At 59.7% G+C, this 57476-nt stretch carries 54 protein-coding genes and 2 pseudogenes (1 of these 56 running past the window's edge); 37 read left to right on the top strand and 19 right to left on the bottom strand.

Going from position 1 to position 57476, the window contains the following annotated elements:
• From ACWRN3_RS18555 to ACWRN3_RS18545, 3 genes are all read right to left on the bottom strand, one after another.
• Positions 1 to 343 carry the 5' portion of a hypothetical protein gene (locus tag ACWRN3_RS18555; protein WP_476741563.1) on the bottom strand. It extends 263 nt beyond the left edge of the window, so 343 of the gene's 606 nt are visible here — the first part of the coding sequence; it begins with the start codon at positions 341 to 343; its stop codon lies beyond the left edge, outside the window.
• A 20-nt stretch (positions 344 to 363) separates the two neighbouring features.
• Positions 364 to 1128 carry a hypothetical protein gene (locus tag ACWRN3_RS18550; RefSeq protein ID WP_476741562.1) on the bottom strand — a complete coding sequence of 255 codons (765 nt, stop codon included), beginning with the start codon at positions 1126 to 1128 and terminating at the stop codon, positions 364 to 366.
• Positions 1129 to 1437: 309 nt separating this feature from the next.
• A complete protein-coding gene (locus tag ACWRN3_RS18545) occupies positions 1438 to 1572 on the bottom strand; it encodes a hypothetical protein (protein ID WP_476741561.1) in 135 nt (44 codons plus the stop codon).
• A 266-nt stretch (positions 1573 to 1838) separates the two neighbouring features.
• Here ACWRN3_RS18545 and ACWRN3_RS18540 point away from each other — a divergent pair.
• Positions 1839 to 2736 (top strand): IS5 family transposase gene (locus ACWRN3_RS18540; protein ID WP_476741560.1). Its coding sequence is split into 2 segments (ribosomal slippage): positions 1839 to 2189 and positions 2191 to 2736, totalling 897 coding nucleotides; the frame shifts between segments, so codons are not numbered across the junction.
• Positions 2737 to 3322: 586 nt separating this feature from the next.
• On the top strand, positions 3323 to 3664 hold the full coding sequence (locus ACWRN3_RS18535) for a YegP family protein (protein WP_476741559.1): 342 nt from the start codon (positions 3323 to 3325) through the stop codon (positions 3662 to 3664).
• Between the two features lie 150 nt (positions 3665 to 3814).
• On the opposite strand, the gene ACWRN3_RS18530 is transcribed toward ACWRN3_RS18535, so the two are convergent.
• From ACWRN3_RS18530 to ACWRN3_RS18520, 3 genes are all read right to left on the bottom strand, one after another.
• Positions 3815 to 4531, bottom strand: coding sequence for a hypothetical protein (locus ACWRN3_RS18530; protein ID WP_476741558.1), 717 nt, complete (start codon positions 4529 to 4531; stop codon positions 3815 to 3817).
• A 37-nt stretch (positions 4532 to 4568) separates the two neighbouring features.
• Positions 4569 to 5210, bottom strand: a complete 642-nt coding sequence (locus ACWRN3_RS18525) for a plasmid pRiA4b ORF-3 family protein (RefSeq protein WP_476741557.1) — start codon at positions 5208 to 5210, stop codon at positions 4569 to 4571.
• Positions 5211 to 5527: 317 nt separating this feature from the next.
• A complete protein-coding gene (locus ACWRN3_RS18520; protein ID WP_476741556.1) occupies positions 5528 to 6613 on the bottom strand; it encodes an AAA family ATPase in 1086 nt (361 codons plus the stop codon).
• 127 nt (positions 6614 to 6740) lie between these two features.
• Between ACWRN3_RS18520 and ACWRN3_RS18515 the strand changes: the two genes are divergently transcribed.
• Positions 6741 to 7448 (top strand): hypothetical protein, encoded by a 708-nt coding sequence (locus ACWRN3_RS18515; RefSeq protein WP_476741555.1) that lies wholly within the window; start codon positions 6741 to 6743, stop codon positions 7446 to 7448.
• A 616-nt stretch (positions 7449 to 8064) separates the two neighbouring features.
• Here ACWRN3_RS18515 and ACWRN3_RS18510 read toward each other — a convergent pair.
• Together ACWRN3_RS18510 and ACWRN3_RS18505 are read right to left on the bottom strand one after the other, a co-directional pair.
• Positions 8065 to 8814 carry a restriction endonuclease gene (locus tag ACWRN3_RS18510; RefSeq protein WP_476741554.1) on the bottom strand — a complete coding sequence of 250 codons (750 nt, stop codon included), beginning with the start codon at positions 8812 to 8814 and terminating at the stop codon, positions 8065 to 8067.
• A 73-nt stretch (positions 8815 to 8887) separates the two neighbouring features.
• A complete protein-coding gene (locus ACWRN3_RS18505) occupies positions 8888 to 9385 on the bottom strand; it encodes a hypothetical protein (protein WP_476741553.1) in 498 nt (165 codons plus the stop codon).
• Positions 9386 to 9798: 413 nt separating this feature from the next.
• On the opposite strand from ACWRN3_RS18505, the gene ACWRN3_RS18500 reads away from it, so the two are divergent.
• The gene (locus ACWRN3_RS18500; protein WP_476741552.1) at positions 9799 to 12501 is read left to right on the top strand and encodes an ATP-dependent DNA helicase; all 2703 of its coding nucleotides are present in this window, start codon (positions 9799 to 9801) and stop codon (positions 12499 to 12501) included.
• 513 nt (positions 12502 to 13014) lie between these two features.
• Here ACWRN3_RS18500 and ACWRN3_RS18495 read toward each other — a convergent pair.
• Complete coding sequence (locus ACWRN3_RS18495) at positions 13015 to 13668, bottom strand: GntR family transcriptional regulator (RefSeq protein WP_141158696.1); 654 nt, start codon at positions 13666 to 13668, stop codon at positions 13015 to 13017.
• Positions 13669 to 13772: 104 nt separating this feature from the next.
• On the opposite strand from ACWRN3_RS18495, the gene ACWRN3_RS18490 reads away from it, so the two are divergent.
• The 4 genes from ACWRN3_RS18490 to ACWRN3_RS18475 all read left to right on the top strand — a co-directional run bounded on the left by ACWRN3_RS18490 (position 13773) and on the right by ACWRN3_RS18475 (position 17956).
• Positions 13773 to 15215 (top strand): purine-cytosine permease family protein, encoded by a 1443-nt coding sequence (locus ACWRN3_RS18490; protein ID WP_476741551.1) that lies wholly within the window; start codon positions 13773 to 13775, stop codon positions 15213 to 15215.
• Positions 15212 to 15868 (top strand): flavin reductase family protein, encoded by a 657-nt coding sequence (locus ACWRN3_RS18485; protein ID WP_476741550.1) that lies wholly within the window; start codon positions 15212 to 15214, stop codon positions 15866 to 15868. The genes ACWRN3_RS18490 and ACWRN3_RS18485 overlap by 4 nt, the downstream gene beginning before the upstream one ends.
• Positions 15869 to 16847: 979 nt before the next feature.
• On the top strand, positions 16848 to 17285 hold the full coding sequence (locus tag ACWRN3_RS18480) for a hypothetical protein (protein ID WP_476741549.1): 438 nt from the start codon (positions 16848 to 16850) through the stop codon (positions 17283 to 17285).
• Between the two features lie 317 nt (positions 17286 to 17602).
• Positions 17603 to 17956 (top strand): DUF3846 domain-containing protein, encoded by a 354-nt coding sequence (locus tag ACWRN3_RS18475; RefSeq protein WP_476741548.1) that lies wholly within the window; start codon positions 17603 to 17605, stop codon positions 17954 to 17956.
• A 287-nt stretch (positions 17957 to 18243) separates the two neighbouring features.
• Here ACWRN3_RS18475 and ACWRN3_RS18470 read toward each other — a convergent pair whose 3' ends face one another.
• The 8 genes and pseudogenes from ACWRN3_RS18470 to ACWRN3_RS18435 all read right to left on the bottom strand — a co-directional run bounded on the left by ACWRN3_RS18470 (position 18244) and on the right by ACWRN3_RS18435 (position 24610).
• Positions 18244 to 18777 (bottom strand): DUF488 domain-containing protein, encoded by a 534-nt coding sequence (locus ACWRN3_RS18470; RefSeq protein WP_476741547.1) that lies wholly within the window; start codon positions 18775 to 18777, stop codon positions 18244 to 18246.
• Positions 18778 to 19000: 223 nt separating this feature from the next.
• Positions 19001 to 21145 (bottom strand): amylo-alpha-1,6-glucosidase, encoded by a 2145-nt coding sequence (locus ACWRN3_RS18465; protein ID WP_476741546.1) that lies wholly within the window; start codon positions 21143 to 21145, stop codon positions 19001 to 19003.
• 341 nt (positions 21146 to 21486) lie between these two features.
• Positions 21487 to 21981: a hypothetical protein gene (locus tag ACWRN3_RS18460; protein WP_476741545.1), complete on the bottom strand. Its 495-nt coding sequence runs from the start codon at positions 21979 to 21981 to the stop codon at positions 21487 to 21489.
• Positions 21982 to 22226: 245 nt separating this feature from the next.
• Positions 22227 to 22535, bottom strand: a complete 309-nt coding sequence (locus tag ACWRN3_RS18455) for a DUF3040 domain-containing protein (RefSeq protein WP_476741544.1) — start codon at positions 22533 to 22535, stop codon at positions 22227 to 22229.
• A gap of 198 nt (positions 22536 to 22733) precedes the next feature.
• A pseudogene (locus tag ACWRN3_RS18450) lies at positions 22734 to 22922 on the bottom strand (DUF488 family protein, N3 subclade); the annotation flags it as partial.
• 160 nt (positions 22923 to 23082) lie between these two features.
• Positions 23083 to 23313 carry a hypothetical protein gene (locus tag ACWRN3_RS18445; RefSeq protein WP_476741543.1) on the bottom strand — a complete coding sequence of 77 codons (231 nt, stop codon included), beginning with the start codon at positions 23311 to 23313 and terminating at the stop codon, positions 23083 to 23085.
• Between the two features lie 57 nt (positions 23314 to 23370).
• Positions 23371 to 23784, bottom strand: a complete 414-nt coding sequence (locus tag ACWRN3_RS18440; RefSeq protein WP_476741542.1) for a VOC family protein — start codon at positions 23782 to 23784, stop codon at positions 23371 to 23373.
• 160 nt (positions 23785 to 23944) lie between these two features.
• A complete protein-coding gene (locus ACWRN3_RS18435; protein WP_476741541.1) occupies positions 23945 to 24610 on the bottom strand; it encodes a helix-turn-helix transcriptional regulator in 666 nt (221 codons plus the stop codon).
• 28 nt (positions 24611 to 24638) lie between these two features.
• Here ACWRN3_RS18435 and folE point away from each other — a divergent pair, with 28 nt between their 5' ends.
• From folE to ACWRN3_RS18345, 18 genes and pseudogenes are all read left to right on the top strand, one after another.
• Positions 24639 to 25325, top strand: coding sequence for a GTP cyclohydrolase I (gene folE, locus ACWRN3_RS18430; RefSeq protein ID WP_476741540.1), 687 nt, complete (start codon positions 24639 to 24641; stop codon positions 25323 to 25325).
• Positions 25326 to 25370: 45 nt separating this feature from the next.
• Positions 25371 to 26627: an NAD(P)/FAD-dependent oxidoreductase gene (locus ACWRN3_RS18425; RefSeq protein WP_476741539.1), complete on the top strand. Its 1257-nt coding sequence runs from the start codon at positions 25371 to 25373 to the stop codon at positions 26625 to 26627.
• Positions 26624 to 27610 carry a dihydropteroate synthase gene (folP, locus tag ACWRN3_RS18420; protein ID WP_476741538.1) on the top strand — a complete coding sequence of 329 codons (987 nt, stop codon included), beginning with the start codon at positions 26624 to 26626 and terminating at the stop codon, positions 27608 to 27610. The genes ACWRN3_RS18425 and folP overlap by 4 nt, the downstream gene beginning before the upstream one ends.
• Positions 27611 to 27699: 89 nt before the next feature.
• Positions 27700 to 28398: a pyrimidine reductase family protein gene (locus tag ACWRN3_RS18415; protein ID WP_476741537.1), complete on the top strand. Its 699-nt coding sequence runs from the start codon at positions 27700 to 27702 to the stop codon at positions 28396 to 28398.
• Positions 28399 to 28591: 193 nt separating this feature from the next.
• Positions 28592 to 29092, top strand: coding sequence for a hypothetical protein (locus ACWRN3_RS18410; protein WP_476741536.1), 501 nt, complete (start codon positions 28592 to 28594; stop codon positions 29090 to 29092).
• Between the two features lie 41 nt (positions 29093 to 29133).
• A complete protein-coding gene (locus tag ACWRN3_RS18405; protein ID WP_476741535.1) occupies positions 29134 to 31041 on the top strand; it encodes a glycoside hydrolase family 15 protein in 1908 nt (635 codons plus the stop codon).
• Positions 31028 to 31417, top strand: a complete 390-nt coding sequence (locus ACWRN3_RS18400) for a DUF488 domain-containing protein (protein WP_476741534.1) — start codon at positions 31028 to 31030, stop codon at positions 31415 to 31417. The genes ACWRN3_RS18405 and ACWRN3_RS18400 overlap by 14 nt, the downstream gene beginning before the upstream one ends.
• A gap of 144 nt (positions 31418 to 31561) precedes the next feature.
• Complete coding sequence (locus ACWRN3_RS18395; RefSeq protein ID WP_476741533.1) at positions 31562 to 31855, top strand: DUF3040 domain-containing protein; 294 nt, start codon at positions 31562 to 31564, stop codon at positions 31853 to 31855.
• A 45-nt stretch (positions 31856 to 31900) separates the two neighbouring features.
• Positions 31901 to 32401 (top strand): YegP family protein, encoded by a 501-nt coding sequence (locus ACWRN3_RS18390; RefSeq protein ID WP_476741532.1) that lies wholly within the window; start codon positions 31901 to 31903, stop codon positions 32399 to 32401.
• 455 nt (positions 32402 to 32856) lie between these two features.
• Positions 32857 to 33147, top strand: coding sequence for a hypothetical protein (locus ACWRN3_RS18385; protein ID WP_476741531.1), 291 nt, complete (start codon positions 32857 to 32859; stop codon positions 33145 to 33147).
• Positions 33148 to 33702: 555 nt separating this feature from the next.
• Positions 33703 to 34583, top strand: a pseudogene (gene istA / locus ACWRN3_RS18380) (IS21 family transposase); the annotation flags it as partial.
• Between the two features lie 399 nt (positions 34584 to 34982).
• Positions 34983 to 36137, top strand: coding sequence for an ROK family transcriptional regulator (locus ACWRN3_RS18375; RefSeq protein ID WP_476741530.1), 1155 nt, complete (start codon positions 34983 to 34985; stop codon positions 36135 to 36137).
• A gap of 119 nt (positions 36138 to 36256) precedes the next feature.
• Positions 36257 to 37579 carry an ABC transporter substrate-binding protein gene (locus tag ACWRN3_RS18370; RefSeq protein WP_476741529.1) on the top strand — a complete coding sequence of 441 codons (1323 nt, stop codon included), beginning with the start codon at positions 36257 to 36259 and terminating at the stop codon, positions 37577 to 37579.
• Positions 37580 to 37671: 92 nt separating this feature from the next.
• A complete protein-coding gene (locus ACWRN3_RS18365) occupies positions 37672 to 38565 on the top strand; it encodes a carbohydrate ABC transporter permease (protein ID WP_476741528.1) in 894 nt (297 codons plus the stop codon).
• Entirely contained in the window at positions 38566 to 39432 is an 867-nt protein-coding gene (locus tag ACWRN3_RS18360; protein WP_476741527.1) for a carbohydrate ABC transporter permease, read from the top strand. It abuts the gene before it with no gap.
• A 3-nt stretch (positions 39433 to 39435) separates the two neighbouring features.
• Positions 39436 to 40707 (top strand): 6-phospho-beta-glucosidase, encoded by a 1272-nt coding sequence (locus ACWRN3_RS18355; RefSeq protein ID WP_476741526.1) that lies wholly within the window; start codon positions 39436 to 39438, stop codon positions 40705 to 40707.
• Positions 40704 to 41762: an N-acetylglucosamine kinase gene (locus ACWRN3_RS18350; RefSeq protein ID WP_476741525.1), complete on the top strand. Its 1059-nt coding sequence runs from the start codon at positions 40704 to 40706 to the stop codon at positions 41760 to 41762. The genes ACWRN3_RS18355 and ACWRN3_RS18350 overlap by 4 nt, the downstream gene beginning before the upstream one ends.
• A 38-nt stretch (positions 41763 to 41800) precedes the next feature.
• Positions 41801 to 42820, top strand: a complete 1020-nt coding sequence (locus ACWRN3_RS18345; protein WP_476741524.1) for an SIS domain-containing protein — start codon at positions 41801 to 41803, stop codon at positions 42818 to 42820.
• A 994-nt stretch (positions 42821 to 43814) separates the two neighbouring features.
• On the opposite strand, the gene ACWRN3_RS18340 is transcribed toward ACWRN3_RS18345, so the two are convergent.
• Positions 43815 to 44633, bottom strand: a complete 819-nt coding sequence (locus ACWRN3_RS18340; RefSeq protein WP_476741523.1) for an IclR family transcriptional regulator — start codon at positions 44631 to 44633, stop codon at positions 43815 to 43817.
• Between the two features lie 183 nt (positions 44634 to 44816).
• Between ACWRN3_RS18340 and ACWRN3_RS18335 the strand changes: the two genes are divergently transcribed.
• From ACWRN3_RS18335 to ACWRN3_RS18300, 8 genes are read left to right on the top strand one after another with little or no spacing between them, the layout of a single operon-like run.
• Positions 44817 to 45851, top strand: coding sequence for an ABC transporter permease (locus ACWRN3_RS18335; RefSeq protein WP_476741522.1), 1035 nt, complete (start codon positions 44817 to 44819; stop codon positions 45849 to 45851).
• 51 nt (positions 45852 to 45902) lie between these two features.
• Positions 45903 to 46271: a hypothetical protein gene (locus tag ACWRN3_RS18330; protein WP_476741521.1), complete on the top strand. Its 369-nt coding sequence runs from the start codon at positions 45903 to 45905 to the stop codon at positions 46269 to 46271.
• Complete coding sequence (locus tag ACWRN3_RS18325) at positions 46268 to 47818, top strand: sugar ABC transporter ATP-binding protein (protein WP_476741520.1); 1551 nt, start codon at positions 46268 to 46270, stop codon at positions 47816 to 47818. The genes ACWRN3_RS18330 and ACWRN3_RS18325 overlap by 4 nt, the downstream gene beginning before the upstream one ends.
• A 34-nt stretch (positions 47819 to 47852) precedes the next feature.
• Positions 47853 to 48992: a glycoside hydrolase family protein gene (locus ACWRN3_RS18320; RefSeq protein ID WP_476741519.1), complete on the top strand. Its 1140-nt coding sequence runs from the start codon at positions 47853 to 47855 to the stop codon at positions 48990 to 48992.
• An 8-nt stretch (positions 48993 to 49000) separates the two neighbouring features.
• Positions 49001 to 50338, top strand: a complete 1338-nt coding sequence (locus ACWRN3_RS18315; RefSeq protein ID WP_476741518.1) for an MFS transporter — start codon at positions 49001 to 49003, stop codon at positions 50336 to 50338.
• A 27-nt stretch (positions 50339 to 50365) separates the two neighbouring features.
• Positions 50366 to 51244 (top strand): HAD family hydrolase, encoded by an 879-nt coding sequence (locus ACWRN3_RS18310; RefSeq protein WP_476741517.1) that lies wholly within the window; start codon positions 50366 to 50368, stop codon positions 51242 to 51244.
• Positions 51241 to 51906 carry a bifunctional 4-hydroxy-2-oxoglutarate aldolase/2-dehydro-3-deoxy-phosphogluconate aldolase gene (locus ACWRN3_RS18305; protein ID WP_476741516.1) on the top strand — a complete coding sequence of 222 codons (666 nt, stop codon included), beginning with the start codon at positions 51241 to 51243 and terminating at the stop codon, positions 51904 to 51906. The genes ACWRN3_RS18310 and ACWRN3_RS18305 overlap by 4 nt, the downstream gene beginning before the upstream one ends.
• A complete protein-coding gene (locus tag ACWRN3_RS18300) occupies positions 51903 to 52850 on the top strand; it encodes a sugar kinase (RefSeq protein ID WP_476741515.1) in 948 nt (315 codons plus the stop codon). The genes ACWRN3_RS18305 and ACWRN3_RS18300 overlap by 4 nt, the downstream gene beginning before the upstream one ends.
• Here ACWRN3_RS18300 and ACWRN3_RS18295 read toward each other — a convergent pair.
• Positions 52847 to 53668, bottom strand: coding sequence for an IclR family transcriptional regulator (locus ACWRN3_RS18295; protein ID WP_476741514.1), 822 nt, complete (start codon positions 53666 to 53668; stop codon positions 52847 to 52849). The genes ACWRN3_RS18300 and ACWRN3_RS18295 overlap by 4 nt on opposite strands.
• 171 nt (positions 53669 to 53839) lie before the next feature.
• On the opposite strand from ACWRN3_RS18295, the gene ACWRN3_RS18290 reads away from it, so the two are divergent.
• The 3 genes from ACWRN3_RS18290 to ACWRN3_RS18280 are packed head-to-tail and all read left to right on the top strand — an operon-like array spanning position 53840 to position 57348.
• Positions 53840 to 55414, top strand: coding sequence for an acyl CoA:acetate/3-ketoacid CoA transferase (locus ACWRN3_RS18290; RefSeq protein ID WP_476741513.1), 1575 nt, complete (start codon positions 53840 to 53842; stop codon positions 55412 to 55414).
• Positions 55411 to 56190 carry an enoyl-CoA hydratase/isomerase family protein gene (locus ACWRN3_RS18285; protein ID WP_476741512.1) on the top strand — a complete coding sequence of 260 codons (780 nt, stop codon included), beginning with the start codon at positions 55411 to 55413 and terminating at the stop codon, positions 56188 to 56190. The genes ACWRN3_RS18290 and ACWRN3_RS18285 overlap by 4 nt, the downstream gene beginning before the upstream one ends.
• Positions 56191 to 56208: 18 nt before the next feature.
• The gene (locus ACWRN3_RS18280) at positions 56209 to 57348 is read left to right on the top strand and encodes an iron-containing alcohol dehydrogenase (protein WP_476741511.1); all 1140 of its coding nucleotides are present in this window, start codon (positions 56209 to 56211) and stop codon (positions 57346 to 57348) included.
• Positions 57349 to 57476 lie beyond the last annotated feature (128 nt).

Raw genomic sequence — 57476 nt, 5'->3', positions numbered from 1 at the left:
GTGAGACATACAGACAACCTGCAGCAGTCTCAGAAATAAGTTCCTTGAGGTTCAAATTCAAAGCTAACCGCGGCGTTTCGCTAACCTTAATGCGAAGATTAGCTAAGAAAACGAATGCAGTTACCATAGAGCCAACCAAAAGGCCGCTCGCGGCGAGCAGACCCGATAGACCAACGCCGGATACTCGTGCCCCGGTAAGCGGAAACGATAGACCGATCAGAACCGGAGCCCAAACCAGTAGGACCGCAGTGGGCCAGCGAACTTTGGTCCTCCCGTCCTCCCGCAGCCCAGCGCTGTGCTTTTGAATGAGCGGTCGAAGGTCGAACCTCTCGAGATCAGACACTGTTCCTCCAGCGGTTCGTTCTATCGAATTTTCGACGGCCACCAATTGGCCACGGTACTAACTTTGTTTTGCTGGAACACGTCGCTAACAGAACCTATACATGCAGATAGAAACTCCGCGTCAGTCGGTCTATTGGTTTCCGAAATCCTATAAACAAAACGCGGCCACCCCGATGTGATGTCAATGGTTCGATTCTTACCATCCTGAAGAGTGTGGATCTTCTGTTGATCAAAGTGATACTGGGCGTACCCCTTCATTCCGAGAATCTTGGCAAGCGGAACACTCTTCCCCTTCCCAAGAGAACTTTGCAGCTCTTTCAGGATCTTCTTCGATTTCCGTCCGCCAGGTTCAATGGAGACGTCCAGGCCAAACCGCTTTACGCCAACTGAGTCTTTGAAGGCGCGATCGACGCTATGGCCTTTTTGCACCAATTCAACACCACTGATTTCGACATTTTGGTTGGTGAGATACTTAAGCCAAGCGACTTCATCCGCAAGATCGGTATCAACACGGATCGCCCGCCCCGCAGATCGGGCAAATTCATCAATAAGATCAAAAAATGGAGTTTGAAAACTGGAGTTACCCTGAACTTCGTAAACAGCTACTGCAACATCCATTGAGGGCGGAATGAAAAGCAGTATCCTTCCGTCGCGGAGAACAGCTTCAGCCGCAAGAATATCTTTGTTAGGAACAGCTTGGTGGGTGACCGTGTCAACCACGGACGCAGGTTGACCGAAATGCCCGCCCGAACCTACTACTCCAATGCACCAGCCGTCCTGCACCACAGAGTCAATTTTGAAGTAGGTAGAGGTCTTGGTATCAACTCTCCCTAGAGATTTGGCCCCCAAAATGCCCTGGTAGAGCCAAGAGTTAGCGTTTGAACCGGGCATCAAGGGCGAGCTGAAGTCGATAGTAGGTGCCAGTTCACCCTCTTTGGTGATACTAAACTGACTCAATCGGTACCCGTACGCCGTCACGTCGCCCCCCACGTGCTCTGAGCACAGATGAACGCCGTGCCGTAGGAACCATCGTACTCATAGAGATTTGAACATTGTTCCCTTTGCATAACCGAGTGAAGCGCATAAGGACCGCGCTCACGGTGCTTGCGTGAGGGTTGTTGCCGCCGCGGCTGTGTTGACGATTGCTTCGTTCCTTGCGCAGCAGGTGACGATGCCGACGCTCCCGTCGTAGAAGCTGTGGGGCAGGACGTCATCGACAAGAGGACGCACGAGTTCAGTCTTCGGTATATTCCGGCTGGAATTCTCCAGTCTTCAGTTCGATGAGGACATAGCTTCGACATAGCCAGTTGACCGCACTGATTCGGCTTGCCGTGGCGCCCACCCCAGCCTGGATTTCCGAAGTTTCTCTCGACGAATCAGGCCCGGCAACCTCTGTTACGCGATGGGTCGATCTCGAAAGCATTAGAGCCTGTGATGATCGGTCAGCTAGGGCGTGTCTCCTAAACCTTGGTGTCGCCGTCCGGGATGCTGGATAGGTGTCGCGTACTTCTGTTTTGACTGATGGGCAGTGGGCCCGCATCCAGCCACTGCTGCCGTCCTCTAATGGCCGCCGGGGCCGCCCCTTTCGGGACGACCGCCGAGTGGTCGAGGGCATCATTTACCGGTATCGCTGGGGGATCGCGTGGCGGGATGTGCCTTCCGAGTTCGGTCCATGGCAGACCATCTGGAAGCGCCACCGGCGCTACAGCGGAGACGGAACGTGGGACAGCATCTTGGCGGCGCTGCTGACGGTGGCCGATACCCAGGGTGAGGTGGAGTGGTCGGTCTCGGTCGACTCGACGGTCAACCGTGCCCACCATCACAGCACCAACCTTCCCCGCACCACAGGGGGCCAGTTCGAATTACATGAATCTGTTTGCTGAACCGGACGACCATGCAATTGGCCGTTCCCGCGGCGGACTGAGTACCAAGATCCACGCCCTGGTGGACGGCAAAGGCAGGCCCCTGGTCCTGCTGGTTGCACCGGGCCAAGGTGGAGATGCGCCGATGTTCACCCACCTCATGAACCAGTTGAAGATCAACCGTGCCGGCCCGGGCAGGCCACGCACCCGCCCGGACCGTGTCCGCGGTGACAAGGCCTACTCATCTCGGGCCATCCGAACCCACCTCCGCGATCGGGGCATCATCGCTGTCATCCCGCAGCCATCCGACCAGATCGGCCACCGAAAACGACGCGGCTCCTCCGGCGGTCGGCCTCCCGGCTTCGACAAAGAGGACTACAAAGGCCGCAACGTCGTCGAACGCAACTTCAACACCTTCAAACAATGGCGAGCCCTGGCAACCCGCTACGACAAACTCGCCCTCACCTACCGCGGCGGAGCAGTCCTCCGAGCAATCAGCATCTGGCTAACAGCTTTAGGAGACACGCCCTAGGCGCTTGGCTCGTCGCCTTCGATTACTTCGGGGTCCGGTTCGGACCATTCCAGGGGCGGCGAGGTGCCCTTCATTTGGGAGAACCCTCTGTTCGACTGGCGGCAAATTTTCTTAGGAGTAGGCTGCGACGGCCATGTGGGATGTTGAGTGTCCAAGGCTGGGCCGGAAGCTGCGGGCGTTCTTGGTGCCGCAGATGAGGATTCCGATGGGTTAGTTGTGGTGTTCCCGGCGAAGCAAGTTTTTCCAGCCCGTAAAAGAGGGTTTTGGAGGGTGAGCGACGCGGTTATCAAAGGTCACGGAGGCTCCCTATCAAACTGCAGCTTTACATAACGTCGCCTATCGGCCCATGAGGTTTTCGCACCCGCTACCGCCCGTGGGCTGAACTTGAGAGCGGGGGATCACTTCGGTTGGATACCGGGCAAATCCTTGCGCTGGCAGACGTTCCCACGGGAGACTCGAGGAACGCATGCTGAATTGATGAAAATTTGGACGCGGGATCTATCATGCAAAACGGAGGCAACGATGCCTCCTGCCTGTCGGGGCGGCAAATATGCGGCCTCAAGATCCCGCAGACGAAAGGATCGCAATGGCAGGAATGTTCGAACTGTTTATCGACCCGGAATCAGCCTTCAGGTTCCGGCTGACAGCACCAGATGGCACCATCATGGCAGTTTCCAAACCCTTCGAGACCAAGACGGATGCCGTTGCCGGCATCTCCGCCGTGCGGGAGTACGCCGGCATGGGCCTGATCGCCGATCATTGCACAACGACCAGCAATGCCGCACCGCCGGCAGCCTGGAATGATCCTGGTGGCCAGACTGATGATTCCGCGCGAATGCCAAAGATCGACTTCCACGGGCGAGCCAGGGCGGTCCGCCGGGTCGTCACCGGCCCGCGCTGGGCGGGGGCAATCCACAACCTCTCCTGAGCCGCAGGAGAGAAGTTTCTCTGCCCCTCTCAACGGCTGCTGGTGAGCCGGCGTATTCGGAATCGGCGAATACCGCTGCTTCATTGCCGACTTATCCTCCGTAACGTGGATTATCTCGGGGCGGCCGGTGATCTGTCTGGCTGTGAGTGGCTATGCGTGAAGTACCGCACGGGCGAAGGCTTGCCCTGACGCTTTGACGGTGTTTGTTTTGAGCCCGAGGCGGTCGTCGAAGATGCCGAGGTTCAGCAGGACCTCTAGTGCGTCGACGAGCAGTGCTTGGACGGTGTTTGGTTCCAGTTCGGCTCCGGTGCGGTTGCGCCAGCCGAGTGCACCGAGACCGAAGGAGACGGCTTCAAGGTAGTCAGCCCAACTGGTTCGCTTCCCTGCCGCGACTTCAAGCAGGAGTAGAAGTGTTGCGTCACGCTCGGAGTCGTGACGGTGCCGGTGGGCAACGGCGCGGGCAAGGAAAAGCCAAAGGCCTGCCGGATCATCGAGCAGCCGCTTGGCCGCGGATGTCAGGACGAGCCTGCCTTTGATTTTTCGGATCAGACCAAGCCGCTGAGCACTTTCACGCAGCTGAAGGACGGGCAGGGTCTGATCCTCGCGGTTGGCTTTGCCGATCCAGTCCTTGGCCCAGTCGAGCTCGGTCATTGCCTCGCGGATCACGGCCGGGGGCAGCCAGCCGGCAGCGGTCAGTGGCAGACCCTCGGGCCCGATGCGGCGGGTGAGCCAGAGATACGGCGCGGTCATCGCTCCTGCGACGTCTGCTCCGACCGATGCGGGGCCGTCGAGGCCGGCGGCGTGCAGGTATGAACGGAATTCGCGTCGTAGTCCGGGAGGCATCCGGTTGGTGAGTTCCTGGGTCACCGCGTCGCTTCCGGGGCGGTGTTCGGTATCAGTGGGATCAGGGAACAGCAGGGCCAGTTCCTCGTTTACGGCGTTGATATCCAGCTGTTCCGGGTCGAACTCCTGCCATGGGCCCGGCTGTCCAGGCGACCCAAGCCTGAAGGTCGTTGTGCTTTTCGTGGCCGGCGTCCGCGAGGGCGTCGAGCAGGTCGTGGTAGCCATAGATGCCGCCTGAATCTTCAAGCGGCGCCCGCCGTGCACCGTCCACGAGCCGCGCTCTTGGGGCGTTGGCTGGCACGGAGAGGGTCTTAGTGAGTCCGAGGCGGTGGATCCAGCCGTCGCCGAAGTCATATTCATAGAACAGGGGACCGGATTCGGGCGTGAGGACCTGGCCCAGGGTCCAGTCCGTCTCGGGCAGGTCGTCATCACTGTCTTCCAGCAGATCCACGGGTACCCAACGCCGGGGCTCGCGCACGTGCCCGTTGACAGCGCGCAGACGAACAAAGGGGTCGGTGTCCGTGAAGGAATGCAGGTGTGAATCCCGCCAGCCCACGGCCGTTTGGATGACCTCGTGCACCCTGTCCAGCGCGAGGAACGAGTCCATTTCGAGGAGCCGCCAGATGACCGGCTCACTGCCCACAGTCCAGACTTTCACCTGCAGCAACACCGCGGGACCTTCATCTGCAGCTCGTACCGTCACAGGACTATCCTGCCAGCCCCAGTGTTCGGACGAGACCTGTCCCGGCTCGCGGCCTCCGCCCTGCCAGCGCCGGTAAGAGGCGTAGCTGGGCCACGTGTTGCCGGCTTGTCCGATGTGCCGCTGCTCATTGTTTTGAGTGGCTGGTGCCAGATGATCCGTCGCATCCCGACCACACCGAACACTCGGCATGGGTGGCCGACATGACCCGCTCAGATAGGCCTTCTGATCCTGCTCTCCTACATCCCCGCCGTCAACCGGGCGCGGGCTGAGCAGATCCGACTTAGGGAAACGTTACGACCGGATGACCTTCTGTCGATCTACTCGCGGAGGTATTGGCGGAGTCCGGGGATTGCGAAGTCGACCTTGCCGTAGCCGGCGGATCCGATGAGACCCGCGGCGATGAGCCTGTTCCGGTATTTGGAGATGACGTTGGGCTTGGCTTTGAGGATGGCGCCGATCTGCCCGGCGGCGGAGGGCCCGTCCTGGGCGGCCATGGCGTCGAGGAACTCGCGGTCTCTGTCCGAGATGTCCGACAGTGCTGACTCGACGACCACTAAGGTGTTCCGACGTTGCGCGGCAGCGATTCCACGCTGCACGCGACTCTGGTCCAGGTTCCATCCTGCCTTGTCGGCTTCCAGCCAGAGGTAGTAGCCGACCAGTTGGATCAGGAAGGGATACCCTTCGGTGGCTTCGGCGGCTTGGTTGATGAGGTCGGGGGAGATGCTGATGCCTCCCTGGCTGAAGAGCTCGCTGTACGAGGCGGTGACTTCCGCGACGGCGGCTTCGTGAAGATTGATCCTGTCGGCCCGCCGCAGGAAGGTGGCCACGCCTTCGTTGAGGAGGTCGGATACCGCTGATGGCAGGCCGGCGAAGATCAGGCCGATGGGCAGCCCGTCGCGGATGAAGTGCTGGACGTCGGCGGCAAGCTGGGAGATTTCCGTCCTGTCGACGGCATGGATCTCGTCGATGGTGATGACCAGTCCTGTGCCCTTCGAGTCCAGCAGGCGCAGCAGGTCGTTCCCGGTCCGGCGCCAGTCCATGGCCCGTTCCGGCGGGAGTTGGGTTGTCAGTCCGAATCCTGCTGCTGAAAAGGCGGTGATCTTCCGGGATGGAGGCCCGTCCCCGAGTTCGTCAAGGAGGCGGAGCATATCGTCGCCGACCCCGGCAAGGAACCCTGGTGTGGCTGTCCGGGAGATCACGGCCCACCCGTGATTCCGGGCTATGCCTTCGGCTTCGCTCAACATGACCGTCTTGCCGATGCCCCTGGAGCCGGTGATGATGGTCAAGAGTCCTGGCGCGCCGGAACCCTGTTGCAGGCCGTACTCGAACTCGTCCAGCAGCCCGGCCCGCCCGACCAGTTCGGGAGGGGTGGCTCCGGCCGTCGGCTTGAAGGGATTCTGCACCGCACCTCCTGGGTACAAGTAGGTGAAACTAGGTGAAACTGGTGAAAGTGGTGAAACTCCTGCCACGATAGGCCGATCTCCCGAGCAGAAGCAAGACGGGGCCGGAGGAAGCGGTAGCATCGGGGCCATGACCGGGGAAGAGAACTACATCGAGCACGCGCTCCACGTCGGCGAAGAATTGACCGGCCTCAGCCTGGAGCAGCTGGGTTTCGAACCCCGACTGGAGGATCTGACGGAGGACCAGCGGAACCGACTGGACGCTGAGGACCTCGAATGGATCAGTTCAATCACGCCTGAGCAGCGCGACCAGAGCCTGTTCCAGGCAAAACTGCTGGCCGGCGCCCTCTGGGAGGCCTCGGCCGTCCTGATCGACCAGCTCTTCGAGGATCTTGACGGTCTACTGAAGCTTGACCGGATCGACCGACAGGACATCGCCAACACCTTCGTCCTGTCCGGACTTCCACCCCGGCAGGCCGATAAATACGACGTCCGGTTCACCCAGCAGTTCCTCGTCATCGCTGCGGACATGACCGGGGCACTGAGCCGCGGGTGGACCCGCCCGTCCTGTGTCGCTCAGGAACTGGCGCTCCGCTGCCTTTTTGACCAGGTCGAAGTCATCCAGGACCTGTACGACCTGGACCTTCCGGACGGCTGGCGAGGCATGCTGGAAGAGAACATGCTCGAAGACACCGATAGCGAGATGCTCTACCAAAATGCCATGGACGGCTTCGAAGGCGACATTGAGCTGAACATGCAACTCGGCTTGGCACCCATGAAAATCGAGGACTGGTTCCAGCCCTTCAACGACGCGTCCGTCCCGCCTTACGTGCGCTAAGGACCCGCGAATCCCCACCGTCTGCCACGGTTTTCGAAGCGGCGATAATAGAGATTCCGTCTCTCCAGGCTCACAGGTAATCCTCAGGTTTACCGGCACATAATGGACCGGAGCTCCGGTCAACCGCTATTTGACTGGAGCTTCGCCAATTTCAGACCGGCGGGGTTGAGGCCCCGCCCGGACACACGGTCAATTAGTGCGGTTGACGTAGCCCTTGGAGGGCCATCCGAGAGGGCCGGAGGACGTCTTAGGGGAGCCCCTCTCAGCTCCAGCTTTACATAAGATAAATTATCGGCGTTTGCGCAAAACGGACATTAGATGCGAGAAACGCGCATCTAATGTCCATTCTTATTCCAGACGTCAGTTTTCGCATTCAAAGCGTCATTCGACGGATTCTGCACGTTTCGTAGTCAAGTTGTCAGCCGGCGGTTGCCGTTCCTGGACTGGCGGAAATCCTCGCCGGACCCGCTGCAGGCCCTTCGCCGATTTACGGAACTGACAACATGAATGAGAAGAGTGGCCGCCCGATCTGTCTCATCCAACCTGTCATTTCCCATGTCGTCACTGACAACTAGATTGAGAACGGACATTCTGCCTGGGCGCTCCGAGGTTTGAATTACTCTTCTTTAGAGCCGGACGCTTGGAGAAGCTCTTTCGCGATGACGTCCTCACCTCCGTTGTGATCTTCGACCACTTGATAGATCCAGGCGCCACAACACGAACATGCCAAAGGAAAGTCAGTCAAAAGCGCGCTCTCATCGCATGCTATGCACCTGTAGGCCCAGGTGCCGCAGGTTGTGCAGCGCCCGGCATCGACGATTTTGCCCTCGTCCTGCGGCCAGTCCCTCCAAGACACTTCCCCGCCGCAGTTCGGGTTTTCGCAATCTCCGAGCGCCTTGAAGAAACGATCCCAATCAGGCAAATCCGACCGTATAGGGTCGGCTTTGATCTCTCCGACGAGGATGGTCGGATGGGTCGCCCGTTCCGCGCGCTCCTTGGCTGGCCCGGTGAGACCGTTGAAGGCAAAGAGGATGCCGTACTCAACCTCCAAATCCAAAAGTTTTCCTGCGAACTCGTCCACCTTGCCGATACCCAGCTTCCGCGCATAGCGCTTGCACTCTATGGCTACGCGAATGGGCCTTCCCAGGTACCGTCCCGTCACGAGTACGTCGACTTGCCGCAATGTGCCGCTCACTAGCCCCAGCATCTCCGTGTCGTGCAGCACCGTTGCCCCTGGCTCGAGTCGCCGTTGTTCGTCAGCGATGTTCTTTTCGAACACCTTCCATTCCGGGTCCAGCTTAGTGAAGGGAAGAGTCTCATTCTCTGTGTCAGTAGATGGTGCATCACTAGAAGTCAGTTCAACCATTCACCTATCTTGCCGGATGAAGGAGACGGTCCAAGATCGTGTTAAGTAGTTGCCTGAGCAAACTACTTCGCCCTCACTTTGGCTCTTCTGGGCCAGGCAAAACGCCTGCCCACAATGACCCGCCGGTTTCGGGCATGTACGACTTCTTCATTGCGCTGTCGCCGTAGACGCCAACGTGGTCGTAGTACGCAAGAAGATCAGGGACGTTTGGGTTGTAGGCGGTGTAAAGACCCGGAGCCAGCGCGACGACCTGATCGTTTACGGTTTTTCCTTCGAAGGCCGCCGCGACCCGGTAGTCCAAGGTGGCGGCGTGGACAATCAGGGGGTAGCCGGGAAACTTTGCGGGCACGCTTGCGGCATATCCGGTCACCACGGGTTTGGGTGTCGCCGAGGGTGTGGGGGCAGCCTTCGTCATTGCTGGCGCTTTCGGAGTGGCCGAGGCCGTCGGGGTAGCAATGGCCGACGGCGACGGTGCTGCGGCAGTGGAAGCGGCCGAGGTGGCAGACTCCCCCGCGCTGCACCCCGTCAGCAGCAATGATGAAATGGCGACCAAGCCCCAAGTCTTCTTCATGAATGTCCCCTCAAATAGTTATGCCAGCATGTAATGGACCACTGCGGCGGTGTGATCGTAACTGACGTTCGCCGACTCCCGTGATCCGCGCGCCTTTATGTCGGCCGCCGGGTGCAGGATGTGAGGCACCGGTCCCCAGCGGGCAAGATCCACCTGAGGTCACCCCGGGATGACGGAACGTCCATTATCGGCCAGTTGGACCGCGGGAGTGGAAGTAGCTGCTATAGCTCATCCCTTGGGCTACTTCGACGTATTCCCACGTAAGGCTCAGGTCCAGCTTTCCGGCTCGGATGACAACGCTGGCCGCCGCCAGACTGACACGGAGTTCGGAATCTTGGTGTCCACTAATTGGTGGTTCTAGACCCCGTTTACACTGAGACTGCTGATAACTAAATTCGACGGAAGAAGGCTGTATGGCCTCGGTAGACGCTCAGATCCACAGTGTGGGGGCAACGATCTCGGACACTATCGAGGCCTTGGCGCATGACCGCGGGCTTCTGTCCAGGAATGTCATTAAGCAGTTGCGGGATCTGGTCGAAGCTGTTGCTGTCCGCCTCCATAAGGGCAACGGCAACGTGGAGTTCCACTACGACCTGACGAACGACGCGGTTGAGTGGGTCGGGTCCACCGGCAAGCAGACCAACTTCATCTATCGCTTCCACAAGCTGCTGCAGATGAGCGCCTCCCATTACTCCTTCGACTCCGATACCGCAGAGCGGCTGATGCTCAAGTACTACGAGTACCTGCTCCGGACCCGGACGCTGCTGCAGCAGCAGTGCAACGTGGAGATCCTTGGAAACCTGGAAAAGTTTCCCATCGACCTTGACTCAGCTTTGACGCTCTACCACCAGAAGATCGCCGAGCGGATCACGGCGGCCCACACGCTTCCGGCGGAGCAGGGAAACGGGCACCGGTACTACGTCAATAAGGTTCGCCCGTTCTTTACGGGTGGACAAATCCTGTACGAGGTCACCTTTTCCACCATCTCGGACCGCCGGAACAAAGTCGACCGCATCATCGCCTTTACCGACATCGATATGACCGACAGGTACGCGGCGCAGTTAAGTCTGCTGAATGAAGAGATCGAGGTCCTTGGGCAGCGTATGCCAATCGTGATCATCCGTTCCTGGGACGTCTCCATCAGGCCGTGCGAGTTCAATAACTTTGCCCGGATCTTTGGCATGTCTACCTCCACGACTTCGGGCAGCTCCGAGTACCTGCGGCTGATGAACTTCCTCACTGATCGGTCGGCCAGTCTCCTCGATCTGATGCACATGAGCCAGGCCCGCTATGCCCACATCAAGGACGTGGCGACACAGCGAGTTCAGCGGCCACAGATCTTTCCAGTTCTGGATAAGGCCCGGGAACTAATAAGAGAGGACGGACCCGGGACCAACGTTGTTCGCTACCTCCTGCTCTCAATGTCCAACAGGGTCATCAAGGACCAGACCGAACACGAGCCGAACCGGTATTTGTCAGGGCTTCATCTAGCGCCCGGCTGCCGCCCCTTCGATACCATGCCGTTTTGCGCCTTTCCCAGGAAGCACATTCCGCACTTCAGTGACCTAATGGCCAGCGTGGACGCATCTCAGCGCCGGCACGAGTTTTTGGCTCGGCGGATCCGGAACAACGTCGAGAGGCACGGCACGCTCTACACGCCCGTTGCCGACGTCGAGGACCTGGGTAACGTAGACGAGCTGATCTCCGTGCATAATTCCACCATTCCGCCAACGGCCCCACATGCGACCCGTGTCATCGAGAAGGACAAGGGTCATGTCTTCATGCACGGCTATGAGGACAGCACCGTCGAAATCATCGAGAAGCTTCAGGAGTATGCGTCGTCGGGCGTGAACGGCTACGAGGCTGCCGTGCAGCGGTGGCTCGGCGAGACTCAGCATGGGATCGATGACGATGCCAAGCGTGATGCCCTGAAATCCCTCTTCGCCAAGTCCAGAGTTGCACTGATCTACGGTGCTGCCGGCACGGGCAAATCCACAATGGTCGGTCACATCGCTAGCCACTTTAGCGACAAAAGCATGCTTTTCCTGGCTCACACACACTCGGCAAAGGACAACCTGGAGCGCAAGGCTGGCACACAAAAGTCCGCGTTCCGTACCATCAAGAGCCATCTTTGGACGTCCGACGCCCGAGAGTACGACCTCCTCATCATCGATGAGTGCAGCATCGTGAGCAACGAGGACCTATTGGATGTCCTGAAGAAAACCAGCTTCAAGCTGCTGGTGCTGGTCGGTGACGTCTTCCAGATCGCCTCGATCCAGTTTGGCAACTGGTTCAACATCATTGGGGACTTCGTGCCCAAGACATCTGTGTTTGAGCTAACCAAACCTCACCGGACAGACAACAAGGCACTGCTCGACTTCTGGTCCAAGGTCCGTCACCTTGAGGATGGCATCGAGGAGATGATCGCCCATCATGGCTACGCCACGGACTTGGACGAATCCATCTTCGAGACCCGGCACAACGGCGAGATTATCCTCTGCCTGAACTATGACGGCCTCTACGGGATCAACAACGTGAACCGCTTCCGGCAGAGTGCCAACTCCGGCAAGGCAGTGGTATGGGGTGTCAACACCTACAAGGTCGGGGACCCGGTGCTGTTCAATGACTCCGAGCGGTTCAAGCCCTTCATTTACAACAACTTGAAGGGCCGCATCGTGGACATCGTGATCCACGAGGATCACGTCGAGTTCGAGGTGTGGCTTGACCGTACCGTCACAGAGCTGGATGTAGACGGGGACGATCTGCGCTACGTGGCAGAGTCGACTGTCAGCTTCGATGTGTACTTGCAGGGCAGCACCGATGAGGACGACGAGACTTCCTATACCTCGGTGCCATTCCAGGTTGCCTATGCCGTCTCGATCCACAAGGCGCAGGGTCTGGAGTACGACTCGGTCAAGGTGGTAATCACCGCTACTAACGAGGACGACATCTCGCACAACATCTTCTATACGGCGATTACCAGGGCGCGCGAACACCTCAAGATCTACTGGTCTGCGGAAACACAAAAAGCTGTGCTTGAAAAGCTGGAGCACAGCAGAAGCGGCAAGGATGTGTCCCTTTTGAAAGCACGGCGATCTGTAACCACGCTACGCTGACGGCCTGTGCGGACGGGAAAAAGACTTGCACCCACGCGCTGCGATGGCTGCTCCGTTGCTTGTCGAAGGTACAGTTCGAGTTACGCACCCAGCGAGTCCTGAGTTTCGTGGTGGAGTTATTCTTGGACCGCTTTGCTGGCTCCCACAACCCTGGACGCAATTGTGCGCGCTACGAAAAGGATTAGGACCAGAACACGCTGCACGCATCGACATAGTTTCAGTCGATGACTTTGGCTCGAGTTCGCCAATCCCGCCGTCACGGTAGTGCGCAATGATGCCACCGTCATCGAGACGTTGACGGTCCGGGGACTCCTGGTCCTACTCGCGGGCCGACCAGTTGCCCTGCAGCGGGTGGCCGCTTCGCTAGTCATGGACAGGGCAACGCCCCTCCCCTAGCTTGACGGAATATCCATTATCGGCGTTCGCAAATCGGCCCGGGAGGAGCCCTAAGAGCGGTGCTTTCGAGCGTTTCGCCAGGCTTCCCCGTCCTCTGCCATCGAAGGCTGGTGCTGGCTAGCGGCTTTCCACGCGTGCGCGCACAGTTCGGTAGGCGAACTCTACGAGGTAGTCGTTGAGGGCATGGCTTGCTTTTTCGGCGTCCTCTGTTTCGCGGTTGAGGATGGCGCGGAGGATTTGGGCGTGTAGGCGTGATCCCTGGCTGATTTCGGCTTGTTCGTCCCGGACGTGGGTGATCCAGAATCGGCGCGAGAGTCCTTGGAGGGGGGCCATGGCGTCGGCGAGGTATTCGTTATGGCTCGCGGCGACGATCATCTGGTGGGTTTCCTTGACTGTGTCCAGGTACTGCCTGAGCGTGAAGCGGTCTGCCTCGAGCAGCTGAACCATTTCCTGCATTGCGTTGCGCTCAAGGTTGGTTGCGGCTTCACAGGCCAGACGCACCGCCAGGGCTTCGAGTACCCGCCGGAGTTCGAGCATCCTTAATTGGGCTTCTACTGAGGCGGGTGGGACGAGTACGCCTTTGTTGGGGTGGATCTCCACGAGCCGGTTCCGGGCCAACTGCTGCAGGGCCTCCCGCACCGGGGTCCGGCCCAGGCCGGTCTTCTCCATCAGGACCGCCTCGGAGACAAGTGAGCCGGGAGTAAGTTCCTGGAAGACGATGAGGCGTTCAATCTCCTCGTAGGCTTGGGCGGCTTTTCCCTGCTGCATCATGCTCCAACTCTAGCCGAACCCCTTGCACAACCGGTATATCGGTCGCATACTGGTGTGACTGGCTTCACCTCCCCTTCCCACTTTCAACAGATTTGAGGTCTGCAATGGCGAAGACCCTTACCGTCGAACGGCGTTCCATCGACTACATCCCACCTGAAGAGCGCCACGGCAAGCCCAGGAGCCTGCTCTTCGTATGGTTCGCTGCCAACACATCCATCACCGCAGTCGTAACAGGTGCCCTGTTTGTCATCTTGGGCAACAGCGCTCTCTGGTCGATCCCGGCCATCATCCTGGGCAACACGGTAGGCGGGTTTTTCACCGCCCTGCACTCCGCTCAGGGCCCCAAACTCGGTGTGCCACAGATGATCCAGAGCCGGGCGCAATTCGGCTACTTCGGGGCGATCCTGCCGCTGGTCCTGGCCCTGATGATTTACGTCGGCTTCTACGCCACGGGCCTGGTCCTTGGCGGCCAGGCGATCGGCACCCTGCTCCACGTCCCGCCGCAGGTGGGCGCCATGGTCTTCGCACTCATGTCGGCGACACTGGCCATCATCGGCTACCGCTACATCCACAAGTTTTCGCACATCGCCGCCGTCCTGAGTGCCGTCGTGTTCGTCATCCTCCTCGTCCGCATCATCGCCGACGGGAACATCGGCCCAGTCGTGGAGACCAACGCGTTCGATGGGGCCGCGTTCGTCCTGGGCATCTCCCTCTCGGCCTCATGGCAGCTGACCTTCGGACCGTATATTGCGGACTACTCGAGGTACCTACCCGAGGACACCCCCAAGCGCGCCACGATCGGCTGGACCTTCCTGGGCAGCGTCCTGGGCGGCTCCCTGGCCATGACCCTGGGCGCTCTCGCCGCGGCCCTGGGTGGCAAAGCCTTCGGTCACGACCAGGTCGGCTACCTCGCCGGGCTCGGCGGCGCCATCTGGCCGCTGGTCCTGCTCGCCGTGATCCTGGGCAAGCTCACCGGCAACACCCTCAGCTCCTACGGCGGCTACATGTCACTCGCCACGATCATCACCAGCCTCACCGGCCAAGACCGGGTCAGCCCCCGTCAACGCTCGCTCTACGTCATAGCGATCTCGGTCGTTTCACTGGCCATCGCGTTGGCGGCCACCAACAACTTCCTGACCAACTTCACTAACTTTCTGTTGTTCCTGCTCTACTTCATGACCCCCTGGTCGGCCATCAACCTCGTCGACTACTACTGGGTCCGCAAGGAGCGCTACAGCATCGCCCAACTCTTCCTCCGAAACGGCGAATACGGCCGTTTCAACAAAGGCGCCTTCCTGGCATACGCCGTCGGAGTGCTCATCCAAATCCCGTTCATGAACAGCTCGCTCTACGTCGGCCCCATCGCCAACCTGCTCGGAGGCGCAGAAGTGGCCTGGCTCATTGGCCTCGTCGTCGCAGGCGGCCTGTACTACGCCACCTCCCGCGCCGTCCGGAACCGCGCCAGGACCTTTGAATCAATTTCAGAAAAGCCGCATGGGACCGCTGTCCCCGCAACGGCAACCATCACCTCTGAGGAGACCTTGTGAAATACGACCCCGCGCTCGAGCGCAGCCCCCTTCCCTACTCGCCCTTCAAGAGCTGCACCGTTCCCCGACCCATCGGCTGGCTCTCCAGCATCAGCCCGGACGGCGTGGAAAACCTGGCCCCTTACAGCCAGTGGCAGAACCTGACCTTCGACCCGCCCATGGTCATGTTCTCCGCCAACCAATACCCGGACGGGCGGCGGAAAGACACCGTCCTCAACGCGGAGCAGACCGGCTGGTTCATCTGGAACATGGCCACCTACGACCTCCGTGAGGCCGTCAACATCAGCGCCATGGCACTGCCTTTCGAGGAAAACGAGTTCGACCGCGCCGGCATCAGCAAGCGATACGCCGAGCTCTCCCCCACACCCATGGTTGCCGAGAGCCCCGTTCATTTCGAATGCAAGTACCTCTCAACACACAGAATGACAGGCAACTCCAACGTCGGGACCATCGACATCGTCTTCGCACAGGTCGAACGGATCCACATCAACGACGAAGTCCTCACCCCCGACGGCCGACTCGACATCCCGAAAATCCGGCCCCTGGCCCGAATGGGATACCACGACTACACCTCCATCACAGAGACCTTCGAGATGAAAATCCCCCAAGCGTCCGACGACGAGGCATACGGCCTCGCCGGCCAACCCGCCTAACAAACCCCGCGATCCCGAAGACCCTGCACTCCCCCTGCAGGGTCTTCGGCTACACAGCGGAAGTCACCCAATCGGACAAACTACTCCCGGCTCGGCCCAGCCGGTAAAGATTTACAGAATCACCATTATGGGTGCTTCGAATAGGCACTAATCTGACGTGAAAATCACGCAGCGGTCGGCTGCGACGCTGTAAAAATTCAAGCGATCTATTGAGCCACTGAGCCACTGGAATCTTCCCTGGTCCTGTAGGTAGTCAGTAACCTTGACTTGCGAATGGGTGTCAGCAGAGAGGCATCGCACTCCACTCCCACTTATGAACAAAGGTCGCTAAACTCCCGGTTCCAGTTGCCGAGTGGCTACCGAAACATCCTGCGCACGTCCACATTCTCGGCCGCGGTGGAGAGGCACAAAATCCCGCTGGCCTTGACCGATGTCCACCTCATCCCGAAGCAAGCACACCTCTGCCACCGATCTGATCGCTGCCACCGGTAACAAGCAGTCTGCGGCGATCCCCCTCGTCCTTGCACCCTGTGGGGTGAGCCCTATCTTCTGCGTCCTGAAACATCGAGACTGCCCCTTCATCCAACGGTCCACCAAGGTATGAAACAGTGGCGGAATTTTCGGGTCAGGCACGTCTGAAGTTCTCACTCCCACCTCGCCTCATCCCGAATTGGGGGGGGGGGGGGGGGGCTCGATACCCACCCTGCAAGACGGCTCCGCTTTATACGTATTGCGGAGGCTCTTTAATTGGTAGTAACCGTTTCTTGAGAACCTTGTGATCCCGGAACCGTTCTTCGCGTGTTGAAACATCTGTCTGCCTCTTTGTGATTTTCCTTAGCTTGTATAACGTGACCTCGAGTAACCGGCCTCTCTGCTTTTCCACAAGTGAGCGGAAAGGCCGAGGACTGGATTTAAAAAAAATATCAGCTATAAATAGAGGAGTGAGATTTTCTTTTGCGTGATTGCCTGTGAGGAAAATATGATGCTTTTTATTAGTAGTGATCGTAAAATTCAAAAACTGTACCAGGGCGGGGAACTTTCGGCGGCCTCGGGGATGGGGCTGCCTCCGGCGAGGCGTCCCGGCCATTGCGGTGCCGATATGGAGCTCACCATGCAGAGCTCGGCTGCGGCAGGGGATTTCTTGTCGCCCATTTTGGGCGGTCCGGTGCGGGATCTGCATCTGGTGTGGCAGTGCCGATGCGGGTTCCGTCTAGATCCACGGTCGGATCCGAGAAATAAGGTGTGGGCGGCCGCTGCTGCAGTTGAAGGCTGTCAGTGGGAGATGGATCATGCCGTCCTACAGCTGGATATGGCTCTTCGTGCAGCATCGGCAATGGGTGTGGCAGATGAGTTGCTTGCAAAATGGGCCCAGCTATCCCCTCGTGAAATTAAGAGAATTCTCGATCAAAATGCGTGAATTGAGGTTGCCGGAGACGGCGTCGAGCGTATGGAAGAAACCGGCTGATCGTAAATACGAAGGAGTGGAAATGCTGACAAGGGGGCACTCTGTGGTAGACGGAAAGAAGCAAGGAAGAGCTATTGAAGAGTAACGATCTGAAAATCGTGCCAAGCACGTGGAAGCCTCTACGCCGATACACAGAAAGGGCCTCTAAAAATAAACGGACGGGCGTCGGGCCCGCGCAGGCATCCACGTCGGGGAGCTCGACCCCCAGGATCCTCGTCAAGGCCTCAGGCCTCCCGTTTCTGCTAAAGAATAGAAAGGAATAGCTAGCCATGACCACGGCGGCGTGTACCGCGCTCATCATCCCAGCTTCCCTCCCCCAGCCCATACGCGTCGAAGGGATCGTTTTGACCGTTGCCAAAAGGCAGGTCTTGGTGCAAGGAAATTTCGAAGCAATTAGCTACAGAGATTGGCACGTTTACCTAAACGACGAAGCGGACCATATCCCTCTCCCCGTCAACCCGCGGGCCGAAGTGTTGATCAGGGAAGCAGGAGTTGATATCGAAGGGGATATTAGGGGGGTCGCAGTGTTCTTGGGTCACAGCAACGACGGTAAGGATACAGACATACCGACACCCCTGCTTCAACTCGCGGAACGTCTCTTTGACATGGGTCCGGCCCGGTAGCGGACCTGAGGTGAGCCGCTTAACACAGTGTTCCTTCCCTGCCTGATCTGTAGATCCCGGGTGTCGTTCCGCCCCTCAGATGACGGATGCTCCTTAGGTACTCTTGTGGCTGTCAACATGACGGGGACGGACTGCCCGAGGGCTACTTGGGAATTCATTATCAGCGCTCGAACCACGGGATTAGAAGCAGCTCCGAGAGGTTTCGTTTCAGGCTCATTATATGGGCGCATCTTCGTCGAGTAGCGGCAGGCACGGCCCGGCTCACCCATCTTCTCTATCATCCCCGGCTAATCCTCGCCCTGATGCGGGTAAGTGATCCCGCCGTTTTCGACCCGTGCGAACGCATTCATGCTGGCTTGACGAGTTACGGAGATGGACATTATGTCGAAGACCTTTACGCCTGCGACAATGAGTGCATCAGAAATCAGCCGCCTATGGCATCGCCATGGAACAGCTTCGCTGCACATGATCGCAGGCACCCCCTGACTCGCGATCCTCACCAGTTCAGCGAGTCCGGAGCTGAAATTCGCGGTTGCCATGTAATCGGCGTAGTCGCGGAACGCTTTGATTCTCCACGCACCGTTCGGACTGATCGAACCCGCCGGCGTATGTCGGCGGCCGCCGAGGTCCCGAATCCATCTGTACTCGATCTCCTGGGGCATGGCTTTCTGGATCTCCAACTGGTTCCACTGTGGATACTTCCGGGAAGATGGAAACGAACGCACGTCAACCAAATGCGTCACATCGTTGGAGTGCAGCATCGCAATCACCTCGTCAAAGCTACGAGTGGAATGACCAATTGTGTATACTCGCGGTTCCAAGGATCTCGCTCTTTTCCGCTTGTCATCAACTCCCCCATTGCTTGCACGCTACAGAATGAGCATCCTGAATCGGGTCGTCGAGCAAGCTTAGTCCGGCAGACTGAGAGTCACTGCGACTCTCTACTGTGGGATGGCATGGGGCGACCGGAACCCCGATGAATACCGGCGGTCACGTTCGCCCACCACCGGTGATCTGTTTCCATCTGGTGCGCTTGGATGTGAATCAATCAAGGCCATCATTGCCGGCCAGGTTGAGGAGTTCGCTGAGTGGAGGCCGCGGTTCACGGCGCAACCGGATAGCCTCGGGTAGGCCGTGCACGTCGACCGATCCGTCATCGATGTGAATCGAGATCCGTCCTTCCCCAGAAAATGGAACGTTATCGAAGTGAAAGTGCGTGTTCTCTGCCGGCATGGTCGGGGCCAGCCATACTTCGTCCCAGGGTAGGCCGGGGTCAAAACGCAGCAACGTGCGGATGAGCTGGACAGGTGCCGCCGATGCCCAGGCCTGTGGTGAACATGAAGCAGGATAGGGGACAGGTTCAGGGTATTTTGATCGGTCCAGGCCGCAAAAAAGTTCCGGGAGCCTGCCATTGAATCGGTCCGCGGCTTCAAGTAAGGCATAGGCAACTTTGCGGGCTTCATCGACGAAACCGTGCCGCATGAGCCCTGCAGCGGCAATCGCGTTGTCGTGGGGCCATACTGATCCGTTGTGGTAGCTGGCCGGGTTGTATGCACCCATGTTGGCCGCCAGCGTCCGGATCCCCCATCCGGTAAACATTTCAGGGGACAGCAAATGTTCTGCCACCCTGGGCGCCTTGTCTTCGTCAATTATTCCCGTCCACAGGCAGTGGGCCATGTTCGAGGCCACAGCGTCAACAGGTGTCTTATTCCTGTCTAGGGCAACAGCAATATATCCATCCTCGGGCAGCCAGAACTGGTCGTTAAACGCCTTTTTCAGCTTCAATGCCTTCGTTATACAAGAATCAGCGGTCTGCGGATCACCTGCAGCCCTGGCTAATAATGCGCGGCCAACGTAGGCGGCATAAGCGTAACCCTGTACCTCACACAGTGCGATGGGAGGCTCGGCCAAGGTGCCATCTGCGAAATTTATACCGTCGCCGGAGTCCTTCCAGCCCTGGTTTCGCAAGCCCTTGTCTGTCTTCCGCTTGTATTCGATGAATCCGTCACCGTCCAGGTCGCCATAGTCCTCCATCCACCCCAACGCCCTGTCTGCTACAGGAAGAAGCCGGCGCATTGCCTCGTCATCGAGTCCCCACCGGCTTAGCTCAGCCAGGACAATAACGAAGAGCGGCGTTGCATCAACACTGCCGTAGTACACTCCGTGGCCGCCCAGCGCCAAACCAGCAGAGGCTCCCAAACGGACTTCGTGAAGGATCCTGCCGGGTTCTTCCTCTGAATCGGGATCGACCTTCGTTCCCTGGTGATCCGCCAACGTCAAAAGCGTCCCTTTGGCCAGCGAAGGGTCCAGGAGTAAGGACATGAACGAGGCAAGCAGGCTGTCCCTTCCAAACAAGGCCATGAACCATGGTGCGCCGGCGGCCACCACCGCCCGGTCCGGATGATCGGGGTTATAGATTCGGAGCGAACCTAGATCTTCCTGGCTGCGCTCGATTACCCGCTCTACCGCTTCATTCCGCAGCTTTGCTGTCGGCATGGACTTGCGCCACTCCATGACGCGGCGCAGGGCATCCTCGCCCGAATCGCCTGCTCCTTTGTGCCCGGGGCCAAGGGGAAGATCCACCACGGGCGTGGCAGTGATGGTGCCGGACCACTGCGCGTGCCCCGCAATGACGACGTCCAGGACCAGAGCTTCGCCCTCATTCCTGGAACCGGGAAACGCCACAGTGATCCACTGTTCCTGACCTTCGCGTCCGGAATCGAGCATTAGTGCATCCCTGCCCGACTTTCGAAAACAATGCCCCTGTTGCACGCGCCCTTCCTTTACTTCAAACAAACTGGCAAAGTCCGAGTCGGCCAACAACTCAACCCGGCATCGCACGGGGTTCTTGGAATAGTTGTGCACCGTCACCGTCTCGACAAGCGCTGCCCCCAGCGTCCGTTCCCGGTCAATGAGCAGCGAAGAGTCGGTGTGATCATTCCTGCGGGCCCTACCAACGAAAACGCAGCGAAAGGGCTCAGGAACGGTAAACGACAAGCCCTCGACCGGGAAGCCCTGAACCTTTAGCGTCCAGTCGCTGATGAATCGGGTGTCCCCGAAGAACACCCCGTGCGGTAGGCAGCCCGACATATCCCCGTTGAACGATGAGATACAGAATGAAGTTCCCTGCACCAGCGTCACCGCTCCCGGCCCGGCTGAATCGGCGCTACTTTCGTTCCCCTGAGTCACTTTTTTGCTTCTTCCACGCAAACACGCTGGAGGACCACTGCCCTTCCTAAAGTGAGGAAGACGCACTCCCCCGGCAATGGGGCAATGCCCTATTGCCAAACCCGGCAGCGGATCGCCGGAGCCGGTTTGAGTCTTGATAACAAGGATGTCTCCTGCCGCCACCGGATATCGAACAGTGGTCGTTAAACCCGCTCAGTTGACGCAGTGATGGCAGGAGGCACAGTTGCGTTCGACGGCAGCCGTAAAATCGGTCTGCCATGCTGCCGGTCTGTGGACTGCTGCAAAGCCACAGCAGGTGAGGTGCCTATCAGTTTCATCACGACGGCCCCCACGTGGGTTCGTCACCTTCGAGAACTGCTTCTTGTAGCCCCCGATTCCCGGCGCCAGCCTCGCCGGCTGCTTCTGGGGTCATACCTGCGGGCCAGTTGCGCCAGCGCCAGGGCGGCGACGAGGAGCCCAAAGTCACGGAGGGCAATGTCATAAAAACCAGAAAATGTCAGCAGGTTGATGATGATGCCCGTTAGCCAGAGCGCCACCACGTACGCTGCATAGCGCGGCTTGATGGCCATCATGATTCCGGCTGCAATCTCCACGATACCTACGATGAGCATTGCCGTATGCGCGCTGAAGGGCAGCAAGTCGACAAGCCATGGAGCCAAATACCGCTCCCAGTCAGTGAGGATGTTGGTGAACTTGTCAAGGCCGAAAACAATGGGCAGGATAACGAAGCCGGTCAACAATGTCAGAAACGCCCCGTACGTCGGTTCTGTTCGCGCCCTATCTAGCACTCGGCTGATCCATCCGTTGCTGGAAGCGGGAATTGGGTTCGCAACCACGATGATCTCCTTATGGCACTGATATTAATATGAGGTGAGTCCCGGAACGCGTCCTCGGGAACCTGCCCGTCTTCGCTTAAGAGAAGGGAAGGGGTGAGTTCCCGGGAGGCTTCGCGAGAAGTGGACGTTCCGCCCGTGCGTCAATGTATGTCGGCGTACCGTCTGTGGCCGCTGATAGGTCCAACGTTTATACACTCCTTCAGCCAATTCCGGGTTTCCCCTCCGCTCTGGAGTCGGCAGAGGCATCAAGGCGATGATGGTTTCCCTGGCTTGGGTCGCCCTGCCAGGTTGATGGGGCTGTTCCCCACAAGAAGGTAGGTGCCTATTCCCATCAGGAGGAAGCCCAGGACGCCGACTGCCGTCACTTGCGAGGCGATTCCTGCGATGAGCAACACAACGCCGATCACGCACGCCATGACGGCGAAGTAGGTAGCGGCCCCAAATCGTCGTTCGATCAACCCGGAAGATAGTTCCTCGGCCAGACGCGGGTCCTTGGTGACCAGGTCGAGTTCCAGTTCGTCGAGCAGTTTCTGCTCTTTGTCTGACAAAGGCATCTGACGCCTCCCCTGATACCGCTGCCGGGCCTTTTGAAGGGCCCTGCAGCTCAGCCCTTCAAGTAGCATGTGAGCCGTTGAAGGATTCTAAATCTAAGATTTCAAATGTTAGTAATCTGACCATAGGAGGGTTCCTGGGGGAAGTCAAGGACTCTCCTCCAGACAGCGAGGGTGGCCGGATCAGCCGGCGCCGTGGTCTTATGGCTCACGGTCTTCTTTGATCAGGGTGCACAGGACTGCTGCTTCACTGATGGCAGGCTCCCTTATCGCCGTCAACAGCGTTAGTGGCCGGTGTTCGGCCAGGACGCGGAGGCGTTCAAGGACATCGGCAGCTTCGGGCGCCCGAAGTTCGGACTGGTATCGCCGGTTGAACTCCTCAAAAAGCCCGGGATCGTGGCGCTGCCGGTTCTTTCATGCCTCGCTTCCGCACCGTTTTTCTGGCAACTCCGCCGGAGTTGTCACGTTAGTGGCGTGAGTTCTTCCAGGGTGGCATGTGAGGCCGGGCGGCCGGGGCGGCCTGTGGTTTTCATTGCGTCTTTGATCCTGCTCAGCCAGGCCTGAAGTTTCCACTCCATCTTGCCGCATCCGGAATTGGTAGTCCGAATACCTTCACCGTGCGGCGGAGGTCCTCTTCAGCAACATGGCAAAGCCGTTCCAGTTCATCGAGTCTTTCCTTCGGTATCTCACCAAGCTTGAACTGCACTTCCGCATGCCTAAAAAGTCGTTCAGCCTCTTTAAGGTTGGCTTGAGCTTGTGAAACGGGGTCCACGGCTACCATGACCCCATGATGGCACTTCTATTGACAAAGACCTATAGGCCGGGTGTTCCTAGGCGCTCAGAGGAATAGGTGGCTGTCGAAGACCGAGCGCGGTTGTTGTGCGGGATCGGGGTGGGCGATGACAACGCGCAGTCCGTCAGGGTCGCGTCCTTCGACAAACGTGACGTCGCCAGCGGTGTGAGTGTCGACGTAGTTGCCGGTTTCCTGAAGCGCCTGCTTCAAATTTTCCAGGTCTTTCTGGTTGTCCGTTGCCCACATGAGCAGGTGGAATCCCAAGCCGCTCGGATGGCGTTGAGCATGCCGGCCGCGTTCGATGATGTACAGCTGGAAACCTTCTGTGGTCAGCAGAAGGGCAGCCTCCGCCGATCGGAGGGTTACTTCGCATCCGAATAAGTCGCGGTAAAAGGTCACGGACCTGTCGAGCTCGGATACGTACAGAACGGAAGAGGCTGGTTTGGCCGGGTATCCCATTGAGCCATTGTTGACCTGGAACGTGCGTTTGGCCAGAATTGCGGAAGTTATCCATCGGGACTTTACTCCAGCCAAACGACAGCGGGCAGCCAAAACCAAATGACCGCGGGCCGCAACTCCTGCTGACCGCTGGTTTTCCGCCGGCGGCGTGCTGGGACGATTATTCGGTTGTAGTTGTGAGCCTGGCGCAGCAGGCGGAGCCGTCGGGGGCGGGGGCGACGCGGTGTTGCTGGTCGTTGGACCCATCCAGGGTGCCTTGCAGGAGGGCGGCACTCAACCCGCAGACAAGCTGGGTGTGGTCGGCGGCAAGACGGCGGAACGGGCAATTACATAGGACCAGACCTTGCCCGTCCCGCTCGGGTGCGTAACCGTTGTCAGTCAGAGCCTTTTCGAGATCTCCCGCAACCAGCCCACGTCGATGACCTTCAGCGTAGGCCGCTGAGGCGACGGACATTTCCACTGGTTCTCCGGTCTCGGCGGAGGTTTCGATTGCCGAGGCCAACAAACGCCCTGCCAACTCGTACTCGCGTGCAGGAATCGATAGCTGGACTTCATCCAGTGCCGGGCTGTAGAGCTTGCTGGGCCGGCCGGAACCGGGACCGGTCCGGGATCCGAGCTTCTTGCTTTCGGTCTTCAGGAAGCCGTCTTTAACCAGTTTCTCAAGATGGAAGGACGCCGTACTTGGCGCGAGATTCAACATCTTGACGAGTTGGTCGCGTGTGAGGGGGACCGGGCTGCGTATCAATGCCTGGTAAAGAGCGCGCCTCACGGGGTCGGCGAGTGCACCGACGTCGGGGTTTCTGATGTTGATTTGCGAGGACTTCATAGGGAAATTCAATCACCTCCGGAGGAGCTTGACGGAAAATATTATACGCTCTAAATTCAAAGTAGCCGACTTTAGAGAGGGCGCCATGTTATCTGAGTACTCCACACGGCAAAGCGTGTACTCCGCGCCGGTTGGTGAACTCGACCGGCTCGATCTTGAACGGACAGCACCGACGGGAATTGACCTGGAAGGGGCCCGCGCAGCCGTCACAGACTTGCTGGTTTCGCTGGGCCGGGACGTTTCGGATCCCCATTTGTCGGAAACTCCGCGGAGGGTGGCGCAGGCGTTTGCCGAGATGCTTACCGCCCGGCCCGCTTCGTGGACCACTTTTCCGAACAGTGAGGGGTACTCGGAGTTGGTGATTGTAAAGAACATTCCTTTTCATTCGCTGTGCCAGCACCATCTGTTGCCATTCCGGGGCGTCGCCCACATCGGATATCTTCCGGGCAGCAGGCTAATAGGACTGTCAAAACTTGCCCGTGGTTTGGAAATGTTCGCCCGGGATCTGCAGGTTCAGGAACGACTCACTGTGCAAACGGTCCAATGGCTGATGGACACGTTGGATGCCCGCGGCGCGGGAGTCGTTCTGGAAGCCGAGCACCTGTGCATGTCCTTGCGCGGTGTGCAGGTGGCCGGAACAACCACGACCACGGTGGCCTTCCGGGGGGAGCTTGCGGTACCGGGACCTTTGTCTGACCGCTTCTTTACCAGGTAGGACAGGTGCCCGGCCTGTCGCGCTCGGGAACAGGAGGAAAGAGTCATGATGAGAGACGTAGTAATCATTGGTGGTGGCCTTGCCGGGGCCACGGCAGCGCAAACTCTCCGCGCCGAAGGTTTCCCAGGAACCATCACTGTCGTGTGCCAGGAGAATCGGTACCCGTATCTGCGTCCGCCGCTGTCGAAGGATTTTTTGGCAGGCCGTGACGAAGAGGCTGCCCTCCTGCCGTATACCGTGGAGGATTACAGCAAACACGGCATCGAGGTGCTGCTCGGCGAAACAGCAGTAGCCATCGATCGGGACGCGTCGATCATCACCTTGGCGCAGGGCCAAGTGCTTGAATTTGACCAGCTCCTCCTGGCAACGGGTGCATCCCCCCGTACCCTCGGCGTTCCGGGATCCGGCCTGCCGGGCGTTCATTACCTACGCACCCTGGAAGACAGCCGACACCTCAGGGATGAACTGCGCCGGCTGCGTACAGGACAAAAACGGTGCCAGGTGGTTCTGATCGGTTCGGGCTGGATCGGCATGGAAGTCGCAGCGACGGCGAGGACCATGGGAGCCGAAGTCACGGTAGTGGGCAGGGATAAGGTCCCCTTGGAGGCCGCGATTGGCCCGGAACTGGGGACAGTTTTCATGGAACGGCACAAAGAGGCCGGTGTTGTTTTCACCACCGATACCGCCGTCACGGAGATTGTTGAAGGCAGCGGCAGAGCCGCGGGCGTCATCACCGGCAGCGGCCAGTATCTGCCTGCTGACCTGGTGGTCGTCGCTATTGGGGTCAACCCCAACACGCTGCTTGCAGAAGCCGCCGGGCTAAGCATTGACAATGGTATTCTCACAGACTCGTCATTACGGACCGACGACCCGCGGATCCTCGCAGCCGGTGACGTGGCAAACGCCTTTCACCCTTTCACGGGCAGCCATCTTCGGAGCGAGCATTGGGCAAACGCCATCAACGGCGGCAAAGTAGCCGCCAGGACGATGATGGGTATGCCGGCCGCGTTGGATGAGGTTCCATACTTCTATACTGACCAGTTCGACCTGGGGATGGAGTACTCGGGCTACTCCTCGCTGACGCCCGACGCGAAGATGATCCTGAGGGGAGACCCGGCGGCACACAAGTTCATAGCGTTCTGGCTCATCCCTATGTCATCCACCAAGGGAAGGGTCGTGGCGGGAATGAGCGTTAACGTCTGGGATGTTCAAGACGACATAAAGTTCCTGATATCCAGCGGACAGGAAGTCCAGACGCTGCAGCTCAGGGATGCTGACGTTCAGCTTCGAGAGTTGTCATGACGTCGGCTGTGCCCTTGGCAGGGGAAAAGCCGGAAGCGGCTGGGCATGGGGCGTGCCCGGATATCGCCTACTCGCCGGCGCTCCTTCACCCCGTGCATTGCTTCGGCGCCAGAATCATGGATTTCCGCAGGCAGACCGCCCTTATGGCCATCATCAACCGAACCCCTGATTCGTTCTACGACGCAGGACGAACCTTCGACCTTGAAGCTGCCGTGCACGCTGGCCTGGAGGCGGTGGCGGCAGGAGCCGACTGGATAGACATCGGTGGCCAGCCCTTCGCCCCAGGCAGGCCCTTGACGACAGGAGAGGAAGCAGACCGTGTCATTCCTGTCATCGAGGCGATCCGTGGCCAGTCAGACACGATCCTCTCCGCCGATACGTTCAATCCGGAGGTGGCCGCACTGAGCATCGAAGCAGGCGCGAACGTTATTAATGACACCTCCGGGCTGAGAAATCCGGACATGGCTGCTGTCATCGCAGGGTCAAAGGCCCACCTGGTCATCACGCACAGCCTCGCCCCGCCAAGGACGCCCTGGCCGGGACCTCGCTATCGGGACATCGTTCAGGATGTCCGCGACTTCCTGAGACGGAAAGTCGATCAGGCCGTTGACCTCGGTGTCGCAGAGGAACAAATCATCATTGATCCTGGGCACGATTTGAACAAGAACACCCTTCATTCGCTGGAACTCACCCGCCGGCTTGATCTCATCGCGGCTTTGGGTTTCCCCGTCCTGGCGTCAGTGTCGAACAAGGACTTCATCGGCGAGACACTGGGCAAGGGCAGCCATGAACGGCTCGAAGGATCTCTGGCAGCAGCAGTCATCTGCGTACTGAAAGGGGCACGTATCCTTCGAATGCATAACGTTGCCCCTGCCATATCAGCGCTGCACCTCACAGAGGCAGTCTTGGGTTGGCGGCAGCCACTCTCGCTCCATCACAACATAACCAGTGCCCAGTCTTGCCATACAGGGGGCCAGCCGTGATCGACCGATTGATTCCCAGCCCGATCAGGGGCGCCACTGACGCCCAACTCCTGAGCTGGTACACCCACCCGCCAGCTCAGAGCACCCGCGTGAGCTTCAACTTTATCTCCAGCCTGGACGGTGCAGCCACCCTGAACGGCCGCTCGGGAGGTTTGGGCAACGCAGCGGACCGTCGAATCATGGTCCTGATGCGCCGCACCGCAGACGTTCTTCTCCTCGGCGCAGGCACGGTCAGGACTGAGGGGTATTCAGGGGATCTGATCGGCACGGCCGGCGTGGAATGGCGTCAAAGCCAAGGTAGAAGCCCACAACCAACCCTGGCCGTCGTCTCCGGCAGCCTGCGGATAAACCCTGACCTGCCCTTCTTCACGACAGCGCAGGAGCCACCCCTGGTGATCACCACGGCCGAGGCCAACAGGGTGAGGAGAAAAGCATTGGAGAAAGTCGCCGAGGTCGTCGCCTGCGGGCAGCGGCGCTTGAATGTGGACCTTCTGATCCAGGAATTAGAGCGGCGCGGTCATTCGCGGATCCACTCCGAGGGAGGACCCCGCCTGTTCGGAACATTCCAACAGGCCGCGCGGGTTGATGAGCTCTGCCTGTCGGTCAGCCCTCTGTTGACAGCAGGTCCCGGCGCCCGTATAGCTGCCAGCTCGCAGGAAAACCTACCCCCTCGACGAATGCGTCTTCAACACGTGCTCCGCTGCGGAGATATGCTCTTCCTCCGCTACTTGGCCCGGCAACCGCACGAGTTGCCCGAAGAGCCACCTGCCGTCAGCAACCGCTTTTAAAGAAGATCAAACAACCCCGCACGGGAAGCCCAGGCAGAGCTCTTCGAGCAGGTACACGGAAGGAGGCGGAACATGGTTCCGCACACGGTTGCCCACAGGTCCCCAGGCACACCGCGGCGGGGGCCAGGAAGGGACTCGGTCCCCTGGGCGACAGCAGGGCCGAAAGTGCCAAGCATGCTTTCCTGGCTCCTGCGTGGTCGACACGGCGGCTGTTGACATGGACTGGTCCGGGTGGGCTCTTTTCGGGCTGTTGGCCACGGGTGGGCTGACGGCCGTGATGATCACAGCCCAAATGGCCGGCTGGACGCGACTGGACCTCCCCCTGGTGCTCGGCACGATCCTGACTCCTGATCCTGATCGGGCCCGGGTCGCCGGATTCCTCATCCACCTGGCCGTAGGTCAGGTTTTTGCCTTGGGCTACGCTGCCGCGTTCGCGCTTCTTGGCTCGGCAACCTGGTGGACAGGTGCGCTTCTTGGACTCTTTCACGTCGCCGTAGCTTTGACAGTGATCCTGCCGCTGCTGCCGGGGGTCCACCCCAGAATGGCATCGACCAGGGCCGGACCTGCCAATAGGGCCGTTCTGGAACCTCCAGGCCTGCTTGCCCTGAATTACGGCATACAAACCCCGGTCATCACGGTCGTCGCCCACCTTCTCTACGGAGCAGTCCTCGGAGTCCTGTTAAGGACCGCGTGACTGGGTGGCGTCTGCACGAGACTGCCGAACAGGAAGTAACAATGTCAAGCCACCACCACACCACGCCGTGGCAGCCTTCCCCCATCGCCGACTACGGGCTGGTCGGTGACACGCGTACGGCAGCCTTGGTTTCCGCTCGAGGTTCTGTGGACTGGCTCTGCGTCCCGGCCTTTGACGGCACACCGGTCTTTGGCGCGCTCTTGGGTGGCGCACAGGCCGGCTCGTTTCTGGCCGGCCCATCCGAGCAGGCACAGTCGGCTACCCGCACGTATCGTCACCACAGCGCCACCCTGGAAACCGTGTGGTCAATCGGTCAGGGTCAACTCATCCTCACCGAGGCCATGATCGCCGAAGTGGCTGGCCAATTTCTGCCCACCACGTTACTCATCCGAAGACTCAGCGCCACGGGGTGCCCCGTGCCCGCTGTCATTAATTACAATCCGCGGCTGGGCGAACAGCATCGTCGTCCCCACATTCGCCGGGGACCCAATCTCGTCTGCGACTGGGGCCCACTGGCCCTGTCCCTGGGATGCAGCCAGGAATTGAGCGTGGAACCGGGCCGGGCGACACACGTCACAGTTCACCCAGATCGTCCTCTGACCCTGGTATTGGCCATCGCCTACGGGGAACCCCTGATCCACGTGGACCCATCAACGGCTTGGGCCCTCGTCGAAGCCGACGAAGCAAAATGGCGTGCGTGGACGGAAGACATCGATGAGGGGATACCTTTCCGGGAAACGGTTCTACGCAGCCTGCTCACCCTCCAACTGCTTACGTACTCGCCTTCCGGCGCGCCAGTGGCCGCCCCGACCACATCACTTCCTGAGGACCCCGGCGGGGTCCGCAACTGGGACTACCGGTACGCCTGGCCACGGGACGCCAGCATAGGGGTGGGCGCATTCCTCGCTGTAGGCAAAACACCTGAAGCACGAAAATTCTTCGGCTGGCTGCTGCACGCCAGCCGGCTCGAACGCCCCCGCTTGCCATCACTGCTAACACTTGCCGGAGGACATGTCCCGGCGGAACGTAGCCTTCCAGATTGGCCCGGATTCGCCGGGAGCACGCCCGTCCGCACCGGCAATGGTGCCGCTGGCCAGCACCAGCTCGACGGCTATGGCTGGGTCCTGGACGCCGCCTGGGTCCTCGTCCAAAGCGGCCACCGTCTGTACTCAGAGACCTGGCGGGCGATGCGAGGCTTCGCGGACCTGGTAGCAATGCGCTGGCAGGACCCAGACGCAGGGATCTGGGAAATCCGCGATGACGCCGCCCACCACGTGCATTCCAAGATAATGGGCTGGCTGGCCCTCGACAGGGCCCTGCGGATCGGACGAACCCACCGCCTCGGAGCGCGGCAAAGGAAGCACTGGCAAAAGGCAAGGCGCGATCTTGCCGAGGCGATCAGGGCAAAAGGCTTTGATCCGGTCAAAAACACCTACACCCGCACCTACGGATCCTCTGACTTGGATGCTGCGCTGCTGCTCCTTCCGGTCACGGAATTCGAGGACCCCGGCTCAAACCGAGTTAAAGGAACAGTGGATGCGGTCAGCGAAGAGCTCTCTGCCGGCTTTCCCTTCCTGTACCGGTACCCCCCGGGCCAGGACGGGCTCCCTGGAAAGGAAGGGGCCTTCCTGCCCTGCTCCTTCTGGCTCGTCCAAGCCCTCGCCCTCACGGGAAGAGGCAACGAGGCGACAGAACTTTTCAAAGCACTCCTCGAGCACGCCAACCCCGTCGGACTCTACAGCGAAGAAATCGACCCCGTGACAGGAGGTTTCCTTGGAAACTTCCCGCAGGCTCTGACTCATGCATCCCTTATCCAGGCCGCCGTCGCCCTGCGCGACTCCAGCAAGGAAGCCCGACTTGCCCCAGCCCCGTTTCCTGCACCAGTAAGGCACACCCCACTTAACTCCACCACAACCCGCATAACGGAGACAACCAATGGTTGCTCATGAAGTGAAAGTACGGCGAATCTATGAAGAACCCCTCGACACAGATGGGTACCGTATCCTTGTGGACCGGCTTTGGCCACGGGGCCTTAGCAAAGAAAAGGCACACCTCGACGAATGGTGCAGAGCCATAGCCCCGTCGGATGAGCTACGCCGATGGTACGGCCACGATCCCGGGCTTGTTGAGGAGTTCAACCGGCGATACCAGTCCGAACTTCGGGCGCCCGAAGCTGCCGATGTCCTTGAACGCCTCCGCGTCCTGGCCGAACACCGGCCACTAACGCTGTTGACGGCGACGAGGGAACCTGCCATCAGTGAAGCAGCAGTCCTGTGCACCCTGATCAAAGAAAACCGTGAGCCCTGCCTGGAGGAGACTCCTTGACTTCCCCCAGAAACCCTCCTATGGTCAGATTACTAACATTTGAAATGTTAGATTTAGAATCCTTCAACGGCTCACATGCTACTTGAAAGGCTGAGCTGCAGGGCCCTTCAAAAGGCCCGGCAGCGGTATCAGGGGAGGCGTCAGATGCCTTTGTCAGACAAAGAGCAGAAACTGCTCGACGAACTGGAACTCGACCTGGTCACCAAGGACCCGCGTCTGGCCGAGGAACTATCTTCCGGGTTGATCGAACGACGATTTGGGGCCACTACCTACTTCGCCGTCATGGCGTCCGTGATCGGCGTTGTGTTGCTCATCGCAGGAATCGCCTCGCAAGTGACGGCAGTCGGCGTCCTGGGCTTCCTCCTGATAGGAACAAGCACTTACTTTCTCGTCGGCGACGAACCTGATCTCCCCGACGGCATGTGGCCCCCCCTCTGATCAACAGCCCGGAAGACAAAAGGCAGCGGAAACTGACTCCACAGCATGACCTCGCAAGTAGGTACCCGTACAGGGAAGAGAGGCTCCAAAATGGGAAATTCAAGTACAGACAATATACGGGTGCACAGCGAGGCACCGGCTGAGGGAGATAACTCCCGGGAATATCCCGAAATACGCTCCCACTCCCAGGACCCGGTCGAAGGCGCGGATCGGGCCCCGGAAACAGAAGACCTCAAACTGCGTCCGGTCAGTCCAGTTGAAACAACAAATCAAGCACCCGTCACAAGGACAAGCGCAGCCAGAGCCGGCACGTTCGAGCTCTTGCTAACAGACCCCGGGGATTTTGAGTTCAGACTACTCTCCCCAGCCGGTGAAGTACTGGCAGTGTCCGGAGTGTATTCGAATCGGAACTCGGCGATTGCTGGCATCCGAGATGCACGGGAATGCGCCGCAACGGCCCTGTTCAAGGACCACACCACACGGCTTCCATCAACCACGAGGCCAGTAAAGCCCGGGCAGCAGGGCCCATCGCGATGGTTCGGATGACCTGAACCAGGTGTCGCTCGAGGGCGTCGATGCCGCCAGTGGCACTTCGAACCGTCACCATGAACCGGCCCTCTCAGTAATGCCTCTGGAGGAGCTTGGGGCACCAAGATATCCGAAACATAAACAAGGCGGACAAAATGTTTCACATCGAGAACTCGCACCTCGCCGGCAGGTTCACTAATTCGCTGGAGCGACTAATAATGAACCTGTATGGACCGCCTGATCGAACTCCAATCGGCACGCCCATCATTCACAAAACGATGATGCTGAAGCCTCATTCATACAACAGCTAATGGATATAGAGATAGAGCGCGACGACGAAGGGCACGTCTGGGCGGAACGTAAAGACCACCCCGCTGCTGACCAGCAATAAGCCGGCTAGGCACAGAGGGGACAACGATGACAGCCCAAGCGCAGGAGGCTAACGGATGTCTGGGAGTGGAAGGGACGGAGCTGTGGGTAATTCGTACGAGATAGTACTCGTGAACCCTAACGAGTACTTGGTACGCGCTGACGCGGAGGGACAAACAGTGGAGTCTCTCTTCCGCCTAAACCCCGACTTTCTCGAGGAAATCGGCTTGGGAAACCGTGACGAGCAGAAGATTATTGAAGAAACACTGCAGTTCATGGCCGAGCACCAGTCGGCAATTGACTTCCCTCCGATGGTTGACCTTGAAGACATCGCCGCAGCCTACAGCGACTATGCCTCACGGCTCCGGCGCCGGCTTACCCCGCCCGCCGGGTGACCTTATCGCATCCGTTACCATACCAGGCCTCCGAAACCCGACAACGTGGCCTATTTCATGGACCTCTCCAAGGAGGCGTTGAACCGTTCGCAATCGCCCGAGACAGGACCCATGACACTCCTTGTGAGGACGGGCGCATCATCAGCGTCCGCACCGAAGCCGCTGGCACCTACGGTCTCACCGGCCGGCATACCGAACACCCAATGACCCGCAGCCTCCTGCTCACCCCCCTTGAGCAGGAGGCTGCGCCAGGAGCTCCAGAATCGACAACGTGGTGCCGCGCATCAAAGTGAGGCTCGCCGACCAGCAGGATTACCGACTGACAACCTAAGGTGAGTTGCTCGACCCCGTGATCCTTCCCTGTTCACGCCCGCGGGTCCTGAGTGTCGTACCGCACACAGGAGGCGGACGTGAGTATGTCAGTCTGATCGGAGCCCACTAGGACGGCCCGAACGGTACCCACCCCTCGGACATGCCGAGCCTAATGACGGCTTGAAGGGTACCACCGGTGAATGTTGATCCATCCAGTGTTGGATCGACGACGGGAGGGCCGGGATGGGGTCAAGAGTGGAGTTGTTCGCGCAGATTCGGAGGGATGCCCGGGTGGAGGGCGCGTCAATCCGGGAGCTTGTACGATCCTCGCCTCGGCTTGATCCTTTCAAGCCGACGATCGACGCCATGCTCGTCGAGGACACGACGGCGCCGAGGAAGCAGCGTCACACTCCGGAGGATTCTTGCCCGGCTCATCGAGGAGCATGGAGTGAACGAATTGTGGTATTCGACGGTGCGTGACTAAGTTCGGGTCCGCCGGGCGCAGATCGATGTGGAGGCCGGCCGCCGGGTTGAGGTGTTTGTTCCCCAGGAGCCCGCCCCGGGCGCGGAAGCGGAAGTGGACTTCGGTGAAGTCTGGATCGTGCTTTACGGGGTAAAGACGAAATGCCACATGTTCATCTTCCGGCTGTCTCACTCCGGCAAAGCCATCCACCGGATTTACCCCGCCCAGGCCCAGGAAGCATTTCTGGAAGGTCACGTTGAGGCGTTCAACCAGATCGGCGGCGTGCCGGTCAAACACATCCGCTATGACAACCTCACCAGTGCAGTCAGGCCGTGGTGTTCGGGCAGGGGCGGAACCGCCGGAAAACGACCGGTGGGTGTTGTCCCGCTCGTTCTATGGATTTGATGCCTTTTATTGCCAGCCAGGTCTTGCCGGCGCTCACGAGAAAGGCGGGGTCGAGGACGAGGTGGGCTGGTTCCGCCGCAACCGGCTTACCCCGATGCCAGTGACGAGGTCCCTTGAGGAGCTCAACGACCGGATCCAGAGCCGGGGGGTTCAAGGCGATCAGCGGCGGATCGATGGCAGGATCCGCACTATCGGCCAAGACTTCGCCGCCGAGCGCCCGTTCCTGGCACCGTTGCCGGCCGAAGAGTTCGACCCGGTCTGGTGTTGAACCCGAGAGTGTGGACGGACTCCCTGGAAAGGAAGGAGCCTTCCAACCCTGCTCCTTCTGGCTCGTCCAAGCCCTCGCCCTCATGCCAGACCTTAGGAAATGGTCAAGCTACGCGCTCCTTGAGTAGGCCAACACGGCATGCGACGCCAACCGTCGGTATGGTACCTGGCGGCTGCTTCGCAGGGATCCGAAGGGATGCGCGTGCGGGTCAAGCCCGCCCTGCCCCACAGACAGCAGAAGCTCACGCAATACGTGCAGGCATTTGCCCCTGTTGCAAAGCCGCCCTCCGTGCTAACTTGGAGTAATCGATTGGAAACTTTCCATCCAATTCCGAAGAGAAAGATTAATAGGAGCATGTCATCAGGCTCACCCAGCCGCTTGAGGATTATGAACGACCAAGCGGCCCTGGGTTACATGCTGGAAGCTGGTCCCGTTTCCCGTTCAGGCTTGGAGGAGCTGACCGGGTTGTCCAAGCCGGCAACTGCAGAGTTGCTGCAACGGCTGGAAGCGGCAGGTTTGGTGGAAAAGGCGGGCAAACGGGATGGGGGCCCAGGGCCGAAGGCCCAGCTTTGGAGTGTCAAGGCGGATGCTGGCTTTGCGGCGGCTGCCCACTGTAGCTCTGACGGCGTCGAGGTGCTGGTTAGTGACCTACGCGGCCGACACCGAGGCCGGTGCAGTCAGCCGCTGTCCACAGAAGCTCTTCCAGTGCAGGTGCGCAAATGCTTGGATGCAGCCTGTGACGAGGCAGGCATAAGCACTGATAAAGTCTTGCATTTTGTTGTTGGCGTTCCTGAGGCTTTAGACCCGCGCACTGGAGTTTTGAAATATACTCCCCACCTGTTGAGCGGGTGGGAGGGCCAAAACATGGTTTCGGTACTTCAGCAGGCCACAGGTGTTAGCACCCAGATTGAAAATGACGTGAACCTCATGGCCCTTGCGGAACTTGAGAACGACTTGATAGGTGATAAGAACAACTTCGTTCTTATCTGGTTCGATAAGGGCCTCGGTTCGGCCATCGTCCTGGACCGTGAGCTGTTTCGGGGCACCAGCGGTGGTGCGGGTGAAATTGAATACATCCTCGTGCCTGACCCCGCCGCAGCCGTAAACGGCACGACCAGGCCGGGAGCCAAGCTGTCGCAACTGCTGAGTCCGGCCGCCATTCAAGAGCTTGCCCGGGACCACGGCCTTGATGGGAATGACCCGGTAGAGGCTATCCGCACTGCATGTGAGCAGGGATCGGCAGGGCAAGCGTTTTTCAGCGATCTAGCTGCCCGTACCGCCTGCGGCCTCACTGCTGTTGTAACACTCTTGGACCCTGAACTAGTCCTCCTTGGTGGACGGTTCAGTGCAGCGGGAGGGCCCGGTTTCGCTCTTCTCGTGCAAGAGAAACTTGCAGATCTTTTATCAACACCGCGGGTCGAAGCTGTTCCGGTGATCTCATATCCGATCAGTGCTGGAGCGGTTATAGCAGGTGCCATTCAGTCGGCCGTGTCGCAGGCACGGACAAAGGCATTCGCGACCGGTTCAGTTATCGCACTTTAACTCTCATCATCCTGCAGGTCCGAAAACTTCCTGCCCAACCCTTGACCCAAGCGCGCTTGCAGAGCCTCGCACGCTAACTTTCGCGCACCCAACAAACACCTGAAACGAATGGAGAAACCATGAATAAGGCAACAACAGTCGCCGCTCTGGGCTTGGCATTGACGCTGGGCATCAGCGGTTGCGGTGGCACAGGTACGTCCGCTACATCGCCGGAGGCAGCACCATCTGCGGACCAGAAGATCACGCTAACCGTATGGGCCAAGTTCAAAGACCGAGAACTGGAAGCTTTCAATAGCGCGCTGGACAAGTTCGAATCCGCACATCCGAATATCGCTATCGAAAGCCAGGGTGGTCAGGACGATGAAAAGATTACCCAAGCGATCCGCGGAGGAAACGCTCCAGACGTTGCCCTCTCGACGAATGCTAACAACCTGGGCCAGTTCTGCAGTTCGGGTTCATTCCAGGACCTAAAGCCTTACCTCGAGCGTGACAACTTCGACTTGAACCAGTTCCCCGAGGCGACCCGGGCCTATACGACATTCGGAGGCACCCGGTGCGCCATGCCTCTCCTTGCCGACACCTTCGGGCTGTATTACAACAAGAAGCTCTTCGCCGAAGCGGGGATCAGCTCACCCCCAAAAACCATGAGTGAACTGAACGCGGCCGCCAAAAAACTTACACAGTTCAACGCTGACGGAAGCATCAAGGTGGCTGGCTTCATTCCGACTCCGGGTTTCTATGAGAACAGGGTACAAATGTATGCCCCCCTGTTTGGCGCCGACTGGGTCGACGAAAGCGGCAAGTCCGCAGTAGCCAAAGATCCCGGCTGGAAAGAGATGCTGAATTGGCAGAAGGACCTGACAAAGGAACTGGGCGCCGACAAGCTGAGCAAGTTTGTAGCCGGAGCAGGCCAGGAGTTCTCCGCGGATCACGCCTTTCAAACCGGCAGTCTTGCCATGATGCTTGACGGCGAATGGCGGACAGCATTTATTAAGGATGAGGCCCCCGGATTGGACTACGCTACGGCTCCTTTTCCTGTGGCGGACAGCAGCCCCGAACTGTATGGAACCACTTACACCTCCGGAAACATCCTAGGCATTCCCAAGGGCGCAAAAAACGCGGGCGCTGCATGGGAACTCGTCAAATTCCTTGCTACCGACAATAAAGCTCTGACCGGTTTGGCCGACTCCCTGCAAAACGTGCCGACAACTACCCAGGCACTTGAATCTGCCAAGGACGAAGCGACTCCCCAGTTCAAGACGTTCATCGATCTGTTCGGAGGCAAGATGCAGAGCAACCCATCGTCGGCCAATGGCGGGGGCTATCTGAAGACCATGCAGGACTTCGCTCTGAACTACGCCACAGGACGGACGCAGGATCTGGACGGCGGCTTGGCTGACGTGGCTAAGCAAATTGACGATAGCGCGACGCTGGGCCGGTAATGACCGTTACAAAGACAAGGCCCGGGGTGGCTCGCAACGCCGTCCCGGGCCCGCCCCCTGGCAATTCGCGTCTGCGCCGACGGTTGACGATCATGGCCTTCATGGCGCCGTGGATCATCGGGATGTCCGTTTTTATCCTCTATCCGCTGCTCGCGACGTTGTATTACTCCCTGACCAATTTTGACCTCATCAACGATCCCAAGTGGACGGGTTTCTCCAACTATATTTTCATGTTCACCAAGGACCCCTTGATGTGGACCGCCATAGGAAACACGGCGTGGCTGACTGTTGCCATTACGGTAGGACGTGTCGGCTTCGGGCTCCTTACAGCCATGGTGTTGGTTAAGATCAAGCGGGGGTCGGGTATATTTCGTACCCTGTTCTACCTGCCCTCGCTGGCCCCTCCAGTAGCGGCAGCCCTGGCGTTCGTGTTCATCCTTAATCCCTCCACAGGCCCCCTCAACCAACTGCTTAATCTTTTCGGAATCGAAGGCCCCCTTTGGTTCATTGACCCCGCCTTTGCCAAGCCCGCGCTGACGGTGATGGCTCTTTGGACTTCCGGCACAGTGATGGTCATCTTGCTAGCGTCGCTGCTTGACGTGCCGCAGGAACTTTATGAAGCGGCAGCCCTGGATGGGGCTAGTGCCTGGAACCAATTTCGTCATGTCACCCTCCCCTCTCTGGCCCCGGTGCTCACCTTTGCGGTCGTGAACTCCATCATCGTCGGCCTGCAGTACTTTACCGAGGCTGTCGTTGCAGGTTCCGCAGCTTCTGGAAACCCGAATGTCGCTGGCTCGAGCCAGACCATCGGCTACCCGAACAACTCCACCCTCACATTCCCAATGTGGCTCTACGAGCAGGGTTTCCATCAGTACCACATGGGCTACGCGGCGGCTATGGCTGTTGTTCTGTTCATCGTTTCAGCCGTATTCACAGTCGTCCTGGTGCGCAGGATGCGTTCAGCCGGCATCGGCGAGGAGGAGTAGATGATGACAACCACGACTCTCACACAATCCAACGGAAGCCGCCGTCGACAGGCGCTTTTGTCCTGGATCGGGCTGCACTCGATCGCGATCGTTCTGGTCATCGGCTTCATGGGGCCGGTCGTCTTCATTGCGCTCACTGCGTTCATGGATGACCGGCAGGCCCTGACCAGAAACCTCTGGCCGACTAGTTGGCACTGGGAGAACTTTGGAGAAGTTTTCCACAAAGCCCCTATGCTGCAATATTTAGTCAACTCACTGCTGTACGCAGGGCTTGCAACGGTTTTCATGCTCATCTCCAGCGTTCCCGTCGCGTATGCACTGTCCAGGATGAAGTGGCGCGGGCGCAATGCCGTCTTTTACCTCGTCATCATTGCCATGATGGTTCCACCACAGGTAATGGCAGTGCCTATGTACGTCCTGTGGGCCAAAGTTGACCTCACCGGTACGCTTTGGCCGCTGATTATTCCGAATCTCTTCGGAGACGCCTTCAGCATCTTCCTGCTGCGCCAATTCCTTATTACCATTCCCCAATCTTATTCGGACGCCGCCCGGGTGGACGGGGCGTCGGAGGTCGGCACACTGTTCCGGGTCATCCTGCCCATGGCGAAGCCAGGAATCGCAGCCGCAGCTCTCTTCAGCTTCCTCAACACCTGGAATGACTATTTCGGGCCCCTCCTCTACGCAGGGGAAAACCAGGCCAACTGGACCTTGTCGTTAGGGCTTGCATCCTTCCAGGGCCTCCACCAGGTGCAGTGGAATCTCACCATGGCCGCGACATTACTGGTCATGCTCCCTGTCGTCATTCTGTTCTTTCTCGCACAAAAACAATTCATCGAGGGCGTCAAGTTCTCGGGAGTAAAGGGATAAATCATGAAAGTTACCGTAATCGGTGGAGGCTCTACCTATACGCCCGAACTGGTGGACGGCTTCGCACGCCTGAGCAGCCTGCTACCCATCGAAGAGCTCTGGCTTGTTGACCCGGATGCCTCCAGACTCGAACTTGTCTCAGGGATCTCACGCCGTATGTTCGCCAAGGCCGGACATACAGGAAAAATCCGCACAACACAGAGCGTCGCTCAGGGAGTCGAAGACGCCGATGTCGTTCTTCTTCAACTTCGCGTGGGCGGCCAGGCTGCGCGCCACGGAGACGAAACGTTTCCCCACGAAGTCTGCTGCGTAGGCCAGGAAACGACGGGACCTGGCGGTCTGGCCAAGGCCCTGCGTACCGTGCCGGTCGTACTCGAAATTGCGGAAATCATCCGCCGCCATGCGAAACCGGATGCTTGGATCATCGATTTCACCAACCCTGTCGGAATCGTCACGCGCGCGCTTCTGCAGGCTGGCCACCGCGCCGTCGGACTCTGCAATGTGGCCATAGGCTTCCAGCGGAAATTCGCCGCGATGCTCGGCGCAGACCACAGGAACGTTTCCCTCGATCACGTCGGGCTGAACCACTTCACGTGGGAACTGGGAGTCAACCTCACGACCCAAGGGAGCACTCGGAATGTCCTCCCCGAACTCCTCTCTATAAAAGCGGACGAGATTGCTGCCGAGGTCAGGCTGCCCGCTTCCCTGCTGGCTTTGCAGAGCGCGGTTCCCTCTTACTACCTGCGCTACTATTACCGGCACGATCAGATCTTGGCTCACCAGCGGGAGGAGCCCAGCCGCGCGCAAGAAGTGATGGAGGTCGAACGGAGCCTTTTGGTCAAGTATGCCGACCTCGGCCTTGACGAGAAACCCGCCGAACTCTCAGAGCGCGGCGGGGCCTTCTATTCCGAAGCGGCTGTGGACCTGATGTCGTCACTGACAAGGGACGGAGGAGATGTTCAGGTTGTCAACCTTCTGAACAACGGCACTCTTCCGTTCCTTCCCGACGACCACGTCATCGAAGTGCCAGCCGTTGTTGAAGCCAAAAAGCTCACGGCACAGCCGGTAGCGCCACTTCCTGAGGATATGACCGCTATGATCAGCCACGTCGCTGGATATGAACGTCTAGCCTTGGAGGCAGCCCTGCACGGGGGGCGGCACCGCGTCGTTCGGGCACTCCTTGCCCATCCGTTCGTGGGCCAGTATGACAAGGCCGAAAAACTCGCAGATCTTCTTATTGCATCAAACCGCGAGCATTTGGCTTGGGCCAAATGACACTATTGGAAAGACAGCACGCCAGAACACCGGACGTTGAGGGCCCGCAGGACGGGCTTGTCCTGGCCGTTGACGGTGGCGGCTCCAAAACGGACGTGGTGGCACTGAGTCTCGAGGGAGAACTGCTGTTCCGCAAACGGGGCCCCGGTTCCAATCCTCACAGGCTCGGAGTTGCAGCATCTGTGGCCATCATCCGGGGACTGGTCCAGGAAGTCATGACTGCGGCCCCTGGCCGCCCTGTGACCCGCACCCATCTATACCTCTCAGGCATGGACCTGCACACTGAAATTGAACAGTATGCCGCGGCAGTGGCGAAAGAAAGCTGGGCTAAGGGAGCATCCGGCCTGCCCACCGTGGTGGATAACGATCTTTTTGCGCTGCTACGGGCCGGAACGAAGGCGCCTGACGCAGCGGCCGTGATTTGTGGAACTGGCATCAATGCCATTGGGATACGGGCAGACGGGGCCACGGCGCGCTTTCCGTCCCTAGGCAAAATCTCCGGTGACTGGGGCGGGGGAGCTTGTCTTGGCTCCCAGACTCTGTGGCATGCGGCGCGCTCCGAAGACGGTAGGGGGCCGAAATCCTTGCTGCAGGAACTCGTCCCACATGCCTACGGCTTTGACACGGTCTCAGAGGTCTTTGAAGCGATCCATTTTAAACGAGTTCCGGACCGCTCTATTGTTCAACTCACGCCACTGCTTTTCGCTGCCGCATCTCAAGGCGACCTAGTTGCCGGTGCAGAAGTGGATCGGCAAGCAGAGGAAATTGTAGTTATGGCCTCCACCGCCTTACGACGACTTGCCCTTCAAGACAGCCCTGTACCCATAGTCCTTGGCGGCAGCGTCCTTGCAGCTAATCATGAACGTCTGATGACGCGGGTGGTCTCAGGCTTGGCGACCCGCACACCCAGTGCTCACATCGAACTGGTCACTGCCCCACCCATACTTGGCGCGGGCCTCTTGGCCCTTGAGGCTGCCGGCGCTGAACCAGATGCCATTAGCCGCGCCGAGTTGACTCTCCGTACTGCCCTCACCCCCGTAAGCGAGAACAAATGACAATCCCACCGCCCGAACCCGCCACGGCTGGACACCTCATGGCCGCTGAAATAAAAGAGCAGCCAGAAGCGTGGGAAAGGCTGCTGGCTGAGGGTAGAAAGCAAATAGCCAAGGCGGCGGAAAAAATAACCAGGAGCAACCCAAGTTCTGTTTTCTTCGCCGCCCGCGGCACCAGCGACCATGCGGCACTCTATGGCAAATACATGGTTGAAATTACTCACGGCCTTCCAGCTGGCCTGATTTCACCCTCCACTATGAGCGTCTACGGGGCCCGCCCCAACTTTCGACACGCTCTCGTGGTCGCTGTCAGTCAGTCCGGAGGTTCCCCGGACCTGCTCGAAACACTTAAAACAGCACGCGAGCGAGGTGCCGTAACCTTAGCCATTACCAATAATCCCGCTTCAGCGCTGGCCCGATCTGCGGAGATATCAATCGACATCATGGCAGGGCCGGAGCAGGCTGTCGCAGCAACCAAGTCCTACACTTCACAGCTACTTGCCATCTACCTGCTCCTCGAGGCGCTGAGGGGCGATGCGGACGCGGCAGCGCGGAAAATGCCTGAACTTGCTGCCACGGTTTTGGGACAGGAAAGCCTGGTCGTCAACTTGGCACACCGTCTGCGCTTCGCTCAGAAAATCGTGTCTACCGGCCGCGGCTACTCCTATCCCACGGCCAGGGAATGCGCAATCAAACTCATGGAAACGTCCTATACGGGTGCCTTGGCCTTCTCCGGCGCCGACCTGATGCACGGACCCTTGGCCATGGTTGACGCGGATGTACCGGTGCTAGCTGTTGCCGCAGAAGGACGAGGGGGAAATGCCATGCACAAAATTCTCGCCAGCGTTAAAGCAACGGATGCAGAAACTTTCTGCGTTGGAACCTCCGGCAGTGTAGCCATCGCTGGAAGCGGAATAGTCCTTCCCTCCGGGGTCCCGGAAGAACTGTCACCTCTGTTGGAAATCCTGCCTTTCCAGCAGCTCGCACTGCACTTGGCAACAACCCGCGGAAAGGATCCAGACCGGCCGCGAGGATTGCAGAAAGTCACGGCAACGCTCTGAGAGGATTAGTCGGAAGATTCAGGCGATCCTCCTGGCCCGTAAGCAATGAGGGGGCAGGGTGATTACGATTCGAGGAGGGCGACGGTCACTAAAACGCGTGCTTGCTTACCGGCAGGCCCGCGCCTTTGCGTCGGTCCTGCTCCCGGCTCCTGCGGGTCTGGCTCCGGCAGCAGTACCAATGGGTTGCATCGAACTCGCTGATCTGTTGCCGGGGCTTTGCATGTGTCGACGGAATCACCACCTGTTATCGCAAGATGGACACAGGGTACTTACAGCACATTCTGTTGATCCTGAACGGTCTTTATCTGAACGCTGCACAGACTAACTGTGCCGGGAAATTCCCTTTGAAGACCGATCGAGCCGGCACGACCGCCCTTCACGTGGGCAGGAATACTTATGCTAAGTTGCCTGAAATCGGGAAGTTTGGGTCTCACCATCCAGGATGGAGAGTTTGTGTCACGGTCCTCACAAGCTCTCCATCAGCCTTGGGCCTTAATCCCGGTAGGTACTGGTCCGCCGTCCGGTTCGGATAGTGAACGTCGGGGTGCTTCACAGTGAATTTGGCGCGCCTCCTGGCCATAGGGCTAAGCCAGGGCAGCTCCTCGACTCCAGCTCCGCAGATGCCAAAGGCTAGACAAACATTCTCATCATCGGTGCTGCTGTGTGTCATCCTGAGGTTCTTAGCCCACTGTAAGATCCCCGGCCGCGGTTGCAGGTGGTGTGCATCCACTTTGGGTCGAACCGCTGTTCAAATTCGACTACTTCATCCTCATGTACGTACTCTTTGCGCGATTAGTAGACGTTATCTGGAGAGTAACCCTCAAACAAATGTTCTGGTATAAGAGAATTCAGGCTTTCTTGCAGCTTGACGAAAGAACATCTATTTTTCCGCTCGTCACGCGTATTTCCTGAATGTCCGGTTAGGGTCCCGCGAAGTCTGTCGGTTCAAATTCGTACCAAGAAAGGTTTTTGCTTAAGCGGCGGCTGCCTGGCTTCACTCTTGGGGCTTCCATCCCAGTTTGGCTGAGATTGCCGCCGCTTCGTACTGCAACGGAACTAGGAAGCGGGTTAGGTTCCGTGGGTTAAGACGGCTTGACGGGGCGGCCACGGTCAGGGCGGCCTGAACGTCCCCTCCGGAGTTTCTCAAGGCTACCGAAACGCTCGAAAGGCCGATTTCACGTTCTTCCCAGCAGGTGGCATAGCCGCGACGGACGACTTTCTCCAACTCGATATGGAGCGAAGGCTCGTCGGTAATGGTGTTCGACGTGTAGGCCTTCAGGCCTCGGCTGATGTAGCCAGCTTTGTATTCCTCGTCCTGATGAGCCAGTAGGACCTTGCCGGACGCTGTGGCGTGAAGGGATGATCGCCGTCCGGTGTTTGCGACCATTCCGAAGGTGCTGCTGGTCTGCCCGCGGTCTAGATAGAGGACGTTGTCGTCGTCCAAGATACCGAGGAGCGCTGCTGCATTGGTCTCTGCCGCCAATCGATCCAGGTGGAATCGGGCAAGCTTCGTAAGTTCGACGGACCTCACAACTGCACTTCCCAGTTCGTAAGTGCCCCAACTTAACTGGTAGCGCGCGTCCTCATCTTTGGACACCAGCCCCTCGACCTCGAGCGTTTTGAGGAGATTGTAGGTCGCTGGTTTGCTGAGTTCGACACGTCTGGCGAGGTCGCTGAGGGAGGTCGGCCTCGAGAACCGCCCCAGTATTTTCAGCAGCTGCGCGGCGCGTGCCACTGATTGCACGGTTCGTGGGGGTTTGACGTCAGGTTCGACGCTGCCAACAGCAGAGGAACGGGGAGCTGTTTCTTTCATGTAAACCAGTATGACTGCGTATCAACTGTTAGCAATGACCGAACCCTATTTGCTGTTGGCTATTGTCTCACGCACACGGGAATGGCTACCTTCGAATAGACCCGAACGTGAGCTGGATCGCCAAGCCGGCAGAGAGCACGAGGACGCTGCAGTCCCGGCACTCGAATCAATAAAGGACATGTCATGAGCACGCAAAAGATTGCCAGCGTGGGCAATTTTCAAAACGGAAATGACCGCCCGTCGAACGCCCCCGAGACGGTCGATCCCCGCAGGAATGCGGTCGTTCGAATTCTGAAGCAGGGCGCCATCGGGTGGGTGCTTCTGGCCCTCTGTGTGGTCGCTTATATAGCAACTCCCTACTTCCTCACTGTTGACAACATGATCATTGTGGCCCGTCAGACGGCGCTGGTCGGTGTTGTCGCGGTGGGCATGACCTTCGTCATCCTCACTGCAGGTATCGATCTCTCTGTTGGTGCCGTCGTTGGGCTCACCGCCGTATCCGTTTCGTACTGCCTGGCGAACGGTTTCGGTATAGGCACGGCCTTGGGCGCCGGTGCCGCTGTCGGCCTGCTTATCGGTGTGCTCAATGGCGTAGGCGTAAATCTGGCGAAGGTGCCGCCGTTCATCATGACCCTGGGCATGATGACTATAGCCCGCGGTCTTGCGCTGACCATGTCCAATGGGAAGCCTATCGGTGTTGGTGTAGAGGCTGAGGCCTTCTCCTGGATAGGTGCGGGTGATGTGGGGGGGATCCCGGTGCCCGTGCTGATCTTCGCCCTGGTTGCCGCTGCCGCAGCGTTCGTGCTGCGTTATACCTCGTTCGGACGGGCCGTTTACGCGGTCGGTGACAACCGTGAGGCTGCTCGTCTGTCCGGCATCCGCGTCAAGTACACGCTCTTCATCGTCTACGTCATTGCCGGTCTCCTGGCAGCGCTGACGGGCATCATCTACGTTAGCCGCCTCACGGTAGGAGAGCCCACTGCGGGGATGAACCTGGAACTGGACGCCATTGCCATCGTTGTCATCGGCGGAACAAGTCTGTTCGGTGGCCAGGGCAAGATCTCCGGGACCATCATTGGTGCGGCCATCGTGACAGTTCTTTCCAACCTGCTGGATCTGCTTGCAGTATCCTCCTTCACTCAGCAAATCATCAAGGGCGTCATCGTTATCGCCGCGGTCATTCTGGAGCGTGTCCAGAACCGACACGCCAACGACTGATCCCTCCCAGTCCACGCTCAGACATCACCCCCAGTTGTAGGGAGTAACACCGTGTTCCGCCACAAGAAGAGCAGTGCAGCGGTTGCCCTGATGACCTCATCCGTCGCAGCTTTCAAGTGGGGTGAAGTCGGCGACGCTGCCGGCAAGTCCGTCATCAGCTTTTCTCAGGGCACGATCAGCCACCCGCTTCTGGCGGAGATGGTGGACACCCCAACGGGCCCATACGCGTACCGCCTTTCCGAGACCCTTGAGACTGCTCGCAAGGCGGCCAAGGGTGAAGCTATCGCAAAGACCTTTGTGTTGAAGTCCCAACGTATTGGCCAGGACGATGCCGCAGGCTTCATCGGCACGGACTTCTCGCCCCGCCACCGGCCCCCCGGGCCCCGACCGCACAAGACAATAACCGGAGCATCAGAATGAACACAGCACCAGATAATGGCGCGTCTGCAGTCGCCGCGGACATACGGACTCCGCTCCTGAAGATGGACAGGATTGGCAAGCACTTTGCCGGAGTCATTGCCCTTGATGGCGTCAGCCTCGAGGTTAGGAGCGGCGAATGCCATGCCCTTGTGGGTGAAAACGGTGCCGGGAAATCCACCCTCATGAAGGTTCTCTCGGGCGCCTACACCGCGGACTCGGGCACTGTCACCATCGACGGCACCCAAGTAGAGACCGGCAACCCTCGGCGCATGTCCGATCTTGGCATCGCGGTGATCTACCAGGAACTGACTCTGGCGCCGCACCTGAGTGTCGCCGAAAATGTCTTCCTCGGTCGGATGCCTACGACAAGGCTCGGACTTGTCGACTGGGCAGCGGCCCGAAGGCAGACCCAGGAAGCCCTGGAGCGGCTTGGCGTTAAGATCGGCGTTGATGTTCTAGCAGCCGACTTGAGCATAGCGCAACAGCAAATGGTGGAAATCGCCAAGGCACTGACGCAGAACGCGCGGCTGCTTGTTCTGGACGAACCCTCCGCAGTCCTGGGTGACACTGAAATCGCGTTGCTGTTCGGCATCATGCGGTCCCTGAAGGCACAGGGAATCTCGTTCATCTATATCTCCCATCGTCTGAAGGAAATTTTCGAGATCGCGGACAACGTCACCGTGCTGCGCGACGGCAGGACCATCACCACCCAACCCGTCGCGGACATCAGCCCTGACGGCCTGGTCAACCAGATGGTGGGACGGGAACTGAGTAACGTTTATCCTCCGCGTGACCGGCAGGTGAAAGACGTCGTTCTGAATGTGCAGAACCTCAAGGGTGGACCGTTAGTCAAGGACGTCAGCTTCCGACTGCGGGCCGGAGAAATCGTCGGTATTGCAGGACTTGCCGGCGCCGGACGTACGGAAATCCTTCGGCTCCTCTCCGGAGCAGACCGCCGCGCCGAAGGAACCGTCGAACTGAATGGCAAGCTAGTCGACTTCACCAACCCCCGGCAGGCGGTCGGCGCCGGCATCGGGTTGCTGCCCGAAGACCGCAAGGGCCAGGGCCTCTTTCTTAGCCACTCCGTCAGTTTCAACATCTCGGCTGCCGACCTTTCCAAATACTCCACGGGGGGCGTGCTGAACCTTGGATCCGAGAAGCAGAAGACCAACGAACTCATCAAGAGCCTGCGCATCAGGACACCCAACGCCGGGTTCACCGTCCGGAATCTCTCCGGGGGAAACCAGCAAAAATGCGTGCTGGGGAGGTGGCTTGCCGCCGGATGTTCGGTTCTGCTCGCCGACGAACCGACCCGCGGCGTGGACGTCGGGGCCAAACAGGACATGTACCGGCTCCTGAACGAATTCGCCCAAGAGGGTCTTGCCGTTCTGTTCGTCTCCTCTGAACTTCCCGAAGTCCTCGGGCTGGCGGATCGGATCCTGGTGATCCGGGATGGCGAAGTATCCGCCGAGCTGGACGGCAAGACTGCAACAGAAGAATCCATTATGCGCCACGCAACCGACCACGGCGCCGCGGTCGGCCTCTAATCGCACTCCACCACAGCTAGAAAGGCTATTACGCATGAGCACCCCGACGCAGGCAACAACGCCCTGCCTTGACCTTGAGGCTACCCTCGCCACCGCACGGGAACAGGTCAAAAGCCTCATTACCACCCACGCGGGCAAGGTTCCGGTTTTCACGGAAGACGGGAAATGGCATTTCGACGACGATGCCTGGGCCCCGGGATGGACCTCCGGGTTTCTTGCCGGCCTGATTTGGATCTTCGCGGAGCGGACAGGTGACCCATGGTGGCGGGAACAGGCGGAAAAATACAGCCTGCTGGTCGAACCGCGGAAGCACGACGACGGGACTCACGACGTTGGATTCCTGATGACTCCAAGCTGGGGACGCTGGCATGCCTTGGCGCCGTCGGAGAAGACCAAAGAGGTACTGGTGACTGCCGGCCGGACCCTTGCAAAGAGTTACAACCCGGCAGGAAAGTACCTGAAGACCTGGGTCGATGACGGCAGCTCTTTCATCGATATCATGATGAATGTCGGCATCATCTTCCAAGCCGGAGCATTGTCAGGCGATGACTCCCTGACCAGGATCGCTGCAGAACACTCACTCACGTCGCGCCGTTATTTGGTACGGGGCGATTCCAGCACCATCCACGAGGGCTGGTTCGATTCCGCCACGGGCGAGTTCCTGCGCGCGGAAACCCACCAAGGTTACCGGGCAGACTCCTGCTGGGTGCGAGGCTTGACCTGGGCCATTTACGGTTTCGGAACCGCGTACCAATGGACCGGAGACGAACGGTTTCTCGACACGGCGCGCCGCTGTGCCGACTACTACATCGAACACACCGGCGAACGCATCATCCCGCCGAACGACTTCGATGACCCGAACCCTGAACTGCAGTACGAAGCATCCGCTGCCAGCATTGCTTCCTCGGCCCTGCTGCAATTGGCGGAACTTCTCCGTACACGCGGCGAGTCAACGGACGCCGAACCGTACGAAACCTACGCACGGCGCACCCTAGCCCGCCTGAGCACCTCCGACTTTCTCGGCCGCACCGTGGACGGCTGGGAGGGCATCATCAAGCAGGCGACCTATCACCGGGGCAACAACCTCGGCGTCAACGAAAGCGTGATGTGGGGCGATTACTACTTCGTCGAAGCCCTGCACAAGCTTTCCAAAATCAACGACACCACCCGATAAGGAACATCATGAGCTCCGACCTCCCCACCACTGCTATCGATGACAGTGACAAAGTCAGCTTCGCCGAGCGCCGCCGGGCCGCCTGGGCAGGCTTTGTCGGCACCATGTTGGAAAACTTCGACATGGTTATCTACAGCATCGGCTCCGCTGTCATCTTCAACACGATCTTTTTCCCCAATTTCGACCCGGCCATCGGCTTCATCGCAAGCTTCGCCACCTACGCTGTCGGATTCGGTGCCCGGCCCCTCGGCGGACTTTTCTTCTCACGCTTCGGCGACCGGCTCGGCCGAAAGTTCGTCATGGTTGCCACCTTGAGTCTCATGGGCACCGCCACCTTCGCCATTGGACTCCTCCCCACCTACAGCCAGGCCGGCATCGCCGCTCCCCTCCTGCTGGTGGCCTGCCGCTTCATCCAAGGTTTCGGAGCTGGGGCCGAAATGGCCAGCGGGGTTGTCCTGCTGACCGAGTTCGCCCGCCGTGGACGGCGCGGGGCCATGGTCTCGCTCGTCTGGGTCGGCGCCGCCGTGGGCTCCGTGGCCGGAGCACTGGGCTGGCTCCTCGTCCAGCTGCTTCCCAAGGCCGAACTTGAAGCCTATGGTTGGCGCTTGGTGTTCCTCTCTAGCATCGCAGTCACAATCGCCGCCTACATCATCCGCCGCCGCATGAAGGAATCCCCGGTCTTCCAAGAGGTCAAGGCGGATCGACTGGAAGCCTCGTCACCGGTCCGTGAAGTACTGAAGAACGGCCGCAAACCCCTCGCCCGGGTCTTCTTCATCAACGTGGGCGGCCACGCCCATTCTTACATCTACCAGGTCTTCATCGGTGCCTACCTGATTTCAACGGTGCACATGCCCGCAACACTGGTTCCCCAGATGTTGCTCCTTGGCGGTGTCGTGGCAATCCCCGCCGCCTACTTGGCGGGACGTGCTTCGGACAAGTGGGGCCGCAAACCGGTGAACCTGTTCATCCTTGGTGTCCTGTTCCTGTTCTCGTTCCCCGCCTTCTGGCTGGCCGGCACCGGCAACGTCTGGCTGATCGGTGCTGTGTACGTCATCGGTTTCGCCTTCGCAGTCGAGGGCGCCATCGCCGCCCAGTCCGCCATGTTCGCCGAGCTGTTCGGGTCCCGGTACCGTTACGCCGGTGTGGCCGTGGCAAGGGAATTCTCCGCGATCTTCGGTGGCGGTATCGCCCCCATGATCTGCTCGGCACTGCTGGCCTGGGCCACCGGGTCCTACTGGCCGGTCGCCGTGTACATGATGATCGTCGTCGGGATCTCCATCGTCCAGTCCATCCGCACACCCGAGACGGTGGACCGGGACCTGACCTCCGTTCGCGACGCGGACTGAACCACCCAAGCAGCAGAGGAAGACACCATGGGCCGGATGCTCCACGCAGCAGCGCAAGCTCACTTCGGTCCAGGATCTGGACACCCAAAACTGCGGGCTGCTGCGATCGACGTCGACGGTACCCTCCTGGACTCACACCACCAGGTGTCCGACGAAACTGCCGCGGTATTGAAGCAGGCCCGAGCCGCTGGCCTGCAGATCATCCTCGCTTCCTCCCGGGCACCCCGTGCAATTTGGCCGATCCTGGCCGTAACGGGTCTCACGGAACCGAGCACCTTCGTCGCCTCCCAGGGGGCCTTCGTCGGACAGTACTCCGCTTCCGGGCAGTTGCACCGCCTCCGCCAGCACATGATCCCCTTGATCGAGGCGCACCATATCGTGCGGCTGGCCATGTCTTTGGGGGTCCCAACAAACTGGTTCAGCGGTGATCGGTGGCTTGTCTCGGAGATAGACAGCCACGTCCGCCGGGAGTCCGGCATCGTCGGGTTTGACCCCGTGTTGTCGCGCCTCTTCACCGAAACCGCCGGTCCGGACAAACTGATGTTCATGACCGGCGCGGTGGACAAGCATAAGCTCGCTGAGCTGGCGGCAATGCTGCCTGACACTGTGCACGCCCAGATATCAAATCCCACCTACCTCGAAATAACTAGGGCGGGGGTGGACAAAGCAGCTGCCGTGCAAGTTCTGTGCCACGGCATGGGAATCGAGCCCGAACAAGTCGTCGCCTTCGGGGACGGGCCCAACGACCTGGGTCTCTTTGCCTACGCCGGAACCAGCATCGCCCCGGCCAACGCCAGGCCGGAAGTGCTTGGCGCGGCAACATTCCACACCGCGAGCAATGACGACCATGGCGTCGCCCAGGCCTTGAAGCTCATCCTTGAACACAACGAAAGAAAGAACTCATGAACACCCGAACAGCAGAACGCCGTGTCCCACCGTCGCAGGCATTGCTGTCATGCCCAGTCGTTGCCGTCCTTCGTGCAGGAGCCGCGGCGGACTATGCTCCCGTTGTGGAGACTCTGGGCGAAGCCGGCATTCATTCAATCGAACTGACATTGAGCACCCCCGGAACTATTGAAGGCTTCAAAAAACTGCGTTCAGCAGTCCCGGACGACATAGATATCGGGGTGGGGACGGTGACCTCCGTTGTCCATGCCCTCGCCGCCCTTGAAGCGGGAGCCGACTTTCTCGTCACCCCCGTCACTGACACGGCGATTGTCGAGGCCTGCGCGGCCGCCGGGGTCCCGGTCTACCCCGGAGGCCTCACACCAACCGAACTTCACGCCAGCTGGGCTGTCGGAGCCACCGCCGTCAAGCTCTTCCCGGCCTCGACGGTCGGGCCCAGCTACATTCGTCAGCTCAAGGGCCCGTTTCCCGGGATCCAGGTCGTGCCGTCGGGCGGCATCGGCATTGAGGACATCGGCCGCTGGATGGCTGCGGGGGCGCTGGCTGTGAGCCTGGGCGGGCCGCTGATTGGCGACGCCTTCACTGGCGGCAGCCTCGCAGCGCTCAAAGAGCGTGCCACAAGGGCAGTCGAGGCCGCTCTCGAACGTCGAGTGCAGTCATGAACGGGCGCGTCGTAACCTTTGGTGAAGTCATGGCCCTGATCCGCAGCGCCAGGCCGGGCATGCTGGCACTGACCCGGGACATGCAGCTTGGCACAGGAGGCGCGGAGGGCAACTTCGCCGTCGCCCTGAAGAGGCTCGGAGCGGACGTGACCTGGATCGGCCGCGTCGGCCAGGACAGCTTCGGCCAGCTGGTTGCCCGCGAACTGCGGGCGGAGGGCATCGATGTGCAGACCATCACCGACCCGGAAGCCCCTACCGGAATGATGGTCAAGGAAAGCCGAACCCCCAAGAACACGAGGGTGTATTACTACCGCCGCGACAGCGCCGGGTCGCGACTGAACCCCAAGGACTTTCCCGACACAGCTTTCGAGGGCGCTTCGCTGCTGCACGCCACGGGAATCACCCCGGCACTTTCAACCTCCGCCCAGGCGGCAACCCTCCACGCAATGGAAAGAGCGCGCGCCGCCGGAATGACCGTGTCCTTCGACCTCAATTTCCGGTCGCAGCTGTGGAGCGCGGAAGAAGCGGCCAGCTTCTACCGGAAAGTCCTTCCCATGGTCGACATCGTTTTCGCTGGCGACGACGAAGCCGCGCTCATTGTCGGAGAAAATTCCGGCCCAGCGGCCCTGGCATCGGCGCTGGCAGATCTTGGACCCGCCGAGGTTGTCATCAAGCTCGGGGACCAAGGCTGCTACGCGCTCATCGACGGCGCCGCCTACACGCAAAAAGCCATACCAGTCTCAGTTGTCGATACAGTCGGCGCAGGGGACGGCTTCGTCGCCGGTTATGTCGCCGACTATCTGCTGGGCGCACCGGTCCCGCAAAGGCTGGTGACCGCGGTGTCAGTCGGGGCGTTCGCTTGCGTGGTTCCCGGCGACTGGGAGGGCATGCCTTTCCGCTCGGAATTGGACTTGCTCGGGGCGAAGGAGCCCGTCCGCCGCTAAGAGAGTTTTCGGCTGCTCGGTGCGCCCAGGCTCTGGGATACGCGCGCCGCAGCCGCCTGCAGCAGGGCAACCAGGCCCGGACCAGAGGTGTAGTTCACTCGCTGGCTCGGGCCTGCCACTGCCATGGCCGCACACACTCCGCCCGTATAGTCCCTGATCGGCACCGCCACGCTGCACAATCCCAGTTCTTCCTCTTCCCAGCACGTGGAATAACCATTGAGCCGAACCGCGGACAGGGCCTGCCCCAGTTCCCGAGGATCGATCAGCGTTGCCTGCGTCCGCGACGCCAATGGGTTGCCGAGGAACCGAGTAATGAACTCCTCGGGCTGGTAAGCCAGCAGCACCTTGCCTGACGCATTCGTGTGCAAGGGAGAACGGCGTCCCATATTCGCCACCATCGAAAACGACTCCGTTGCCTGGCCTCGGTCCAAGTACAGCACCGAGTCTTCATCCAAGATGGACAACAATACTGCTTCCCCCGTTACCTCAGCCAAATCGTCCAGATGGACACGCGCAACCCGCGTCAGATCCACTGACCGGATCACTGAACTGCCGAGCTCGTACAAGCCCCAGTCCAGCTGGTAGGAAGCATTTGCGGTCTTGCCGACAAAGCCCTCCAACTCTAATGTGCGCAGGACGTGAAAAGTCGACGTCTTGCTCAGCCCGACCGCTTTCGCCAGTTCGCTGAGGGTCATCGTCCTGCTTTCGGCAGCCAAGATCTTCAAAAGGGCGACGGCGCGGGCGACCGACTGGACAACACGGGGCTTCTCCCCCGCGTCCGAAACAGCATCCTGCGCTTCAGCGTTCGTCTGTGCCATCGGTACTACCTCCTTTGCCTCCCCTATCGTAACCCCTTCATTTGGTAATGGCTAACAATATTTTGCTCTGGCTATTGAGGGGGAATGAAGCCGATCATACATTGGATGTATCGGGCGGTGCGCAGGATCATGTCACCCCTCAAGTGACCAAGTCGAACGGAAAATGGATCAATGAAATTCTGCAGCGCAGCAGAGGCAGCGGAACTAATACCTGATGATGCCACGGTCCTGGTGGACGGATCCGGTGGAGGAGTGAACGAACCGGCGGCGGTTCTGGAAGCCGTTGAGGAACGGTTCCTGAATGAGGGAGCTCCCCGGAACCTAACCGTATACCACGTATCGGGCATGGGCTCGGGCAACGGGGACGGTATTGACCGGTTCGCCCACCCCGGGATGACCACCCGGGTCGTCGGAGGGCACTGGGCCTGGTCGCGCCACATGCAGGAATTGGCGGCTGACAACCTCATTGAGGCCTACTGTCTGCCCCAAGGCACGCTGTCCCACCTGCTACGCGAAGCAGCCGGGCATCGGCCGGGCGTCATCAGCCGTGTGGGCATCAACACGTTCGTCGATCCCCGCATATCGGGCGGCCGGCTCAACGCTGCCGCTGTTGACCCCGTCAACGAAATCATCACCCTTGCCGGGCAGACATGGATCTTTACCCCCGTCATCCCCATTGACGTGGCCATCATCCGCGGTACCACAGCAGATGCACACGGAAACATCACGATGGAAGGCGAAGGGCTACTCGCCGAGATCCTGGCCGCCGCTCAGGCTGCCAAGAACAACGGCGGCATCGTGATCGCCCAGGTCCGCAACCAAGTCCCATTCGGAGAAGTCAACCCCCACTTGGTTCAGGTTCCCGGTGTGCTAGTCGACGCCGTCGTCATCGACCCGACCCAACGCCTCTCCCACGCAACCAGCGAAGACCCCTATCTTGAGGGGCGCGAACGCCTGCAGCAGATCACAATCGACCCCATGCCACTGAGCGTGCGCAAAGTCATCGCCCGGCGGGCAGTCGCTGAACTGCACTCCGGTGACGTTGTCAACCTCGGCTTCGGGATGCCCGACGGTGTCGCATCGGTCCTGGCGGAGGAAGGCAGGTCAGAGGACGTAGTCTTCACGGTGGAGCAGGGACACGTTGGCGGCGTGCCCGCCGGCGGAACCGACTTCGGTCTGGCCCGCAATGCCGAATCCAGCATTAACGCAGGATCCCAGTTCGACTGGTACGACGGCGGCGGCATTGACACCGCGGTCCTGAGCTTCGCCGAAGTAGATGCCGAAGGAAACGTCAACGTCAGCCGCTTCGGACGCCGCGCCCCGGGTATCGGGGGGTTCGTCAATATCTCCCAAGGAACCCACCGGGTCGTCTTCGTCGGAACATTCATCGCCAAGGGCGACTTCCACCTCGACGGGAGGGGGACCATCAGCCTGCCGCCGGCCGGGAAACCCAAGTTCGTCAAAAAGGTCGAACAGATCAGCTTCTCCGGCAAGAACGCCGTCGAAACAGGCCAGGAGGTCTATTTCGTCAGTGAACGTGCCGTGTTCAAGCTCGGCGCCGAAGGCCCCGTCCTTATCGAGATCGCCCCGGGCATCGACCTTGACAAGGATGTTCTCTCACAAATGGGCTTCACGCCCGCAATTGCGCCCGACCTGCGCGTTATGGACAGTGCCCTCTTCCGCGCTGAACGGATGAACCTGACCCTTCCCCCACACGACCCGCAGCTACTGAAAGTACACGCATGAACACATCCAGCGACAACGTCCTGCTCCGAGAGCAAAACGACGGCGTCCTCATCGCAACCCTCAACCGTCCCACCAAAGGCAACTCACTTAACACCGAGCTGATCGCCGCCTTGGAAGAGTTCGCCGCCGATCTCAAGACCCCGGCCCACCACACCACGAAAGCCGTCGTCCTCACCGGCGCCGGCACGCGAGCCTTCAGCGCCGGCGCCGACATTAACACCCTCGTCGGACTCGACGCTGCCTCGGCGGAAGCACAAATGCTGCGCGGCCAAGAGGTCTTCGACCGACTCGAAGACGCCCCCCAGGTTGTCATCGCAGCAATCGACGGAGTCGCATTCGGCGGTGGCCTCGAGCTTGCCATGGCCTGTGACTTGCGCGTCGCCTCCCCGGGATCCCGCCTGGGCCAACCGGAAATCACCCTGGCTAACCTCCCTGGCTGGGGCGGCACGCAAAGGCTCCCCCGACTCATCGGCCAGGGCCGGGCCCTGGAGATGATCCTCACCGGCGACCCCTTGTCCGCAAACCGTGCCCTCGAAATCGGGCTCCTGAATGCCGTTTCGGACGACCCGGTGGCGGCGGCGTGCGAACTCGCCGCCCGCGTCATCCGGCACAGCGCCGCCGCGGTCGCCGCCGCCAAACAGGCAGTGTACGAAGGGGAACGGAAAGGCATCGTCCAAGGACTGAAGCACGAAGCCTTTCTAGTGGGCCGGTGCTGCGAAAGCCCCGAACAGCGAGAAGCCGTCCAGCAATTCCTCAATCGTCGAAGGTCCAACTAGCCCGCAAGGAAGCACAAAATGAGCCAGCACTTTTCCTCCCCTCCGCGCCTCGTCCTCGGCGAAGGAGCCCTGGAACAACTCAGCAGCGAACTGCCGAACCTGGGCACGAAAATTCTCGTCGTCACAGACCCCGGCATCGTCGCCGCCGGCATCCTTGACATCGTCACCAGCGTCTTGAACGACAGCGGGCTCGACATCCACGTATTCTCCGACGTCGTCGGCAATCCGGGCGTTTCCACCGTCGAGGCGGCAGAAGAGGCGCGCTCGAGCAGCGGCGCGGACATCCTCGTGGCCATCGGCGGCGGATCCAGCATGGACGTCGCCAAGTCCGTTGCCGTCGTCGCCACCAACGGCGGATCGATCGCAGACTACGAGGGCGTCGACAAGGTCACTGTCGACCCTCTGCCGGTCATCGCCGTCCCGACCACTGTCGGCAGCGGCAGCGAAGTCACCAAGGGCGCAGTCATCACTAACCCGGCAACGAACGTAAAGATGGTCATCGTCTCCGACCTCATGTTCGCCAAGATCGCGTTGCTGGACCGCAGGGTCGTTGCAGGCCTTCCCGGACGCATCGCCGCCACCACAGGCATGGACGCCCTCACCCACGCCATCGAAGCCTACGTGGCGAAGGGCGCCAACCCCGTCACCGACGCCCTTAACATCGGCGCCATCGAAATCATCGGGAGGAACCTTGTGGCCGCGTCCAAGGGCGATGAAGAAGCCCTGTACCAGATGCTCGTAGCCTCCTCTATGGCGGGAATAGGGTTCCACGATGCCGGGCTAGGCGCCGTGCACGCCTTGGCCAACACGCTCGGCGCACACTTCGGCGTCCACCACGGAACGGCCAACGCACTGTTCCTGCCCTATGTCATGGACTTCAACATTTCCTCCGCCCCTGCCCGCTTCGCACGCATCGCGCGGGCACTGGGCGTGGACACCACGGGGCTCGACGATGAGAAGGCCTCGCTCGCCGCTGCAGCAGTCGTCCATCAGCTCGCCGCCGACACCGGTGTTCCACGGAAGCTTTCCGAAGTGGGGGTCAGTGAAGACGTGATCGAAACTCTGGCCAAGGACGCACTGGTCCAAGCCGACCTGCCAGGCAACCCCCGCCGAGCGTCCCTTGAGGACCTCATCGACCTCTACCGCAAAGCCCTCTAGGTGTACTGTCCCGGCAGGTTGGTGACTCGGGGACGGATTTGACGCAATAAGAGGACCTCCGGGTGTTGTGTGGTGCTTGTCGAGAGCGAACACAAACCAGGAGGTCCTCGTGTCCCACCGTAACGCGT

The sequence above is a fragment of the Pseudarthrobacter sp. rb genome, from assembly GCF_056389225.1.
This window is presented reverse-complemented; position numbering and strand designations above follow the sequence as displayed.

Excerpts from the sequence above, each read along its gene's own strand:
- ACWRN3_RS18535 (WP_476741559.1), top strand. The coding sequence starts at position 3,323 with ATGGCAGGAATGTTCGAACTGTTTATCGACCCGGAATCAGCCTTCAGG.
- ACWRN3_RS18515 (WP_476741555.1), top strand. The coding sequence starts at position 6,741 with ATGACCGGGGAAGAGAACTACATCGAGCACGCGCTCCACGTCGGCGAA.
- ACWRN3_RS18510 (WP_476741554.1), bottom strand. The coding sequence starts at position 8,814 with ATGGTTGAACTGACTTCTAGTGATGCACCATCTACTGACACAGAGAAT.
- ACWRN3_RS18505 (WP_476741553.1), bottom strand. The coding sequence starts at position 9,385 with ATGAAGAAGACTTGGGGCTTGGTCGCCATTTCATCATTGCTGCTGACG.
- ACWRN3_RS18500 (WP_476741552.1), top strand. The coding sequence starts at position 9,799 with ATGGCCTCGGTAGACGCTCAGATCCACAGTGTGGGGGCAACGATCTCG.
- ACWRN3_RS18495 (WP_141158696.1), bottom strand. The coding sequence starts at position 13,668 with ATGATGCAGCAGGGAAAAGCCGCCCAAGCCTACGAGGAGATTGAACGC.
- ACWRN3_RS18490 (WP_476741551.1), top strand. The coding sequence starts at position 13,773 with ATGGCGAAGACCCTTACCGTCGAACGGCGTTCCATCGACTACATCCCA.
- ACWRN3_RS18480 (WP_476741549.1), top strand. The coding sequence starts at position 16,848 with ATGATGCTTTTTATTAGTAGTGATCGTAAAATTCAAAAACTGTACCAG.
- ACWRN3_RS18475 (WP_476741548.1), top strand. The coding sequence starts at position 17,603 with ATGACCACGGCGGCGTGTACCGCGCTCATCATCCCAGCTTCCCTCCCC.
- ACWRN3_RS18455 (WP_476741544.1), bottom strand. The coding sequence starts at position 22,535 with ATGCCTTTGTCAGACAAAGAGCAGAAACTGCTCGACGAACTGGAACTC.
- ACWRN3_RS18445 (WP_476741543.1), bottom strand. The coding sequence starts at position 23,313 with ATGGTAGCCGTGGACCCCGTTTCACAAGCTCAAGCCAACCTTAAAGAG.
- ACWRN3_RS18440 (WP_476741542.1), bottom strand. The coding sequence starts at position 23,784 with ATGGGATACCCGGCCAAACCAGCCTCTTCCGTTCTGTACGTATCCGAG.
- ACWRN3_RS18435 (WP_476741541.1), bottom strand. The coding sequence starts at position 24,610 with ATGAAGTCCTCGCAAATCAACATCAGAAACCCCGACGTCGGTGCACTC.
- ACWRN3_RS18425 (WP_476741539.1), top strand. The coding sequence starts at position 25,371 with ATGATGAGAGACGTAGTAATCATTGGTGGTGGCCTTGCCGGGGCCACG.
- folP (WP_476741538.1), top strand. The coding sequence starts at position 26,624 with ATGACGTCGGCTGTGCCCTTGGCAGGGGAAAAGCCGGAAGCGGCTGGG.
- ACWRN3_RS18405 (WP_476741535.1), top strand. The coding sequence starts at position 29,134 with ATGTCAAGCCACCACCACACCACGCCGTGGCAGCCTTCCCCCATCGCC.
- ACWRN3_RS18400 (WP_476741534.1), top strand. The coding sequence starts at position 31,028 with ATGGTTGCTCATGAAGTGAAAGTACGGCGAATCTATGAAGAACCCCTC.
- ACWRN3_RS18395 (WP_476741533.1), top strand. The coding sequence starts at position 31,562 with ATGCCTTTGTCAGACAAAGAGCAGAAACTGCTCGACGAACTGGAACTC.
- ACWRN3_RS18390 (WP_476741532.1), top strand. The coding sequence starts at position 31,901 with ATGACCTCGCAAGTAGGTACCCGTACAGGGAAGAGAGGCTCCAAAATG.
- ACWRN3_RS18375 (WP_476741530.1), top strand. The coding sequence starts at position 34,983 with ATGAACGACCAAGCGGCCCTGGGTTACATGCTGGAAGCTGGTCCCGTT.
- ACWRN3_RS18370 (WP_476741529.1), top strand. The coding sequence starts at position 36,257 with ATGAATAAGGCAACAACAGTCGCCGCTCTGGGCTTGGCATTGACGCTG.
- ACWRN3_RS18365 (WP_476741528.1), top strand. The coding sequence starts at position 37,672 with ATGGCCTTCATGGCGCCGTGGATCATCGGGATGTCCGTTTTTATCCTC.
- ACWRN3_RS18360 (WP_476741527.1), top strand. The coding sequence starts at position 38,566 with ATGATGACAACCACGACTCTCACACAATCCAACGGAAGCCGCCGTCGA.
- ACWRN3_RS18355 (WP_476741526.1), top strand. The coding sequence starts at position 39,436 with ATGAAAGTTACCGTAATCGGTGGAGGCTCTACCTATACGCCCGAACTG.
- ACWRN3_RS18350 (WP_476741525.1), top strand. The coding sequence starts at position 40,704 with ATGACACTATTGGAAAGACAGCACGCCAGAACACCGGACGTTGAGGGC.
- ACWRN3_RS18345 (WP_476741524.1), top strand. The coding sequence starts at position 41,801 with ATGGCCGCTGAAATAAAAGAGCAGCCAGAAGCGTGGGAAAGGCTGCTG.
- ACWRN3_RS18340 (WP_476741523.1), bottom strand. The coding sequence starts at position 44,633 with ATGAAAGAAACAGCTCCCCGTTCCTCTGCTGTTGGCAGCGTCGAACCT.
- ACWRN3_RS18335 (WP_476741522.1), top strand. The coding sequence starts at position 44,817 with ATGAGCACGCAAAAGATTGCCAGCGTGGGCAATTTTCAAAACGGAAAT.
- ACWRN3_RS18325 (WP_476741520.1), top strand. The coding sequence starts at position 46,268 with ATGAACACAGCACCAGATAATGGCGCGTCTGCAGTCGCCGCGGACATA.
- ACWRN3_RS18320 (WP_476741519.1), top strand. The coding sequence starts at position 47,853 with ATGAGCACCCCGACGCAGGCAACAACGCCCTGCCTTGACCTTGAGGCT.
- ACWRN3_RS18315 (WP_476741518.1), top strand. The coding sequence starts at position 49,001 with ATGAGCTCCGACCTCCCCACCACTGCTATCGATGACAGTGACAAAGTC.
- ACWRN3_RS18310 (WP_476741517.1), top strand. The coding sequence starts at position 50,366 with ATGGGCCGGATGCTCCACGCAGCAGCGCAAGCTCACTTCGGTCCAGGA.
- ACWRN3_RS18305 (WP_476741516.1), top strand. The coding sequence starts at position 51,241 with ATGAACACCCGAACAGCAGAACGCCGTGTCCCACCGTCGCAGGCATTG.
- ACWRN3_RS18300 (WP_476741515.1), top strand. The coding sequence starts at position 51,903 with ATGAACGGGCGCGTCGTAACCTTTGGTGAAGTCATGGCCCTGATCCGC.
- ACWRN3_RS18295 (WP_476741514.1), bottom strand. The coding sequence starts at position 53,668 with ATGGCACAGACGAACGCTGAAGCGCAGGATGCTGTTTCGGACGCGGGG.
- ACWRN3_RS18290 (WP_476741513.1), top strand. The coding sequence starts at position 53,840 with ATGAAATTCTGCAGCGCAGCAGAGGCAGCGGAACTAATACCTGATGAT.
- ACWRN3_RS18285 (WP_476741512.1), top strand. The coding sequence starts at position 55,411 with ATGAACACATCCAGCGACAACGTCCTGCTCCGAGAGCAAAACGACGGC.
- ACWRN3_RS18280 (WP_476741511.1), top strand. The coding sequence starts at position 56,209 with ATGAGCCAGCACTTTTCCTCCCCTCCGCGCCTCGTCCTCGGCGAAGGA.